Source organism: Veillonella sp. AS16, assembly GCF_000517785.1.
Taxonomy (GTDB): Bacteria; Bacillota; Negativicutes; order Veillonellales; family Veillonellaceae; genus Veillonella; species Veillonella denticariosi.
In genome coordinates, this window is sequence record NZ_AZYX01000007.1 from 1 (window position 1) to 57671 (window position 57671).

Sequence of the window (57671 nt, forward strand, 5' to 3'; positions counted from 1 at the left end):
AATCTAAAGGTAATAAGAGCGAAGCGACGACAGATTCACTGCATCGCTTAGTTCGAAGTGTAAGAGTTACCATGTAGTGAAGCTATATAGGGAAATCCACAGCGACGAATACCCAGTATCCTGGAGGGAAGAACCGTACATAAGGATTCGCTGATTAACGAAAAGAAAAAGGCCTACCGAGTGGTAGGCCTTTTCTTTTTGCTCGTCTCCAACTAGTTATTTCTGCTAGAGTCGTCTCCAGCCAAAGTTGTACAAGTAAAATCCATCTGTATTTATCAATAAGCCAAATTTTCAGCAGAGCTGCATAGGTAATTTCGCAGCTATGAAAAAAGAGCTACCTAAGCAGCTCTTTATAACTTATTCAACACCAACCATTACGTTGGTAGCTTTGATAACAGCAACAACTTCTTTGCCTACTGTTAAGTTCAATTCTTTTACAGATTGTAATGTAATATCAGCAGTAATGATATTGTCATTTCCTACATTGATTTTTACGATAGCGTTTACAGCACCTTCTTGGATTTCAACGATAGTACCTTTTAATTGATTTCTTGCACTTAATTTCATTTACTACTCCTTACAAAAATATAATAAAATATATATAAATATTATATCATATTATATTATATTATATAAAAAAAGCCATGATGCTTGTTACATCATGGTTATTCATGGAGCGGGCGAAGGGAATCGAACCCTCCTCTCAAGCTTGGGAAGCTCGCATTCTACCGATGAACTACGCCCGCAAGATGTACATATTGTATCATATTATTAATAATATGAACAGGTTTATCTTGTATGGTTTATGTTGTTGGTCAGTTATCGTTATAATGATATAATCTTGTATACATAACCACCTTTATTGATTATTTTCGAAATGATATGGTATCATTAATATCGATAGAAGAAATAATTACGTATATATTATATCAATAAAGAGGGGTGCTTGATGAATTATGTAAAAGCATTTTTCCAGTCTGATTCTGCGGGCGGTATATCACTTTTAGTGGCCGCTATCTTAGGGGTTATTATTGCCAACTCACCGATTTCGGCACAGTACTTTGCTTTTATGACAGTACAATTAGGCCCTATGGATGTTTTAGAATGGGTAAATGATGCCTTAATGGCGCTGTTTTTTTTATATGTCGGTATCGAAATTAAAAAGGAAATGATTTCCGGTGAATTAAATACGCCTGCAAAACGGCTATTACCTGTTATTGCAGCATTTGCCGGTGTGATTACACCGGCAATTGTATTCTATTTTATCGCCGGTTATCAGCCGCAGTATTCACATGGTTGGGGGATACCTACCGCAACGGATATTGCCTTTGCAATCGGTGTTATCACTATGCTGGGGAAAAAAGTATCGCAGGCGATGCGGGCTTTTTTGGCTGCTTTGGCGGTCATAGATGATCTTATTGCCATAGTGGTTATTGCACTATTTTACGGTGCAGGGGTTCATTTTACTTATTTGCTCGGGGCCGGTGTAGTCACTGCATTGTTAGTCTATACGAATAAACAAGGGTATGTACGACCGCTTCTTTATATCGTGTTAGGGATTGCCCTATGGTATTTAGTATTAGAATCCGGTGTTCATGCAACTATTGCGGGGGTCATATTAGCGATGACCATTCCTTATGAAGGCAAAGTGGATATACATACCGTGTATCCTATGGATGCTTGGGCGGAACGATTAAAACATTGGGTTAATTTCTTAATCATTCCATTGTTCAGCTTTTTAAATGCCGGCGTATCATTTGCTGAATTCTCTATGGATAATTTGTGGCATCCTGTTGTAATGGGTGTATCCTTGGGCTTAATTTTGGGGAAACAGTTGGGGATTTTCTCCGCTGTATATATCCTCGTGGAATCCAAGGTCATTAAAATGCCAAGTAAGACGACATGGCCTGAAATTTATGGTACCGCTATACTATGTGGTATCGGCTTTACGATGAGTTTATTCGTGGCTACATTGGCATTTCCTCCCGGATTTAATCAGGAAATGGCCAAAATCGGTATTTTTCTAGGCTCTATTCTATCCGGTTTGTTAGGGGCTATAGTACTGCTTACCGCCTATCAAATACGCAAAATGCGTGGTAAACTATAAGAGGATTATTTTTGAAAGTATAGAAAGGTCTGAAATGGAACGAGTTTTTATTTTTTTACGTTCTCCAGCAGCAGCTACTTCCGTACTGTTAGGGGCAACGGTGATTGCTCTAATTTTAGCTAATTCACCATCGTCTGAACAATATTTTGGTATTGTTAATCATCATCTGGGTCCCTTATCGATTATGGAGTGGGTTAATGATGCATTGATGGCAATCTTTTTTCTCTTTGTCGGATTAGAAGTTAAGCGGGAGCTTATAGCTGGCGAGCTTAATACTAATGCAAAACGAGTTATGCCGGGTATTGCGGCTTTATTTGGTGTACTTACACCGGCGTTGATATATTTCTTAATTGCCGGTCATAGTGACGAATATATTCATGGTTGGGCTATTCCAACTGCAACAGATATCGCGTTTTCTATAGGGATCATCACTGCGTTAGGTTCTCGTGTACCAAATGCGATGAAAGTATTCTTAACGGCCTTGGCTGTTATTGATGATCTCATAGCGATTATCGTTATTGCCATTTTCTATGCTGCGAGTATTCATGCCATGTATTTGCTTGCTGCAGCTGTTATAGTGGCGGCATTGATTTATTGTAATAAAGCGGGATATGTGAGACCGCTACCGTATATTATTTTAGGCTTTATCCTATGGTACTGTGTATTAAAATCAGGACTACATGCGACAATGGCGGGTGTTATTTTAGCTATGACGATTCCCGCACATGGTAAGGTCGGTCACATGGTGGTACGTCCTATGCAGCATTGGGAGCACGTGTTGTCCAACTGGGTTAGTTTTCTTATCGTTCCCGTGTTTGCATTCTTTAATGCAGGTGTGGACTTACGCGATGTTTCGTTAGGCGATTTAACACATCCCGTTGTGTTAGGTGTTGCGTTAGGTCTTATTTTAGGTAAGCAGATTGGCATTTTTGGCGCCGTATTCGGTATGGTTAAGTTAGGCTTGGTACCGATGCCGACAGATTCCAACTGGAAACATGTATATGGTACAGCTATTGTATGCGGTATCGGCTTTACAATGAGCATTTTTGTATCTATTCTGGCATTTGATCCGGGCCATGCACAAGAAATGGCAAAGGGCGGTGTTATTTTAGGTTCAATTATCTCCGCTCTGCTAGGTTATGTATTCTTACGAATTGTAGGTGCAAATCGCAAGGAGTGCCATATCGGGTTGTATCATAATTGTTAGTCCTATAGCTTTAAAGCTTTCAAGTAAGCCATCCTTCATGGGTGGCTTATTTTTATATGATATAAATAGTTACAGTTTGCCTTATTAATGGTTTATAGATTCTTTAAAGATATATAGTATACTGAAACCTATAAAGTGGGGGTATGTATGATAAAAAAGATAATCATTGCATGCACATTGGTGTGCATGACCGCTATGATGTCATCCGTGACTCTGGCGAAAACCATAGATCGCGGTGCTCGCGGTAAGCATGTAACAAAAGTACAGACAATTTTGAAACACCATGGATTTTTACATGATTCTGTAGATGGCATTTATGGCCGTAATACGGAACAAGCAGTGCGTAACTTTCAAAAATCAAAAGGCTTGACTGCCAATGGTCGTGTAGACTCGAATACGATGAAAGAATTGGAAAAAATAGAACTCCAATATGGTGGGCATGGAACACAGCGTGGTCATAACGGAGTACCTAACAAATATACGCGGGTTTTAACGATGGAGGCCAGCGCCTACTCATCTCAGGATCCGGGGAATGGAAAGTATACGGCTACAGGCAGCCGCCTTCGTAAAGGGCTCGTTTCTGTAGACCCTAAGGTGATTCCGCTGGGAACTAAATTGTATATTGAAGGTTACGGGTATGCTGTTGCTGATGATACGGGCGGAGCAATTCGTGGACATCGCATAGATTTGGCCTATGACACTAGGGCTGAAGCTTTACAGTTTGGACGCCAGACCGTTAAGGTTTACGTATTATAATTGAGACTCTCCGGTTGTGCCGGAGAGTTTTTTTATTCTTTAATCTAGATATGCTATTTTGATTTGAAATGCATATCAGGTCAATGAGAAGGCTTATTAAGATACCGAATTATGGTGTAAAAGAGAACTCGAATATTCGGGAAATATGATATAATAAGCAGTGAACAGATTTGGTCTACATGGCCGTGTATAGGCAGCGCTAAATGACCTCTAGTTGTATGATATGTGAGCAAAGGATTTTCTATGGATAAAGTACGGCGTGTCGAAAGAATGGTGGCAATGACAAAATTGTTGGTTGACTCACCTCAAAAATTGATTTCTTTAAATTATTTCTGTGACTTTTTTGGTATGGCAAAATCCACGGTCAGTGAAGATTTGACCTGTGTGAGACAGTCTATGGAGCACTTTCAGCTAGGAATACTGGAGACCGTGGCCGGTGTGGCCGGAGGGGTTCGCTTTATTCCAAATCGCAGAGGTTCTCAGGCAAATGGTATTTTAAAGGATGTACAGACCCGGTTGATGGAACCGGATCGCATTATTCCGGGCGGCTTTATTTATATGTCCGATATTCTGTATGACTGGCATGTGATGACGCGTCTGGGCGAAATTATTATGACTCGTTTTATGGACCGTGAGCCGGATTATATTTTAACAGTGGAAACAAAAGGAATTCCTCTTGCTGTTATGGTGGCGCGTGCTTTCAATAAACCGCTTGTGATTGCGCGGCGTGACAGTAAGGTAACGGAGGGATCCGCTATCAGTATCAATTATGTGACGGGATCGTCGGGGCGTATCCAGACGATGACATTAACTAAACGTGCTATACCGCCAAATGCACGGGTCCTCATTATCGATGATTTTATGAAAGCCGGCGGTACCGCAAAAGGGCTTAAAGAGTTAGTAGTTGAAATGAGCGGTGTCGTTGTGGGAACCGGTGTTTTGGTCGCTACAGCGGAACCGAATCCTAAATTGATTGATGACTATGAATCGTTGTTTACCTTCTACGGTATTGATGAAACTACGAAAAAGATAAATATTGAACCTGTATTTGATGCAATATAGGTTCAGTTAATTGATATAGTTGACGTATCGATTTGTTATGAAATATACGACGGAATCTATTATGACGAAATATATTCCAAGTAGTGGTTGTGATGAATCGATGATATATGGTGAACAGATAGGAGATTACTATGAATATTGCGAGCCTTATTTTAGCAGCCGGTAAGGGTACTCGAATGAAATCCAAACTGCCGAAGGTCCTTCATAAGGTGGGGGGCAAGGCCATGGTGGAACGAGTATTGGATACCGTTCAATCCATGGGTACAAATCGAGATGTGGTTGTTGTCGGCTTCGGCGGAGATGCGGTGCAGAACTATTTGGGAGACCGTGCTGAATTTGTACGCCAAGAGGAGCAAAACGGCACAGGTCATGCGGTAAAGCAGGCTCAACCAGTATTGGGCGACTATGATGGAACTATTATCTTACTCTGCGGCGATACACCATTGGTAACTAAGGAAAGTCTGGAAGCACTGTTACAAGAACACGCGAAATCGGGAGCGGCGGCGACGATTTTGACCGCGCATATGCCTGATCCTACGGGTTATGGTCGTATTATCCGTAATGAATCGGGCTCCGTGGTGCGAATCGTGGAACAGAAGGACGGTAAACCCGAGGAGTTAATCGTACAAGAAATCAATACAGGCATGTATGCATTTGACAGCAAAAAACTATGGCCTTGTCTCGATCAGTTATCTGATGATAATGCACAAGGTGAACTTTATATTACCGATGTAGTCGGCATTCTTGTGAATGCTGGAGAACGTGTCAGTGCGTATATGACCGAGGATTTCGAAGAATCCCTCGGGGTAAACTCTCGTCATCAACTGGCACAAGCTGAAGAAATTTTAAAACGTCGCAAAAATTATGAACTCATGAATGACGGAGTGACAATTATCGATCCTGATGCAACCTATGTGGCACCTGAAGTCTTAGTCGGTCCTGATACGATTTTACATCCCGGAACGATTTTGGAGGGAAATACGGTTATCGGCAGCGGTTGTGAGATAGGCCCTCATACACGGTTGTCGAATGTAGTGGTTGGCAATGATACGGTCATTCATTTTACCTATGGGCATGATTGTGAAGTTAAAGATGGTGCGGATATTGGACCGTATGTTCATTTGCGTCCGGATACCGTTATCGGCAATCAGGTTCATATCGGTAACTTCGTGGAGGTCAAGAACAGCCATGTCGGAGCAGGGACAAAGTTCCCTCATTTATCGTATATCGGCGATAGTGATGTAGGCTCCGGTGTTAATATCGGCTGCGGTACGATTACCGTCAATTACGACGGTAAAGTTAAGCACCGTACAACCATCGGTGAAGGGGCTTTTATAGGTTGTAACAGCAATCTGGTGGCGCCTGTAACGATAGGTAACTACAGTTATGTAGGGGCGGGCTCTACGATTACAAAAGATGTACCTGATAAGGCGTTAGCCGTAGGGCGCAGCAAACAAATCATCAAAGAAAATTGGGTTACAGATGATACTTTCAAAAAGAAATAGAAAATAAGGCAAAAATTTTTACACAACTGTGACAAAATAGTATACAATAATAGGGCAAGAGTGTGTATCTGTAACTCTAGGACAGATTACGGATAAGTAACCGATAGTACGAACAGATGAAAGGGTAACAAAATGGCATTTGAAGACGGCAAGAAACTTAAAATTTTCACAGGTAATGCGAATCCGGCATTGGCAAAAGAAATTTGTGATTATTTAGGTTTGCCTTTAGGTGAAGCATTTGTAGGGCGCTTTAACAATGGCGAAGTGCAAATAATGATTGATGAAAGCGTACGTGGCAAAGATGTATTTATCATTCAACCGACCAGCTATCCTGTAAATGATAATTTAATGGAATTAATGGTTATGGCCGATGCTTTAAAACGCGCTTCGGCTCGTCATATCACGGCTGTAGTACCGTATTACGGTTATGCACGTCAAGATCGCAAAACTCGCGGGCGTGAACCGATTACGGCTAAATTAGTGGCGAATTTGATGCAAACAGCCGGTATTACCCGTCTTGTAACTATCGATTTGCATGCAGGTCAAATTCAGGGCTTCTTTGATGTGCCTGTAGACCATCTGTTCGGCGCATCCATCTTGGCTAAATATATCAATGAAAAGAATATGGAAGACGTTATCGTTGTATCCCCTGATCTTGGCGGTGTTACAAGAGCTCGTGATTTGGCTGACCGCATCGGTGCACCGATTGCAATCATCGAGAAAAAACGCCCTGAACCGGGTGTAGCAAAAGTGATGAATCTCATCGGCGATGTGGCAGGTAAAAACTGTATTATTATCGATGATATCGTGGATACAGCAGGCTCCTTGGTTGAAGGCGCTAAAGCATTGGAGGAATTCGGTGCTAAATCCGTTACCGCCGCTGTTACTCATGCAGTCTTGACAGATCCTGCAAGTGAACGCATTGCAAACTCCAACATTAAGGAACTTATCGTTACCAATACCATTCCGTTGCCGGAAAATTGCAAGTTGCCGAATATTACACAATTGTCCGTAGCTCCGTTGTTGGGCGAAGCGATTATGCGTATTTTCCATGAAGTATCGGTAAGTAATTTGTTTGATAAATAATAGGTGATCATTGAAATTAGTAGTAGGTCTTGGTAATCCCGGCAAGCAATATGCAATGACAAAACATAATATAGGATTTATGGTTATTGATGCTATTGCCGACAATGTGCCTCATACACCGTGGAAAGAGGAACAGAATGCCGAGGTATGCAGCATCACCGTAGATGGAGAGAAAGTATTGCTTGTAAAACCGCAAACATTTATGAATGCCAGCGGTGAGTCGGTAGGACCTTTGATGCGGTATTATAAAATTAGTCCTTCCGATGTGTATTGCATCTACGATGATATGGATTTGCCCGTTGGTAAGTTGCGCATACGTCCTAACGGCAGTTCCGGCGGTCATAACGGAATTAAATCTTTAATTTCTCATATGGGAACCGAGGATTTTCCGCGATTTCGTATCGGCATAGGCCGTCCGTTGCCGCAGTGGTCCGTGATTGACCATGTATTGTCTCCATTCAGTGATGAGGTGCAGGATAAGGTTGATAAAGGTATTAAGGACACTGTGAAAGCTGTGCTTGGTACATTAGAGGTGGGACTCGACAAGGGGATGAATCAATTTAATCCTAAACGTTGTCCTCACCGATAATTACATGCATAAGGGCATGAGTCTCTTTGAGATTCATGCCTTTTTTATGAGGTATTAATATGAATCAAAATCGCATGCCTTTTGTAGAGGCCCTAACTGCATATAAAGAGGAACATTTTGTGCCGTTTCATACGCCGGGACATAAAATCGGGGGCGGTGCACCACAACTGTTACGGGAGTGGATGGGGGCGGCATTACCCTATGATTTAGGGGTTATGTACGCTTTGGATGACCTGCATGAGCCGGAAGGCGCTTTAAAGGATGCTCAGGATTTGACGGCCCAACTGTATGGAGCCGATTATTGCTGGTTTTCCGTTAACGGGACGACGGCCCTCATAGAAGCGATGATTATGGGGACAGTCGGTCCGGACGATACAATCATCATACCTCGTGAAGCGCATAGGTCCGTAATTAGCGGACTCGTTTTATCGGGTGCGAGACCGGTCTACATGGAAGGACGTTTTGATGAGCGTTGGGGCGTTCCGTTAGGTGTTACTGTTGATGATGCAATAGCAACTATGGAGGCTCATCCGGAGGCAAAGGCTATCCTTGTGGTATATCCCAATTATTATGGTATAGGTGTTGATATTAAACGCATTGTTGAGGAGGCTCATAAACGGAATATGATCGTTCTCGTCGATGAAGCGCATGGACCTCATTTACCGTTCTCAGAGTCTTTACCTGTTGAGGCGATTGAAGCCGGTGCGGATTTGGTGGCACAAAGTACGCATAAATCGGTAGGCTCCCTAACACAGACATCATGGCTCCTCGGTCAAGGTTCTCGCATTGCGCTTAGACGGATTACACAGATGCATCAGATGCTGCAGAGCACGAGCCCAAATTATATTTTCTTAGCTTCTCTGGATCTAGCTCGTCATCAATTGGCTAAGGAAGGCTCTATGCTCATAAATCGAGCCGTAGAATTGAGCATGTATCTGCGAGAAGCGTTACGATCCATTGACGGCATATCCGTGATGGAATACTCCGATATTGCGGATAAGGCGGTCAATTATGACTGCACTAAGGTGCTAATTGATGCGGGAAAGTTGGGACTGACCGGTGTAGAGTTTGAACGGCTGTTGCGGTCTCATCATATCGAGGTGGAGCTGGTGCAGGCGAATCATGTACTGGTGCTGATTACGATCGGTGATACGACATCATCGGTGAATGCTTTGATTCAGGCCGTACAAGCTGTCCGTGAAGAAGCGCTTGATAAACAGGCCGGGTTTACTAAGATGCAGATTGTGGAGTCTTCGGTTTTACCTCAACCTGTGGTTCGCATGACACCGCGTAATGCTATGTATGCCAAGCGTGAGCGTATAGCGATAGATAAGGCTTTGCATCGTATTTCCGGTGAGACAGTCGCATATTATCCTCCGGGGATTCCGTGCGTTGCGGTAGGTGAAGAGATCACCCCGGCTGTGTTACAATATATAGAGAATCGAAAGGCTCTCGGCTATATGCCGAACGGAGCGGATGATATGACGTTAGAAACGATATGGGTTTTACAGGAGTAGTTATGGGGACTTTAATCATTTTAGAAGGTGGCGATGGTAGCGGAAAAGCGACGCAGACGGCGTTACTTGTAAAACGTCTTGCCTATGAAGGTCGTGCGGTGAGGTCCGTGAGCTTTCCCAATTATGACAGCGATGCGTCTATGCCTATCAAGATGTATTTGGCCGGGGAGTTCGGTCGTGATGTGAACGATGTAAATCCGTATATTGCAAGCTCCATGTACGCCATAGATCGATTTGCATCCTTCAGAACTGACTGGGAGGATTTTTATAATAGCGGCGGCATTATCGTTGCTGACCGGTATACAACGTCGAATATGGTGCATCAGATGGTTAAATACGAAGATCCGGCAGAGCGTAAGAATTTTCTGGACTGGCTTGAAGATTATGAATTTACCAAATTCGGGCTTCCGAAGCCGGATGCGGTGTGCCTTCTCGACATGCCGTTAGAGGTGAGCGAGGCGCTGATGGCGGAGCGGACGGGTAAAACAGGCGGTGCCACGGGGGATATTCACGAAGGTAATCACGCATATTTAGCGGCTGTTCATGGCGCTTATGAAGAGTTGGTAGAGCGATATAAATGGCATCGTATCTCTTGTGTTGATGGGGATGATATCAAGTCGTATCGGTTGCGTACCGTTGAGGCTATTCATGAGGATGTCTATGCTGCTGTTCATAGCCTATTAGATGCCCTATACATATAACTTAAGATAAATATATATGAATTACCGGCTATTTAAGGCTGAGATAGCCTCGTAATTCCCGGATAATAACAAAGGCGACTCTTTTAAAAGTCGCCTTTTTCCTATATAATATTAATATTGAGCAGATAATGATAGGAGGCGCTATGACATATTTTGATACCATAATCGGTCAAGATTCGATTAAGTCACACCTATCTGAACTGGTAGGACGCAATGCGCTGCCTCATAGTTTGCTCTTCTATGGTGAAGCAGGCCTCGGCAAATTGGATATGGCAATAGGCTTGGCGTCTCTTTTGTTGGGGCGTCCCGTGTTTTCACAACCACGAGGTGAATCTTATTTGGCGGATGTGACTGCGGCTCGCTTAGCCAATGGTGAAAGCGAAAAGCGCATCGAAGCCGAAGGATTGCCGATTTATATCGATAAAGGGGAGGCCTTCTGGATTCGTCCTATGAAGACGACCTTAAAGGTGGAACAGTGGTATAACTTATTGCAGGATCATCTATCGGTGGCGGGCAATGGAAATCGTGTCGTCATTGTGGAGGACTTTCACACGGCCAATGCGATCATGGCCAATGCGATGTTGAAAACCATCGAAGAGCCGCCACAACAGGTGTACTTCATCATCATTACAAACAAGATCAATACTGTATTACCGACCATCGTGTCCCGATGCATGGGCGTCAGCTTTCATAGTGTCGATGCGGATACAATTCGTGCCGCAATGGAGGTGAAGGGGATTACCGGTGATATAGAACAGGCATTATTGGCCGGTCATGGCAATCCGCAGTTAGTGGAGCGGCTGGTCACACAGGGGCGTATTGAGATGCTGGAACTGGCAGTGCGATTCATGGATATACTGGCCTTTGAAAAACGGTGGTTCTCCATGATTTCCTTATCCTGTGAAAGCTTACCTCGAGAATCCCTAGGTGAATTAATGTATTGGTTGCGTTTAGTGAGCCGCGATATGATGGCTCTCAAAATGGGTGCTGCAGAGGCGCAATTACAGGTGCCTATGTATAAGGCTCAATTATTACGATTATTGCCGCGCTGGTCTATGCAGGCTCTCTCCGCAGTTATCGGAGAGACGTTACAGGCAGAACGGGCTTTGCGCTTACATATAAAAAATGCTCTCGTGATGGACGGTCTCAGTATCGCCCTTCATGATGCTCGTGAGGAGGATTAGATGGTAACCATCGTTGGTGTACGTTTTAAAAAAGCGGGCAAAATTTATTATTTTTTACCTGAACAGTTAGAGATATCCGTAGGTGACGGTGTCATTGTGGAAACCGCACGGGGTGTTGAATACGGTACGGTTGTCATCGGACCGAAAGGCGTCTCAAAAAATACCCTTGTATCCCCGTTGAAGCCGGTGATGCGCAAGGCTACAGCGAAGGATCTTAGACAAATAGAAAAAAACGGAGAACGGGAAGAGAAAGCGTTCGGCATTTGCCTCGAGAAGATAGCAAAGCGTAAATTACCGATGAAACTGATTAATGTGGAATACACATTTGATATGAATAAAATCGTTTTCTTTTTCACTGCTGACGGACGTATCGATTTCCGTGAGCTGGTAAAAGACTTGGCTACGGTTTTTAGAACGCGTATTGAATTACGTCAGGTCGGTGTTCGCGATGAGGCGAAGGTCCTGAACGGCATCGGTGCCTGCGGTAGATCGTTGTGCTGCTCCAATTTCCTAGGTGATTTCACACCTGTATCGATTCGCATGGCTAAGGATCAGAATTTGAGTTTGAATCCGACAAAGATTTCCGGTGTATGCGGGCGCCTGATGTGTTGTCTTAACTATGAAGATGATATGTATAAAAAGGGCGGCGACCTGTATGTGAAAAAGGAACGTCCTGCCGCTGCACAGGATATTGAACCGCCCGGGATTGGCAAGGACGTGGTTACCGATGAGGGCGTCGGTAAAGTTCTCAAGGTAAACCACCACAAGCATACCGTTAAGGTGCAGCTGGAGGCGGGGCGAACGATCGATTTGAAATGGTCCGAGGTGGCATTGCCTGATGACTGAGCAGGAACGTCTTGATGACTTGATTATCGACGGATTACAAATCTATCAGCGACGCGATATGTTCCGGTTTTCTTTTGATGCCATTGCATTGGTTCACTTTTGTCAATTTAATATCAATCATACCTATGTGGAACTGGGCACCGGAACGGGGGTTATTCCGCTTATCGGAACTTCGTTGGGCGCCGGTCAGATAACGGGAATTGATATTAATGACACATTGATTGATTTGGCACGACGTAGCGTCGCACATAATGATAAATCGCATGTGGTAGCGATGGTATGCGGTGATTATCGGAATCTGTCGTATAGGGATTTACAAGACAAACCCTTTGACGGGGTTATTGTGAATCCTCCTTTTTATGATTGTGAAAGCGGTGCACTGCCGACGTCGAAAGAGCGTGCAGTCGCCTTACATGACCGTCATACGACACTTGCAGACGTTCTTCAGGCGGTACAGTCCTTTATCAAGTATAAAGGGCGGCTTTGGATGATCTACAGTGCCGGTCGACTGCAATATGTTTTGTCCCAATTGGAGCAGGCTCATTTTCAGGTTAAACGATTGCGCTTTATTCACGGTATGATCGATAAACCGGCGAAGCTTGTACTGATTGAAGGCATTTATCAGGGCAGCGCAGGACTTATATTGGAACCGCCGCTCATCGTTTATGACAAGCCGAATGTGTACACAAAGGAGGTGTCCTCTTGGTATGAGCGATAACAGACAGGGCACTTTATATTTAGTACCTACGCCGATTGGCAATCTGGAGGATATGACCTATCGGGCGGTACGCATCCTCGGTGAAGTTGATGCCATTGCGGCGGAAGATACGCGGCACACAGGAATACTACTGAAACATTTTGATATCCGGAAACCCCTTATTTCTTACCATGAACATAACAAAGAGGAAAAAGGGGCTTATATTATAGCGATGTTGTCGGAAGGGCGGTCGGTTGCCTGTGTCAGTGATGCGGGCATGCCCGCCATATCCGATCCGGGGGCTGATTTAGCGGTTAAGGCCATATCGGAAGGGATTACCGTAGTTCCTTTACCGGGACCGAATGCGGCGCTGACGGCGCTAATCGCATCCGGTCTTGACACAAGGCAATTTACCTTTGTAGGATTTTTACCGAAACGGGAAAAACATCGAGGCGAGGTTCTACGAGAACTTTCACAGGTTAAAGGAACCTTGCTGTTTTATGAGGCACCTCACCGATTACAAGAGGTGCTGCAGGATATGTATGACGCCTTCGGCAATAGATCTATAACGGTAGCACGGGAATTGACGAAGAAATTTGAAACCTTTGTGCGCACTGATTTACGATCTCTCGTGGAGAATCTGGAACAATTAACCTATAAAGGGGAGTTCGTTCTCGTCGTGGGCGGTGCTGACACGGTGGAAACAGAGGCTGCCGATATATCGGAAGCGCCTGTTTCTTACGCAGATGCAGTTAAAGAGCTCATAGGTAAAGGCGTACCTAAAAAAGAAGCAATTCGACAGGTGGCAAAGCGTTTTAACGTTTCCCGCCGAGATGTATATAATATTGTAGAACGTTAAGACCTTCTCATTCGAAGGTCGGAAGGAGACACATTGTGGGAGACACAAAAAAAACGTATTATATTACGACACCGATTTATTATCCGAGCGCTAAACTGCACATCGGGCATACATACTGCACGTCCGTGGCGGATACGATTGCACGTTTTAAGCGATTGGCCGGGTATGATGTGCGATTTTTAACGGGTTCCGATGAGCATGGTCAAAAGATTCAGCGTGCGGCGGAGGCGGAAGGCATCACACCCCTTGAATATACGACAAATATCGTAAACAGTTTTAAAGCATTGTGGGAAAAAATGCATATCTCCAATGATGATTTCATCCGCACCACGGATAAACGCCATGAAAAGGTCGTGCAGGAGCTGTTCACAAAAGCTTATGAGAAGGGCGATATTTACAAAGCCGAATATGAAGGCTGGTATTGTACGCCGGACGAAACATTTTGGACAGAGCAGAAGTTAGGACCTAATCATACCTGTCCGGATTGCGGTCGCCCTGTAGAGCGCGTTAAAGAGGAAAGTTATTTCTTTAAACTCGGTAAATATACGGATCAATGGCTTAAGTTTATTGAAGAAAATCCAGATTTTATTCAACCTGAATCACGTCGTAACGAAATGATTCAGTTCGTAAAGCAGGGCTTAGAAGATCTCGCCGTATCCCGTACATCCTTTGATTGGGGTATCAAGGTGCCTTTTGATCCTAAACATGTGGTGTATGTATGGTTCGATGCACTGGTAAACTATATCAGTGCACTCTCTCCCTTGGATGGGGATGGTGAGCTGTATAAAAAATATTGGCCTGCAGACCTTCACTTGGTGGGTAAAGAAATCGTTCGTTTCCATACGATTATTTGGCCTATGATGCTCATGAGTCTTGAATTGCCATTACCAAAAAAGGTATTTGGCCACGGCTGGATGATCGTGGACGGTACGAAAATGAGTAAATCCTTGGGCAACGTAATCGATCCGATTCCATTGATCGATACATACGGTGCCGATTCGTTGCGATACTATCTGTTGAGTGAAATTCAGCTGGGGAACGACGGTAATTTCACATTGCCTAATTTCGTTACAAAAATCAATGCCGATTTATCCAATGATTTAGGGAATCTTTTGAACCGTACCATTGCGATGATTGAAAAATATCACGGCGGTGTGATTACAAAATGCGATGATATGGATGATTTGGATCGTGATGTATCCGTCATAGCTATTCAGACTGTAAATGATTTTGAAAGCGCTATGGAAGCGATGGAACTCAATAAAGCGATTAAATCCGTATGGGCTTTCATCGGCCGTATGAATAAATACATTGATGAAACGATGCCCTGGGTATTGGCTAAATCCGAGAATGCCCATGATAAGGCACGTTTGCAGTCCGTTATGTATCATTTGGCAGAGGCATTGCGTATCATCGCTATTTTGGTGAGTCCTGTTATCCCTGTAGGGGCACCTAAAATCTGGGAACAGTTGGGCCTTGCGGGATTCAGTGATGTCACCCTTGATGATGCTAAGGTATGGGGTGCGTTGCCAACGGGGACTAAGGTGGTGAAAGGCGAGCCGATTTACCCTCGCTTTGAAGTACCTGAAATGGTTGAGGCGACACCGGTTGAAGCCGACGCGGAAATTGTTGATACATCCAATATTCCACCATTAAAAGACAATATCACATATGACGATTTTGAAAAATTAGACCTTCGTGTAGCTAAGGTTGTCAGCTGTGAAAAGGTTCCGAAATCCAAGAAACTGTTGAAGTTTGTATTGGACATCGGTTTAGAGCAGCGCATCGTACTAAGCGGTATTTCCCAGTATTATGAACCGGAAACGATGGTCGGTAAAAAGGTGATTTACCTGGCGAACCTTGCACCTAAGAAGATGATGGGCATCGAGTCAAATGGTATGATTTTATCCGCTTCCGACTGGGAAGAACATTTGGAGGTCACCAATATCGAGTCATTACCGGCGGGGAGTGTGGTTAAATAATGAAACTCTTCGATAGTCATGCTCATGTTAATGACGGTCGTTTCGATAACGACCGGGCAGATATGTTACAAGCTTGTTTTGATGCAGGTGTTGAATATATTTTGATTCCCGGTGTGGACCGGGATACCGTTGAATCCGGTATTGCGTTAGCGGAACAATATGAACAGTTGTATGCGGCGGTAGGGACTCATCCTCATGAATCTAAAGACTTTACGGATGAGGATTATGAGTTTTATAAGGAGCAGGCCTTGCATAATGATAAGGTTCGCGCTATCGGTGAGATCGGTCTCGATTACTACTATGATTTTTCCGATAGGGATACGCAAAAGCGCGTATTTATCCGACATCTGGAACTGGCTCGAGACGTCGATTTGCCGATTATTATTCATGATCGTGATGCACATGGTGACATCATGGATATTCTGCGTAATGAGGGCAAGGATAACTGGGGTATATTTCACTGTTATTCGGGCAGTTGGGAAATGGCGAAGGAAGCCATTAAGATGGGTTTCTATATTTCCTTTGCCGGTCCTGTTGTATTCCCTAAATCAACCAATCTAAAGGAAGTGGCAAGACAAGTTTCGTTGGATCGAATCCTCATTGAAACGGATTCGCCGTATTTGACGCCGCCTCCATTTAGAGGTCGTCGTAACGATCCGAGCAAGACTCAATTTGTGGCGGAGGAGATTGCGAATCTTAAAGGAATGGACGTAGATGAGTTCTGTGACATAACCTTTAATAATGCTAAGCGCGTGTTCGGTATTGAATGATACTGAACTGCTTTCGCAGTATATGTCGCATTTTGTAATGACGGAATTAGAAAGATCAAAATTATATCATATAGAATACAACGCGATTCTCGCATAGCGATGAGAATCGCGTTTTTCTATGGTATACTAAAATAAATTCATACTAAACATATTATAGGATGAGACAGGATGAGGTTAGTAGCATGAAACGTATTGCATTTATAGATCTGGGCTCCAATTCGGTGCGCTTTGTCATATATGAAATCTCCGATACAGGCAGTTATCGTTTGATTTATCAGGAAAAGGAAAGCGTTCGGTTGAGTGAGAATATGTGGGGAACTCATGAACTGACGCCGGCTGCGATGGAACGGTCACTGGAATCCTTAAAGGCTTTCGTTCATATGGCGGAGGCCATGGGGGTTGATACAATTAAGGCGGTTGCTACGGCAGCGGTACGGCTGGCGAAGAACGGCGATACTTTCATAAAAATTGTAAAAGACGAGACCGGTCTAGATTTGGAATGTATTGCCGGCGAAGAAGAGGCGCGGCTGGGGTTTCTTGGTGTTATCAATACCATCGGACTCAAAGATTTCATCGTTTTTGATTTGGGCGGGGCCAGTACGGAAATTACATTGGTTCGCAATCGCCGTATCGTAAAGGCTGTGAGCCTGCCTATCGGGGCGCTTACATTGACGGGTACGTATCAGAAGGGGAATGAATATACCTCTAAAGAGCTGGATAAGATGTCGAAAGCCATCAAAAAGATCATAAAGGAACATGCATGGCTGAGAAATATAAAACTACCTCTTCTCGGTATCGGCGGAACGGCACGGAATATTGCAAAAATGGATCAGCGTAAGCTGTCGTATCCGATAACAAAACTTCATAATTACGAAATTCCGTATCATCGATTTTATGAGATATTACAGGAGGTCGTTTCCAAACCGTTGGCGGAACGCAAGAAAATCAACGGCCTTTCCACTGATCGTGCGGATATCATCATCGCAGGAATGACTATCGTTGATGAGCTTTTCAATTATGTAAATACGAAAACCCTCGTTGTAGGAGGCTGCGGACTTCGGGAGGGGCTGTTTTACGATTATTACGGACAGCATTATTTAGGGGGGAATCCTATTATCGAAGATATTCTCGTGCACTCCGCGGAGAATGTGCTGTTAGGAATGACCAAGCATGAGTTTGTTCATGCCAATTATATTTGCGGACTTGCCATGAAGCTATATGATATGTTGCAACCACTACATCGGGCTGATCGCAATGTTCGTCGTTGCCTGATGGTGGCCAGCTTGTTACATGATATAGGAAAGCGGGTCAACTATTACAGCCATGCACGACACGGTTGTTATATGCTGGTGAATAGTAATTTATACGGAATTACGCATATCGAACAAGCTTTTAGCGCCTTTCTGGTGATGAATTCTCACGGACTGACGCCGAAGGAGTATAAAAATTTTCTGTATGGTAAGCTGCTCGATCAGGAACAACGTTTATTAGGACAGAAATTATCCATTATTTTGGCATTGGCCGAGGCTCTTGATGAAAGCCATGAACAATTTATCAAATCCTTGGACGTAACGATTGATAAAAACTCCGTTCAATTGCTTGTCACATATGCAAAAGGCAAGAATATCAGCGTTACCAAGTCGGCTGTAGAGAAATTGGTGAAAGCTTTTAAAAAGGAATATAAACATCAGTTACATATTGAGTGGACCGAAGCTCGTTAGGAGGTATTATGACATTACCGAAGGTACTGAGATATGCGGTACTGCATGTAGGATCCAGCAGCATGAGCATTACTATATTGGAGTATAAGGGAATCGATGAGGTGCGCCTCATTGACTATGCGGCGCGGGAGGTTACATTTGGGGAGGAACTGTTCCAGACATCCCGATTGAGCTTTAAAACCATTGAGGAAATCTGTCACATTCTTAAAGGCTATAAACAGTTGATGGCGGATTACGGAGTAAGTCGTTCGCGTTTATACGGTACGACTGTAATTCGCGAGGCGGCGAATCGCCGTAGTATTTTGGATCAAATTTTTATACAGACGGGCATGCGCGTCGAGGTTATCGATATGCCGAAAGAGGTGTATTATAAATACGCTCTCTTATATTATGAGATGACTCGTCATTATAAACTGGCGGACCCGTCGAAGGCAACCTTATTTCTGGATATTACATCCGGCGGTGTAGGCCTTACGGTCTGGCGCGGTGAAAGCCTGTTATTCCAGCGTAATATGCATAGCGGCTCATTGAGGGTTATGGAATCATTCAATCGCAATCAGCGGTCATCCACGTCATTTCCCATGGCGATTACAGAATATCTACATCGCATGATCGGACCGCTCAGAGAGGAATTACAGACGTTTAATATCAATAGTGTCATTTTGTCCGGTGATGAAGCGCAATATATGGCACGCCTCATGGGATATGAAACACATCAGGCGGAAATGATTACCTGTGAACCGGAACGATTTAAGGGACTCATTCAATCCTTTGACGGCGTGACGGCTACGAAACTGATGAATCGATATAAGCTAGCCGAATATAAAGCGAATATCTTGATGCCAACCATGATTCTCTTCAACGAAATCATTACTGCCATTGAACCGAGAACCTTGATATTCAGCAGTTTCTCCTTTTCACAGGGCATCAGCTGGTTTTATGGTGTGGAGGCTGAGAATAATCCGTTCATGTATCAATTACGTGAGCAGAATGCCCAGTTGGCTCGCGCCGTGGCGGCCCGGTATCATACGGATGCGGTTCATGATCGTGAGGTTGAGAGATTTAGTCTGCTGTTTTGTAATGCACTGCGCCATAAAGGTTTACCTGAACGCTGGGGTTACTTATGTAGGATCGCCACGATTTTGTGCTCCGTCGGTAAGTTTGTAAGCCTTAGAAATCACGGGGAACACGCCTATCACATCGTTATGGGAACGGATATTTTCGGGCTTTCAGAGGCGGAAAAACAAGTGGTAGCCAATGTTGTATATTATCATTACAAGGGGACCCCGTGCGATGATGATCCGTATTTCAAGGAACTGACGGAGCTGCAGAAAATTCAGGTTACAAAATTGGTGGCGATTATCCGTGTTGCCTGTGCGCTTGATGCGGGCAGTAATCAGAAGATTACTGAGGTCTCTTTGGAGGAACGGGATAATGTGTTGTACGTATTTTGTCGTACCGATGAAGATATATCCTTGGAATGGTGGACATTTAATCGCGATTCGGAGTATTTTACGGAAATTTTCGGTATGGAGGTCATGCTCGTAAAGGGAGGTGTTCGTCATGTTCAATAATGCAAAGTATTATTTTAACCGCGAATTGTCATGGCTTAAGTTCAATCAGCGCGTATTATTGGAATCTATTGATACGAGCAATCCTCTCCTGGAGCGGTTGAGATTTATCGCCATCGCCGGATCGAATTTAGACGAATTTTTTATGATTCGCGTCGCCGGTCTGCGTCATCAGGTAAGAAACGGAATTGTTAAATATGATGCGGCTCATATGGATGCCAAGGCACAGCTGAAAGCAATCGATGAGTCCGTACAACGTCTTGTCTCCATGCAGAGCGCTTATCTACATAATGTGCTGGAGGCTCTCGAATCATACGGCTTTTATTTTACGAAGCCCGATGCATTGGATGTGAAGACGAAGACATGGTTACGTCATTACTTTGAAGAGCATATCTATCCGGTGGTTACACCCTTGGCGGTAGATTCGGGACATCCGTTTCCATTCCTGACGAACCATACGATTAATGCCATTGTTCGTATATTCCAAGTTCAGGAGGATGGTACAAAGGATTATAAAATTGCGATTTTACCGATTCCGTCGGTACTTGATCGTATTATTGAATTGCCGAACCGCAACGGTAAGGAACATCGATTCGTCTACCTGGAAGATGTTATAACCTATTATGCGAATCAGTTCTTTCAAGGTTACGGTATCGAAGAATACATGGTGTTTCGAATCACGCGTGATGCGGATCTCGAAATTGATGAAGAAGATACGACGGATTTGCTTTCCGAGGTTGAAGCCTCTTTGCGGCGGAGACGCCGTGGTGATGCGGTACGCCTTGAGGTAAGCGGCGACGTAAAAGAAGGGTTGCTTGATTTCGTTCTTACCAGTGTGGAACTGGAGCAGAAGGATGTATATCGCATTGATGGGCCTTTGGACTGTCGTATGTATTTTAGTTTCTGTAATTATCCGGGCCTTGATGCATTGCGTTATGAGCCCTTTGAGCCTAAGATTCCCAGCGAGCTTGTAGGACATGAAGGGGAAAATCTATTTTCCATTATCGGTAAGCGTGATATATTCGTGCATCATCCCTTTGAATCATTTGGCGTTGTAGAACAATTTATAGCACAGGCCTCTACCGACCCTGAGGTATTGGCGATAAAGCAGACCTTGTACCGCGTCAGCGGTGATTCTCCCATTATTGCATCCCTTATCAAGGCCGCGGATAATGGTAAACAGGTAACGGTTCTCATGGAAGTAAAGGCGCGATTCGATGAGGAAAATAACATTCATATGGCACGGCGTCTTGAAAAGGCCGGCTGTCACGTTATCTACGGATTAAAAGGATTGAAGACACATTCAAAAATAACTATGGTCGTACGTCGAGAAGATGACGGTATACGCCGATATGTGCATCTGGCGACGGGAAACTATAACGGTAAAACCGCCCGTATGTATACGGACTGCGGAATCTTTACATGCAATGATGAATACGGTGACGATGCATCGCGATTCTTTAATCTCATCTCAGGTTATTCGGATCCTCCGATTTGGAATAAATTTATCGTGGCGCCTCTTAATTTGCGTGAGCGCATTATGGAGCTGATCAATCGGGAAATTGAATTTGCCAAAAAAGGAGAAGAGGCATATATCATCGCCAAGATGAACTCGCTTCTCGATAAAAACGTTATTGCAAAACTATATGAAGCATCGACGGCCGGTGTTCGTATCGACCTTATCGTACGCGGTATCTGTACCTTGCGTCCCGGTATTGCCGGTGTCAGCGATAATATTACGGTGCGCTCTATCGTCGGACGATATCTTGAGCATCACCGCATGTTCTATTTCCGAAATGGGGGCAATGAAAGTATATATATTTCCAGCGCCGACTGGATGCCGAGAAATCTGAATGAACGCGTTGAATTGATGGTACCTATTGAGGACAAACGTCATAAGGAACGGGTAAAGGGCATTTTGGATCTCTATTTAGAGGACTCCTTAAAAGCTCACATCATGCGTACTGACGGTTCTTATGGGAAAATTATCGATGAAAATAATCCTATATCTGCCCAAGAGGAACTGATGAAGGCTGCTATTGCGGGGGAAAATAGAGAATCAATGACCGTCATTGAACGTTTACAGCCGATGCTGAAGATGAATAAATGATGAAAATACGCGTAATGTATTAGTATATGAATTTTAATGCATATATATATCCTTTAAAAGCTAGGAAAATAAATGGTTTTGGCGGCTCCTTATCACGTTTAATGAACAAAAAATGAAGTTTTTGAAAAGTTGAACTTTATGTGGTAACAATCTAAAAACTCATAAAAATTCATTTTAGATAATAAAAAATCTATGCATACAATATATAGTGGTAGTATCTAATATATGTGCACAATTCAGAATATATAGTATATTGTCGAAAAATATCGATATGTATGTATGGAGTGGACTTTTTAATAAAAAACATAAAAAAGATATTTTGGAAATAAAGTAATTAACTGTATTTATCGACTATTGTTAACCTTTGCGGTTTGACAGGTTGTATCTATCTGTAGTAGAATTAATTCGATACAGGAGGGATTACAACATGAGAATTCATAAGACAAACAAACGATATGTATCGTCTGTTGTTGCTGGATTGATTGTAACGGCTGTTACCATGGCCGGTTTTAACTATAATGATAAAACCGTAACTGTAATGGTTGATGGGGCAGCACACACTGTTAGAACGCATTTAAATTCTAACGAAGGTATCGTTCGTGATGCCGGGGTTAAATTGAATCCAAAAGATAAAGTTATTTCTGATTCTACATCAATTCAAAACGGTACAACATTAACAGTCGTAAGAGCTGTTCCGGTTTATGTTACCGTGAATGGCAGGACACGTGCAGTCATGACTACACAGAATACGGCGCAAGCCTTGGCTGATGAATTAGGTTTCAAAACACCTAATTATGCGGTTCTAGGTGATGGCGACGGTGCTATCACGAGCGGTAGTCATATTTCTATTGCACCGGTTACCAGTCGCTCAGTTTCTAATGTAGATAAAGAAATTGAGGTACAGGTTATTCGCCAAAAAGATGACACAATGGCATTAGGTGAAGAAGAAGTTGTACAAGTAGGTCAACCTGGATTGGAACGCGTACAACGCGAAACTTTATATAGTAACGGATCCGTCATTAAAACTAATGATGTATCTACTTCTACACAACGGGAAATGGTTCCGACCATCATTAAAGAAGGTACTCGTGAAGTTACAACATCTCGTAATATAGCCGGTCGTGCATCTCGTGCCATTGTTATGGAAGCATCCGCTTACTTAGCCGGTGATGGTGACGGTTACGGTATTACTGCAACAGGCGTACCTGCGGTTCGCGGTATTGCGGCTGTAGACCCTGATGTAATTCCATTGGGAACACGTTTATTTATACCCGGTTACGGTGAAGCTGTTGCTGCCGATACAGGCGGTGCCATTGTAGGTAATCGTATAGACCTTGTTATGGACTCCTACGGAGAAGCGATGGACTTTGGTCGTCAAGACGTTACAGTATACGTATTAGATTAAAATATACATAATAAAACGGATATATCCTTAAGGATATATCCGTTTTTGTGTTCTATTAATCCTCTACATAGGGTAATAGATATTCATATTCTGATCCTTTTAACTTTTCTTTCGGTATAAAACGCAATGCGGATCCGTTGATACAATAGCGCAAAGAACCGTTTGGCCCGTCTTCAAAAACATGTCCTAAATGGGCGTTGCCGATGCGGCTACGTACTTCGATACGATTCATACCATGAGAGGTATCCCGGTAATAACGTATGACATCTTTGGCAATCGGTTTTGTAAAGCTTGGCCAACCGCAGTGCGAATCGAATTTATGGGCTGATACAAAGAGAGGTTCACCTGACGTAATATCCACGTAGATACCGGATTTAAACTCATCGGTCAATTCATGGCTGAAAGGTGGATCTGTGGCCGCATTCTGCGTAACTTCGTATTCCTGAGACGTTAGTGTTTCCAACTCATTCTGAGTCGATTTCGTATAAGCTGTATCGTCGATAAGAGGTTCTAGCGATAAGCCGAGTGGAATATGGCAATATCCTGTTGGATTCTTATCTAAATAATCCTGATGGTATTCTTCGGCGGGATAATAATTTTCTAGCGGTAATACCTCGATAGCAAATGGTTTACTTTCGAAGGACTGTGCACGAGCCAAGGTGGCATCGATAATGTCTCTGTCCTCCATAACGGTGTAATAAATGCCTGTACGATATTGAATTCCTTCATCGCCGCCTTGTTTGTTAATACTGAATGGATCGATGGCACGCAAGAAATATTGAATTAAATGGTCTAAGGATAAGATGTCCTCGTCGAAGACGACTTTAAGTGCTTCCACGTGACCGCTATCGTGGCATACCTCTTTATAGGTGGGGTTGGAGGTTGGACCGTTGGCATAGCCGACTTCGGTAGAAATAACACCTTTTATCTTGCGAATATAGGCCTGTAGGCCCCAAAAACAGCCACCACCCAAATAGATTGTATGTTCTTTCATATTAGTCACCCCATACTTCGTGGGCTATTTCTTTTACTAAGGCAAGTTTAGCCCATTGTTCATCCTCTGTTAATTGGTTGCCGATTTCACAGGATGCAAAGCCGCATTGAGGAGAGAGGCATAAACGTTCTAATGGAATATATTTTGTCGCTTCCTGAATGCGTTTTTTAATAACTTCTTTATCTTCCAGTTGAGGACGTTTTGTTGTAATAAGACCGAGGACTACTTTTTTGTGGTCCGATACTTCACGTAACGGTTCAAAGCCGCCGGAACGGTCGTCATCGAATTCTAAATAATATGCGTCCACATTTTCCTGGCCGAAAAGAATCGGTGCAATCGGTTCGTATCCGCCGCTTGCAGCCCAGGTGGAATTGTAATTACCCCGGCATACATGCGTGGTGAATGCTAAATCCTTAGGACATCCTTCTAAGGCGAGGTTATTAAGACGCAAGTATTTTGCCGTTTCTCCCTCGATTGTAACGCTTTTATCCTTTTGGCGACCTGTCCAGTAGGCATGATCGCAGCACATACCCCATGTACAATCATCGAACTGGATGTTGCGACAGCCTGCATCGTACAGATCTTTAATTACTTGTCGATATGCGGCGGCGATATCTTGAATTAACTCTTCTAAATCAGGATAGAAAGACCGGGTTGTGATACCGTTATCTTCGCGGAATAGCTCGGCTAAAAATTGAGACGGTGCCGGAATCGTCTGGCGTGCCGTGGTATGTTCATCTTCGAATTGTTTGACAAATTTAAAATGTTCTACAAATGGATGATTGGTTCCTGTAATTTTGCCGGTCAGCGCGAGTGACCCAGGTGCGGTTTCCTGTCCATGGAATTTATAGCCGTGCTCCAATTCGATTTCCTTGACGCCGTTAAAACCCCACATAAAATCAAGATGCCAATAAGCGCGGCGGAATTCGCCATCCGTAATGACCGGTAACCCCGCGGCTTTTTGTTTTTTGATAAGATCTGTGATGAGTCGATTTTCAACTTCTGTTAATTCGTCATGCGTGATAGAGCCTTTTGTAAAAGCTTCACGTGCTTCTTTCAGTTCTGCAGGACGAAGAAACGATCCTACAATATCAAAATGAAATGGTGCTAGTTGTTTGGACATAATTGACCTCCTTATATAAACGGTATAACCGATAATTTCGATAGGTTTATTATAACGAAGGTTATCGATATATAAAAATATAAATATAGTGAGGTTTAATATAACTTCAAACTATAGCATCAGGATTCTTCCGTTGTCGGTAGTTGAATATGTTTTCCGTAGTTGCTTACATATTGCTCCAAGGCCTGAATGTACTCTTGACCTAATCGGCTGCGTTGCATTTTGTTATTTGTAATGTAACCGATATGCATAATACCTTCTTCGGAGAGAGGAACGGAGATGATGTTTTCACCGTTAATTTCTTCATCGATAACACCGCTAGATACCGTATAGCCGTCGAGCCCGATAAGAAGGCTGAATAGAGAAGCTCTATCGCGCACGCGGATGTGTTTTGGGCGAACTACGGTGCTGAAAATCTCCTCTGAGAAATAGAAGGAATTATGATCCCCTTGTTCGAATGAAAGATAGGGATATTCTTCTAATTCATCCATGGATACGCTTGGTTTATGTGCCAACGGATGATTCTTGCTGATAAAAATATGAGGATGCGCTCTGAATAGTTCCGTAAAGGTCAACTCATTCGTGTGGATGAGCTTTTCCAGTACAGGACGGTTAAAATCATTGTAGAAAAGCAATCCTATTTCACTTTTCATATGAGCCACGTCATCGATGATTTCATAGGTTTGTGTTTCTCGTAGCGATACGTCGTATTGGTCGATACCGGCACCCTTCAATAGTTCTATAAACGCACTGACTGCAAATGAGTAATGTTGTGTGGAAACGGAAAATTGCTTCTTGCCGCCTCCATGGCTTTTGTATTGCTCCTCAAGCAGCGCGGCCTGTTCCAAGACCTGGCGCGCATAGCCTAAGAAGCGTTCACCTTCTTTGGAAACGGTAATACCCTTATTGGTACGATCGAAGATGGTAATTCCCATTTCCCGTTCCAGTTCCTTGATAGCCTTTGTCAAGCTCGGCTGAGAAACGAATAGTCGTTTGGCAGCTTCGCTGATACTGCCGATATTTGCGATTGTAGTTACGTATTTTAATTGTTGTAGAGTCAAAGCAGTTCTCCTTTTATTCTATTATATTATTAATAGTAAACGATTCCATGTATTTAAGCAATGTTCTATATGTGTTACAATGGACTAACAGAATGAGGAGGGACTATGCTGAAACAAGTCATCGTTGTAGAAGGAAAATCTGATATACAGCGCATTGCACAGGCTGTAGAGGCCGATTGTATAGCTACGGAAGGATTTACATTGCGAAAAGGTGTAATCGATATGATTCGCATCGCTTATGAAAAGCGGGGCATTATTATATTAACCGATCCGGATACGGCGGGGGAGCGTATCCGTCGTGTACTGACGAAAAAATTCCCTCGCGCTCAACACGCTTTTGTGCCACGAGATGAGGCTTTTGCAAATGATGATATCGGTATAGAACAGGCTTCACCCGAATCCATTAGAAAGGCCTTATCCACACTGCATGTGGAATCGCTGGAGTCATCTGACGAATTTTGTATGGCTGATCTAGTGCGATATGGATTATCCGGAGCTCCTGACAGTGCTTCACAACGTGCGGCGGTAGGAGCGAAACTCGGTATCGGTTATGGTAATGCAAAGCAATTCATATACCGTCTTAATCATTACGGTATATCTCGTGAGGCCTATGAAGAGGCCGTGAATAGTTTATGACAGGAGACAGAATGTTAGAATCAGTAATTGCAAGCCCGGAAGTCGTGCACTATATATGTAAGCGTTTTGATATTAAGATGAGTAAAAAGCTGGGGCAAAACTTTCTTATCAAACGCGGTATTGTTGATGAAATCGTTCATGCTGCTGACTTAACACCCGGTGAGCCTGTTCTGGAGGTCGGTCCCGGTATAGGCACATTGACTCAAGGTTTGGCTCAAAGTGGCGCCGATGTGACGGCTATCGAACTTGATCGCCGTTTATTAGAAGTCCTCGATACCACGTTAGGATCTTATGATAATGTACGAATTGTACACGGCGATGTGTTAAAACTCGATGTTGTAACCATTATGAATCATAAGCCTTTTAAGGTGGTTGCTAATTTACCGTATTACATTACAACTCCGATTATCATGTCTTTACTGGAAAGCAAACTGCCGATCGAACGTCTCGTTGTAATGGTTCAAAAAGAGGTTGCCTTGCGGATGGTGGCAAAACCGGGTACAAAGGATTACGGGGCGCTATCTGTAGCGGTTCAATATTATACGGAATCGGATATTGTTCTCGATGTGCCGCCGAAATCCTTTTTGCCGGCTCCTGCGGTTACCAGTTCTGTTATTCGCTGCGTATTGCGTGATAAACCGCCTGTGGATGTGGTTGATGAACGTTTATTTTTCCGCGTTGTGAAAGCCGGTTTTGCGCAACGTCGAAAAACCTTTGCAAATACGATGCGTACCACGGGACTTTTAAAGGAACAGATTGAGGTAATCTTATCAAAGGCCGGTATTGACGGTCAGAGAAGAGGCGAGACCTTCAGTCTTCAAGAATTTGCCGATGTGGCAAATGCATGGGCTGAGCTATAAGAAATGAATAAGCCCTCCTGATGTTAGAATTTAATTAATCTAACATCAGGAGGGCTATTTATTATGGCAAAGTGATTAACTATCAATCAGGGGGATAAAACGTGTTGCAAATTTAACCTTATAAATTAAAAAAGCCCCGAAGGGCCTTTTTAGTATAGAATACCTGCCATTGAAGTAATGATAATGGCGTTCGCAAAGTCGATCAAGAATGCACCTACAAGGGAAACTACGAGCCATGCACGCGGGGATGGACCATGTTTACTTGCCAAGGACAACATGTTAACCAATGCATTCGGCGTCGCACCTAAACCGAAGCCGATCGCACCGGCGCCGAGCATAACGGAATCGTAGTTGCGACCGAATAAAAGGTAGATAAGGTACGCAAAAATTACGATGAGAGCCATTTGTGCCAATAGGATGGAAATGAGCGGCAATGCGAGGTTGATTAACTGCACGAGCTTCAAGCTGTTGATCGCCATCGTTACGAATAAGGATAGAGCTACATTGGATACAGCATCAAGAGCGGTATCGTTGATTTTGTATGATTTTGTGAAATCACCGAAGTTACGAATGATTGCAGCGCAAATCATAGCACCGATATAAGCCGGCAACGGAGTGAGAATTGATAATCCCGCACTGATGATGGTGCCGACGCCTAAGGCGAGACCGATCCACATGCAGATGGTCAACAAATCCTGTGCACTGAATTGTTTTCCGCCACCTTCGACGTGATCTTCGATATAATCGATACCTTCATCATCCATAGACTCAGGACTTTCATAAGGCGTTTTTACATTGTGCGTTTTGATGATACGCTCTCCGACAGGGGCTCCCAAAATGGTTCCGGCCACCATACCGAATGTTGCAGCAGCCACAGCGGCTGAAGCAGTACCCGGAATACCGAGTAATTCTTCAAAGTATGGACCGAAGGCACCGGCTGTACCGAGACCGCCCATCATGGATACGGATCCGGCCATGATACCGATGATAGGCTCAACGCCGAGTGCTTTAGCAATAAGAATACCCGTTGTATTCTGGACGACGATCCAAACGGCACAGGCAATGAAGAAAAAGATAATGAAAATACCGCCCTTTTTTAATACCTTTAATGAGGCCATCAAGCCGATGGTCGTAAAGAAAGCCAGCATTAAAAAGGTTTGTAGAGAGCTTTCAAAGGTGATATTTAAAATTTTATAATATGAAAGAATAGCAGTCAAAAATGCAAAAGGTAAGGCCCCTACAGCAGGTGCAGGCATACACATGCGTTGTAAAATCCTGGAATGTTTGTTAATCCAAGTACCTATAAATAATGTAATAATGGCAAGGCCTACAGTCTGATACATGGACAAGTTGAGGGTCCATACGTCATTAACTAACTTTAGGTCAATCAGTGGCATAAAATCACTCCTTTTAATAATAATATATTTTTATTTTATCATGAATAAATACGAAAATACTATAGAATTTATATAGTATACAAATTTTGTATATTAAATATACATTTGTCATAATAAAAATCAAATAGAATTTTTGTTTTTGAAAACATTTTACTTGAAATGAAACAGTTAAATGATAATAACTCATAATATAAATGACTTATTAACATGGATCATACCATAATTATTCGACGTTATAAATAGATTTTCCTGCTAGAAAAATAAAAATCACGGAATATAGTATACATTCTGTTATAAACGTATACGTATTCCGTGATTGTAGCTTTCATGATAGAGGTAGTGTTTAGAATTGAATATCCTCGTGTATTTTGAGCGAGGTGTTATACTTCATTATGTAATTTTGGTGTCGTTAAAAATACTACGTCCGGATTGCGTTCCTGAACCCAGCCCATCTGCCATTCATTGGAGATGAGTACTACGGTACGGTCGCGATTATCTTTCACAATCATCGCATTATCTACACCTTTTAATGTGGCGATATCCACATCGCCGTCAATCCAGCGGGCTACGCTGTACGGCAATGTATGATTCAAAAGATCTACACCGTACTCATTTTTGAGTCGGTATTCCAATACTTCAAACTGAAGCATGCCTACGGCACCGACAACGAAAGAGTCAAGAGCACCCGGTTGTTCAAAGATTTGAACGGCACCTTCTTGAGCAAGTTGTGTCATCCCTTTTTGGAATTGTTTACGTTTCATCGTATCTTTCGGAGATACACGGGCAAAGAATTCCGGTGGGAATACAGGAAAGTCACCAAAGGTTACCTTGTGCTTCGGTGTACATAGGGTATCACCGACCCCCATCGTTCCCGCATCAAATACACCGATGATATCGCCCGGGTACGCGTTCTCCACGATGGTTCGCTCAGTAGCGAGGAATTGTTGCGGTTGCGATAGGCGAATGGCTTTGTTCGATTGACGATGTAATACGGACATGCCTTTTTCAAATTGGCCGGAGCAGATACGCATAAATACGATGCGGTCATGGTGATTTGGATCCATGTTGGCCTGGATTTTGAATACCAGGGCGGAGAAGTCTTCGCTCGTTGGCTGTACCGTTTCCTCAATGGCTTCGCGCGGAGCCGGAGATGGGGCGAGTTCCAAGAATTTTTCCAAGAACGGCTTAACCCCGAAATTTGTCATGGCGGAGCCGAAGAACATCGGTGTCAATTCGCCGGCGCGAACTTTATCAAAATCAAAGGGATCGCCTGCCACATCGAGCAGTTCGATATCATCGAGGAGGGCCTGGTATACTTCAGCACCCAATAATTCTTTCATACGCGGATCATCGAGGGCGCCTTTTTCAGAGGCTAATTTCTCCTGTCCGTGTGTTTCGTCTTTGGCAAAAAGCTCGATTATTTCATGTTCTCTGTCGTATACGCCCTTGTACTCGCCGTTGATACCTATAGGCCAGTTCATAGGACAGGTGCGAATGCCGAGAACGTTTTCAATCTCCTCCATTAGGTCAAACGGGTTGCGGCCGAAATGGTCAATCTTATTGACGAATGTAAAGATTGGAATACCGCGTTCTTTAGATACGGCAAATAGTTTCTTTGTTTGCGCTTCGACGCCTTTTGCCACGTCGATGAGCATGACTGCACTGTCGGCGGCCATTAATGTGCGATATGTATCCTCCGAAAAGTCCTGGTGACCGGGGGTATCGAGGATGTTGACGCGACAGCCGTCATAGTCGAATTGTAATACGGAACTCGTTACGGAGATACCGCGCTGCTTTTCGATTTCCATCCAGTCGGACACGGCATGTTTTGCGGTCTTTCTGGACTTTACGGAACCGGCTAGATGGATAGCGCCGCCGTATAGCAGTAATTTTTCTGTCAGTGTAGTTTTACCCGCATCCGGGTGAGATATGATAGCAAACGTGCGACGTCGTTGCACTTCTTCTAAAAATGTCATGATTCACCTCTATTAAATGTTTGTGAAAGTTTTACTCTCTACAATGGGGATGTTCATATCTTTCACATCTTTAAAATTATACATGATTTTGGTAGTTATGACTATTAAATTGTAGTATAATTAAATTTCCTAGAACGGTATCGAACTATGCCGTAAATTGATGTTAAGGAGGGGGCCCATGCGGTTATTTATTGCGGAAAAGCCGTCGATGGCACGGGAAATCAGTAAATGCCTGCCGGAAAATAAAAATATACAGAAACGCAACGGTTATTTTATCCAAGGTGACGATGTGGTTACGTGGGTTGTGGGGCATGTGCTGCATCAGGCTGAACCGGGTGATTATGATGATAAATATATTCGCTGGCGTCCTCAGGATTTACCCATCGTGCCGAAGGAATGGAAACTGCTAATCACAGACAGCAGTCGGCAACAGTTCGAAACGGTAAAAGAATTGATCGGAAAAGCCGATATCATTGTCAATGCAGGTGACCCGGATCGAGAAGGTCAGCTGCTCGTTGATGAGGTCCTGTATTTTGTAGGAAACACAAAGCCGGTACAGCGTATCTTATTAAATGCACTGGATGAAAAATCGGTCAAAGCCGCATTGAATGATTTGCGTGATAATAAGGACTTTCACAATCTATATCAATCGGCCCTTGCCCGTGCCCGTGCAGACTGGCTGATCGGTATGAATTTATCCCGTGCGTATACCTTGTCGGAGCGGTATAAGGGGCATAAAGTAACCTTGCCCATCGGTCGTGTTAAAACACCTACATTGGCCCTTGTGGTTCGACGGGAGAGGGAATTGGCCGCATTTAAGCCGATTGATTATTTTACGGTTAAAATTTTATATACCCATCCGAACGGTACATTTTGGGCGACATGGCAGCCGACGGATGAACAGAAGGGGCTTGATCCAGACGGACGCCTTATCAATAAGGCTGTAGCGGATGAACTGGTTAATCGCCTTCAGGCCAGTCCGGAAGGTATCATCAAGTCCGTTACGAAGTCAAAGAAGAAAGATGTACAACGGTTGCCCCTGTCCTTGTCATCACTACAGGTGTTGGCGGGGAAGGCTTTTTCTTATGATCCGCAGACGGTACTCGATACGGCACAGAAGCTGTACGAAAAGAAATTGACCACGTATCCCCGGTCGGATTGTGAATATTTACCACCCAATCAATATGGAGATCGCATAGCAATCCTCAATAATTTACAAAATTCGGGAGATGAGAAACTATCGAAATGGGCGAGCGGTGCGGATCATAATATCAAGAGTCGTGCGTGGAATGAAAAGAAGATTACGGCCCATCATGCGATTATTCCTACGACGGTGGCGTGTAATGTGACGAGTTTATCCGAGGAAGAACGAAATATTTATTTTCTTATCAGTCAAGCTTATTTAGCGCAGTTCTATGGAGAACATGTGTATGAGCAGACAAAAATCACGGTGGATCAATGTAAGGAAGAGTTTGTCGCCAATGGCCGCGTTGTCATTGAAGAAGGGTGGAAGGCTCTTTATAAACGGCAGAAATCAAAATCATCCTTAGATAATAACGATGAGCCGGATTTGACTGATGAAAGCGGTGCTGAGGCTTCGCCGAAAAAGGATGCTATTGAAGAAGCGGATCATTTGCCGGCTGTAAAGAAGAACGATACGGTTCAATACACGGATTCGACCATCGATGCGAAGCAGACGAAACCGCCATCTCGCTTTACACCGTCTACGCTGTTACAGGCGATGAAGGAAATCCATAAATTTGTCAAGAATGAAGATTTAAAGAAGCAGTTAAAGGCTGTGTCCGGTATCGGTACAGAAGCGACGAGAGCGAATATTATAGATGAACTCATCAGTCGCGGCTTTATGAAGACATCGGGGAAAAAACAGGTCTTGTCCCCGACGGAAACAGGGTATCTGTTAGTGGATGCACTGCCTGACGAATTGCTGTATCCTGACGAAACCGCCGTATGGGAAGAGCGTTTATCCCTCATGAGTGAAGGTGAAGATACATTAGACTCTTTTCTAACGGATCAAATTAAATTTTTACAACATCTGATTGATAAGCTGGGATTTGATAAACAGGTTTCTTCTGGACAAATGATGCCTAATGTGGTGCGGACCATATCAAACCAAAATCGAAAGAGGCCTTTGGATAACAGCTCAACGGATATATCTAAATTGCCAATCTGTCCTTCGTGCAAAACGGGCCATTTACAGCAAAAGAACGGTAAATTCGGTGCATTCTTGGGATGTACCAACTATCCGACATGTCGGTATACGCAGCCTGTGGGAGGTAATCAGGCCAAACAAGATATGAATATTGATGTACCTGAGGCGAGCAGGGAATATAAATGTCCTCGTTGCCAAAAAGGATACTTTGTAAAGCAGGAGAACGGCGGTCGCATAAATTGGGTGTGCAGCAATCGGTCGGAATGTAAGACACAGTGCTCTGATGTGGATGGGGTACCGAGTGTATATGCTAATAAATAACATCAACATTTAATAGCTTAATATGTCTTTAGTCAGTATTTAGTTAACATCTTAATATTTATATAAAAGATATTTAACATTAAATGTTCTTGTTATCAGTTTTACGTTAAAGTTAAAATAGAATAATAAATAAAGCGCGTGCAGATTAGCTGTACGCGCTTTTGTATTATATAAAAGGTTTTATCTTCGTTTGCCGCGACGTCCTGTTTGACTGTTAGACGTACGTCGTTGTCGCGTGTTAGAACCCTTGTGACCTCTAGCTTTGTGTGCCTTTGCTTTTGTAGATTGGTAGGTGCTGGTGATTTTAGGCTTTGCTACAGTTTTACCACGTTTAGGTGCGCCTCCGGCATTTCCTTTAGTTTTTATCTGCCCGTCTTTAGTATATTTGGTAAGGGTTGCCTGGATAGCCCGTTCAATACGGCGTAACCAAGGTTCATCTTGTGGTGTGGCAAAGGTAACGGCTATGCCGGAATTTCCGGCGCGTCCGGTACGACCGATACGGTGGATATAATAGTCCACATCATGCGGTACATCGTAATTGTATACATGGGTGATCCCTTCGATATCGATGCCGCGTGCGGCGATATCCGTTGCGACCAGAATTTGTGTTTTTGCTTTTGCGAAGTCTCTCAAAATTTGAGTGCGTCGTCCTTGAGTTAAATTACCGTGCATTTCAGCAATATTGAGGCCCGCAGCGGTTAATTCATATGAAAGTCGAACGGCACCTTCCCGTTTATTACAGAAAACAATCGCTAAAAAAGGATTATCCTGTTCAATCATCTGAATGAGCCGGTTTGTTTTCTCTTCGGGATTCATCATGTATACTCGTTGGTCGATGGCATCTAATGTAATATGCTTACCTTCTGCCGTCACCGATACGGGTTTTGACATGTATGCTTTAGCTAAGTTTCTGATTTTATCCGGAATGGTGGCGGAGAATAGCAGTAGTTGACGATTTGCATCGGTTTCTCCGATTAGTTTTTCTATATCCGGTAAGAATCCCATGTGTAACATTTGATCCGCTTCGTCCAATACGATACGGCGGATGGAGTTTAGATGGAGAGATCCTCGATTAGCGTGGTCCAATAGACGACCGGGTGTACCTAAGATAACTTGTGGACGTCTGCCGAGTTGTTGTAATTGACTCTCGATGGTTTTACCGCCGATGAGTGGGAGAATATCCACGTTTAATACAGAACCTATTAATTTTGCCTCATCGGAGAGTTGTTTTACTAGTTCTCGTGTCGGTGCAATAATGAGGACTTGCTCCTGATGTATGTCTGTATGGACACGTTGCAAAATCGGTAATAGAAACGCTAATGTTTTACCTGTACCTGTTTGAGCTTTTGCAATGATGTCATTGCCTTTGAAGACGATAGGAATCGATTGTTCTTGGATGGGAGTAGGTTCTTTTATGCCTTGTTTCTGTAGTGCCGTGATGAGTTCATCACAGACGCCTAGGGATTTGAAAGATTTCATATATCGTCCTTTCTATCATAAATATTATAATAATTATACCTTATTATCATAAATAGGAGCAAATTACACATCATATTGAGAATATAAATCTAGTGAAAATCAATAGTTAAAAAGATTATAAACAAATAAATGAGAATTTACAAAAGTTTTTCTTTATGAATTATAACAGTAAAACTCAATTAGTTGATTATTTATTAATCTCATAAATACTATAAATGATTGACTTCACCTGTGCTTAATAGTATGAAATTAAAATTAATATCATACTATTTATGATAAATTGTTATCAATGTATATTAGAAATTAATTATAAAATTGATAATAATTGTTGAAATTAATCTTTAGAATGATATAATTATTTAGGATATTAATACGCATTTATTATCATATGTGATTAATATGAGGTTGTTAGGTACAATAATTAGGAGGTGTCGTATGGCTATCAAAAAGCTGAAGGACATGAAGGTCGGTGAATCTGGCGTTATTTCTGCACTACATGGCAGCGGTAATGTAAAACATCGTCTCATCGATATGGGTCTTGTACATGGTACAAAGATTCATGTTATGAAATTTGCCCCATTGGGCGATCCCGTAGAAATCAAAGTGAAAAACTTTGAACTAGCACTTCGCACAAGTGAAGCGGGTATGATTGATGTAGAGGTTCAATAGGAGGTCCAAATGGCAGATAATGGGAGAATTCGCATTGCCTTAGCGGGTAATCCGAACTGTGGTAAGACTACGATCTTTAACAATATCACAGGGGCGAAACAACACGTGGGCAACTATCCGGGTGTTACGGTAGAAAAAAAAGAAGGCCATACGAGTTTTAATGGTCAGGAATTGATGTTTGTTGACTTGCCGGGGACGTATAGTTTGACTGCCCGTTCCATGGATGAGTTGGTTGCTCGAAATGTTATCGTCAATGATGACCCCGATGTAATCGTCAATGTCCTTGATGCATCTAATTTGGAACGTAATCTATATTTGGCGGCGCAATTGTTGGAACTTGAAAAACCGATGGTTATCGCTCTAAATATGGCTGACGTTGCAGAAGATATGGGCATTAAATACGATATTAAAAAAATGTCCGAACTGACAGGGGCGACCATCGTTAGTACTGTAGGGCGTACAAACGTTGGGACAAAAGAATTATTGCAGGCTACTATCGATGTTGCAGCTACCCGTACTGCACCGGGTGTACAGATTAATTATGGCGAACTGTTAGAATCTAAAATTGCTGAGCTTGTAGCAGAACTCAAGAAAACGGGTACTGTTACATATCCGTTACGTTGGATTGCTATCAAATTATTGGAAAAGGATGCCGACGTTATCGGCAAGGTAATGCGCTTCGACAACACGGAATCAGTTATTGAAAAGGCGAAAGCCATTCGTGAAGAAATCAAGGACCAAGTTGATCTTGATGTAGTATTCCAGGAATATCGTCATCGTTTTGCTGTAGACGTATATAATAAATCGTTAACGCAAGCTCCGACACAGCTGGAAACACGTTCTGACCGATACGACAAAATTTTGACACATCGCGTGCTCGGGTTACCTATTTTCTTATTGGTAATGTGGTTACTATTTAATATCGTCAACACTGTAGGCGCTATTCCTCAGGGATGGATTGAGGATGGATTCACTGCATTACAGCAGTGGGTTGTTACGGTTGTACCGGAAGGTCAGCTACAATCGCTTATTTCCGACGGTATCATCGCCGGTGTCGGTGCCGTATTATCCTTCGTACCTTTAATTCTATTGTTATTCCTAGGGATTTCCTTCTTGGAAGATACCGGTTATATGGCACGTGCAGCATTCGTTATCGACCGTGTCATGCGCGCTTGCGGTTTACATGGTAAATCGTTTATTCCTTTATTGTTAGGTTTCGGTTGTTCCGTACCTTCCGTCATGGGGGCACGTATCCTTGATAATTACAAGGATCGAATGGTAACGATTCTGATTACTCCGTTCATGAGTTGCTCCGCCCGCTTACCGGTTTATACATTATTTGCTGCCGCATTCTTCCCGGAAGAATGGCGCGGTACTGTATTGTTCTGTGTTTATTTCTTAGGTATTATCTTCGGTATTATCTTTGCAAAAATCTTCCGTAAATTCTTGTTCTCTGGTGAAGCGGAACCATTTGTAATGGAATTACCTCCATATCATTTGCCAACGTTGAAAGCTACGCTTATGCATATGTATGAACGCGGTATTTTGTACCTAAAAAAAGCCGGTACATTCATCATGGCTGCATCCATCCTGATCTGGTTCATCACTTCCTATCCGATGGATGTAGAGTATTCTAAAGATTACGATGGAATGCATGAACAAGTCAAACAGACTTATGAAGTAAAAGATGCAGAAACATTACAACAATTTGGCATTACAACAGATGATCAAAAAGACTCGGTTGATAAAATTGTAGAAGAAATGAAATCTACAGTAGAAGAGGCTAACAGCGCGGCTGAAGAAGCAGAAGAAGATGCTCCTGAAATTGCCGTTGAAGACGATTCTGAAGCTCCTGAGCTATTTAACAGTATTAAAGATGATAATAAGGAATTGTTCCCGGCTGCTTGGGCTATGTATAAAAACAGCGCCAACTTAGATGAAGAAAATCAGAAAATCGACGAAGAACAAGCCGGTGAAAAACTGGAACAATCCTATGCAGCTACATTTGGTAAAGCTCTCAATCCTGTACTTGAACCATTGGGCTTTGACTGGAAAATCGGCGTAGCTCTTGTAGCAGGTTTGGCAGCTAAAGAAGTTGTTATTTCTACATTAGGTACTATCTATGCAGTTGGTGGCGATGATAAGAACCCGGCACCGTTGACTGAGTATATGCAAAACGATCCTCACTTTACACCGTTGATTGCATTGACGATGATGCTGTTTGTCTTGGTGTATCCGCCATGTCTTGCAACTCTTGCGGTTGTTAGACGTGAAACAGGATCCTGGAAGTGGGTATTATTCATGTTCTTCTATGAAAATGCCTTTGCATGGATTGCATGTTTTGTATTCTACAATGTAGGACGCGCTTTAGGATATTAATCTAAGGTGTTGATTAATCGAAGTATAACCACATCTTAGATATCCTTAATATTTTGCATTAAAGTCATGTGATTTAGATATAGGTATTTTAAAAATAATACTTGATAATTATCAATATTCGTGGTTAAATGATAATGAGAAGAGAGAAATATCTAGAATATAGCTTTTATCTTATTTATCAATGAACAGATATTGAAAAATTTATTGATATTGAGAAAGAAGGCGGTATTATGGATTCTCTGATTATAGGACTCATAGTTGTATTAGCATTAGCTTATATCGGTTTTAAGTTTTATAAACAAATGAGCGGAAAAGGAGGCTGCGGCTGCGGTTCTGATTCCGGCTCTAGTAAATCCTCAAGCTGTGGAGGCTGTTGCGGTTGTGATAGCAATCAGAACTTGGGAATCAAACGTGCTGATAAGTAAGCTTTTATAACGATTTTCATGGTAATGAAAGAGGGGTCTCTATAACAGACTCCTCTTTTCATATATAATTTTTACATTTTAACAAAGTTAATAGGAAAGGATCATAATCATGTTCAGATTCAGAAGAAATAATTTAAGAAACGCCAATTTATTTGCAGCGGGCCTTGCATTGGGTACTGTAGGTTTAAAAGTATTAACTTCTAAAGACGCTAAAAAGGTGTATGCAGGTATCGTAGCAGCCGGTCTTCGCGCTAAAGAATCCGTATTGGAAACTGCTGAAAAAGTTCAAGCATCCGCATCCGATGTATTGGCTGAAGCTCAAGAAATCAACGAAGCTCGCAACGAAGAAATTTTTGAAGAAGATGAAAAATAATTAAAGGATGACGCATATGTTACAATTTTCTGTAGTACGAAAACTCAGAAATCGCTTGCATGTGAAGATAACGGGTCATCGCTTTACGGAAACTGAAGCGGCTTATATTGAGGATACTCTGTTATTGAATGATGCAGTTGTAGATGTAACGTTCTATACACGAAGCAGTCAAGTTGCCATTAAACATAATGGTGATGAATCGGCCGTTCGTGAGGCAGTACTAGGTCTACGCGATTTGGATTTGTCCGAAGCACCTGCCTTGAGCGAGTATTCGCCACGATTGGTGAATAAAAAATACCGTGAGATGATGCTGAATAAAACGGCTCTATACTTAGGTAAAAAAGCTGTTTTACCGGCTCCTATTGCAGCGGCATGGGCGTGGTTTGACGGGCTTAAATTTATCGGTAAAGCGATTAAAACATTATGGCAACGCAAGTTGACCGTAGAGGTTCTTGACGGTGTCGCTATCGGTGCGGCACTGTTACAAAAAGACTATCCTACCGCAAGTATGGTTATGTACTTGCTAGGAATCGGCGATATCTTAGAAGAGTGGACACATCGTAAATCTGTATTGAATCTTGCTCAAAGTATGTCTTTGAATGTAGATAAGGTATGGGTTCTGGTAGATGGTGTCGAAGTTAGCAAGAGCGTTAACGACATCGTTGCGGGCGATAGAATTATCGTTCGTCAAGGTGAAGTCATTCCTTTGGATGGCGTCGTTGTGGACGGTGTTATTCTTGTTAATGAAAGCTCCATGACCGGTGAGCCTGAGGCGGTTCGTCGTGATGAGGAAACCTCTGTATATGCGGGTACTGTTGTAGAGGAAGGCAAAGCCGTCATTGAAGTGCGCAGCACATCAAAATCATCCCGATATGAAAAAATCGTAAGTCTCATCGAAGAATCCGAACAGATGAAATCCGGTATGGAACAACAGGCTTATCGCATGGCGGATAAATTGGTTCCTATCAGCTTTATCGGTGCAGGCTTGACATATTTGTTGACTCGTAATGTGATGAAGGCCTTATCCTTTGTCATGGTTGACTTCTCCTGCGCGTTGAAACTTTCCATCCCGTTGGCTGTGCTTTCAGCAATGCAGGAAGCGGCAAAACTCGGGATTACCGTAAAAGGCGGTAAATTCTTAGAACAGATCGCACAAGCGGATATGATCGTATTCGATAAAACAGGCACTCTTACAAAAGCGGAACCTGAATTTGAACAAATTATTCCGTTCAATGGACAAGATCCGGATGAAATGTTGAAATTGGCGGCGTGTATTGAGGAACATTTCCCTCATTCCATGGCAAAAGCAGTTGTACGTGCTGCAAAAGATCATGCATTGCCTCATAAGGAAATGCATTCCGATGTAGAATACGTCGTTGCTCACGGTATCGCATCCAAAGTCGGTCGTTACCGCGTACGCATCGGTAGCGCCCACTATATTTTTGATGATGAAAAAACAAAGATTCCTGCAGATGAACAGGAAAAATTTGATAATTTGCCGGATACATCATCGCATTTGTACTTAGCGATAGGCGGTACATTGGCGGCGGTTATCTGTATCAAGGATCCTGTGCGTGAAGAAGCTAAACAGGTTGTAGCGGATTTACATAAGCTCGGCGTTAAGAAGGTCGTTATGATGACGGGCGATTCAAAACGCAACGCTAAACGCGTAGCTGCGGAGATCGGCATTGACGAAGTTCATGCGGAAGTCTTGCCTGAAGATAAGGCGACGTATGTAAGACAGGCTAAGGAGGAAGGCTACACTGTAATGATGGTAGGGGACGGTATTAACGATTCTCCTGCGATTTCAGAAGCTCATGTTGGCATTGCGATGAATGAAGGGGCCCCGATTGCTCAAAAGATTGCGAATGTTACAATTTCTTCCGATCATTTACAGGCGCTGGTTGACTTACGTCGCATTTCCTTAGCGCTAATGAAACGTATTAAAGCCAATTATAACGGCATTGTAGGTTTCAACGGTGCTCTTGTTTTAGGCGGTGTCGTCGGTGCATTGCCTCCGGGACAAGCGGCATGGTTACATAATTTGTTTACTCTAGGTGTAGGCCTTGAAAGCATGACGCCATTGTTGAAAAAAGAAGAATCACAGTCAGATACCGAAACAATTGATGTTACGGCTGATACGGTGGTAGCGTAATATTAACTCCCGTACGGGGCGGATATGGGGTCCGTCTCATGCGGGAGTTTTTGTTTTATGATGACATTTGGGCCCGATTATTGTACAATAGCAGGAGATTACTTCTGGTAGGAGAACTATATGAATACATTGTTAGATATTTGCAAACGATCAGTCTATATGAATTTGTTCATCGTAGTGCTACCCCTAATTGCGTATATGATTCATAATGGATCCAGTGCTACGGTGGCACTTGTATGGTATTTATTATTATCACTTGTTATACCGTGGGCTTATTTATCCTATAAGACGAGTACATTTGGTGATGGACGGTATATCAATCGCATCGCTTATGTGGTGAGCTGGATTGTCGTGCATACCATAATCTATAAAGGAATTTTCCTGAATGTCGATTTATCTATGCTCTGGGGATGGCCGACAGCGGGGCGTGACGTGGCTTTTTTGATAGTCATGTATGTAGGTGTTACGGTAAGTTTATGTATTGCTTACGGATTATCGCGTATTATAGGAGGCCGTCATGAATAAGAACTTTTGGATATTTACGTGTATTGCGGCGCTTTTTGTCAGTGCTGTTACTGTTGTACTGACATCGAGTAAGGTATTAGCGGCTCCGATTCTGGTATTTCCCATTCTGTCTTTAGTGATACCGTTGTTGATGAGACGGCTAAAGAATGCGAAGTTTAATGATGATTTCCCTCTTCACATGGGATATCATACATACAGTTGGGCGTGGTGGTCTGTATTTTCGCTGCTACATACACCACTTGGCTTTCAAATTGAAAACGGATTGGTGAAAGTAGTCGTACTGTTTATCGTATATTTTATTATACAGGTCCTCATTGAGTTAATAGGTTTATTATTGACAAAAATTTTTGCCCGTCCTCGTCACTGGGGGATGATAGATGATGTAATCGATATTGTATTATACATCATTCCTATTCCATTCTTGTACATAGGTTCCATTCTATATATCGACTTACAGGATCCTATGGTATATTATTTGTATGCACCATCCATGAATATCAATATTGTTTTTGCTGAGTTAGTATTGCTCTTGATGACCATGTTGGTATTCGTATTTTACTTATATCCGAGACATATTGATTATAAAGGCGTTCGCCTGTTACGCATTGTCATCACCGCGGCCTTGTGGTTGGCGATGAACGGACATATTCTGTATGGTGGATATGTTCCGCCATTTATTCTATCCATCGTTCCTAGTGTTTTTCCGACATATCAGGGAAATCCGCTCGTATTCATAACTCCGGCCCTTCTGGAATCCGGAATCATAGCGGTATCCGTAATAATCGGTGCGTTGGTGGAACGAGGTATTATTTCACGTCGTCGTGAGCGTTTTTAATTTCTAGTTTCGACTTATATCCGTCAGGAATGAGAGCGAAGGAGGATGTATGAACAACAATGAACGTCCGGTAGATGATAACTCGACTGTATCAATCTCGGACAATCCAAAATTGTCTAGTGAGGAGACAAAACAAGTTAAACCGAAAAAGAAGGGCATCACTATTCGCGAATTGACCATTATCGGTCTGTTAGCGGGTATCACAATAGCATTAGGCCTTTCCGGTTATGGAATTGTTCCGTTGGGACCTCTTAATGTGACGACATTACACGTTCCAACTTTGATCGGGGCCCTTGTGGAAGGACCGAAGGTCGGTGCTTTTGTGGGACTTATTTTCGGCTGCTATAGTTTGTGGCAGAATATTACGGCCCCGAATATCTTATCTCCGTTATTTTTTAACCCTATTGTTTCCGTATTGCCTCGTGTTATTTTCCCCGTATTGGCATATTTGGTATATCTTCTGTTATGGAAGGCCCCTCAAGGTCCGCGTATCATCGTCGCTGCATTTATGGGAACCGTGTTCCATACGATTATGGTAATGGGCTTGATTTTCCTACTATATGCGGATATGTTTGCTTTCAAGATGAATCTTAGTCCGGATCAAGTACTCGGAACCATTGTGGTTTTATCAGTTACGCATGGTATTCCTGAGGCAATCTTTGCGGGTGTTATTGTAACACCTGTTGCATTGGCGCTACGTAAGATGTTGCGCAAGGATGCACCTAAAAAAGTAAAAGCTGATGATGTGAGTACTGAGGCCGCTGTACAAGAAAACATAACAAAATAGTATTTTACAGGTTTTTTATAAATATGGTAGAATAAATATCATCTGATAAGTACTGAGGAGGAGAATCATGTCTAAACGTATTCGTACAATCAACACTGAATCTTTGCAGAAAACCGCTAAAACCGGCGGTTGCGGAGAATGTCAAACATCTTGCCAATCCGCTTGCAAAACAAGCTGCACGGTAGGCAATCAAGTTTGTAAACAAAAATAATGAGAAGGCTCGCATAGCGGGCCTTTTTCTTTTGCTTATGTTTGAAATACATAGCTGCTATGGTATATCTTTATGACTATTTTTATAGCTTTACCGTAGAAATATGGTACAATTATCTAGAAAGTTCTATATAGATTAGCACTTTCCCATACATAAAATTTGGAGGTACCATGTTAGAATTACAACCAATGATCCATAAGTTTCGGATGAAGGGGAATTATTACTGTCTAGACGTAAACAGCGGTATTATTCACGTTATCGACGAACTCATCGATCGAGTTCTTGACATATATAATGGCACTAACCGGGATGCGGTGCATGCGGCGATGGATAGCCAAGAGGATGCAACGGAGCTCGACGAAATTATGGACGAGTTAGATGAACTGATTGCGAACGAACAGTTATTTGCGCCTATGAGCAAGGAATTTAAACTTGTAGTAGGTGAAAAACCTATTGTAAAGGCTTTATGTCTCAATATTGCGCATGATTGCAACTTGGCATGTAAATATTGTTTTGCCAGTCAAGGTGATTACGGTGGCGTAAAACGTGAGTTAATGAGTTTTGATGTGGCAAAGCGCGCCGTTGACTTTCTCATTAAAATGAGCGGGTCTCGTCAACATTGTGAAATCGACTTCTTTGGCGGTGAACCTTTGTTGAATTGGGATGTAGTGAGACAAACCGTTGAATACATTGAATCCGTTCAAAAACAGCACAATAAGATTTTCAAGCTCACATTGACTACAAACGGGATGCTTTTAACACAGGATAAAATTGACTATGTGAACGAACATAAGATGAGTCTCGTTTTATCGTTGGACGGTCGTGAGTCCGTACATAATGCAATGCGCCCTGTAGCCGGTAGCGGTGCGGAGTCTTACAAGTTTATCGCGAAGAATCTCGTCAACGCCGTAAAACAACGTCATGGTCTTGAGTATTATGTGCGTGGCACATATACGCATAAAAATCTCGACTTTACCAAGGATGTAATGGCCATGTCCGATTTAGGGTTTGAACATTTATCTATGGAGCCTGTAGTCGGAGAGGACGGGGATTACGTATTGCGTGAAGAGGACTGGCCGGCTCTTGAGGCGGAATATGAAAAGTTAGCGGATCTTTATTTGCAGCGTCAACTGGACGGCTGGGGTGAAAAGTTTAATTTCTTCCATTTCCGTATGGACCTGTACCGTGGTCCATGCATGGCGAAACGTTTACGAGGTTGTGGTGCGGGTCATGAATATATGGCTGTTGTACCGAATGGAGATATTTATCCATGTCATCAATTTGTCGGCAAGGATGGCTATGTATTGGGCAATGTATTTGATGGATTGCAAAATACTGAGATTCCTAAGGCCTTCCGTAATACGCATGTATTTTCTAAACCTACATGTGCGGAATGCTGGGCTAAATTCTTCTGCTCAGGCGGATGTCATGCGAATAATATTACGTTAGGCGGAGATTTGGAAACCCCTTATGAATTTGGTTGCCGATTGCAGAAAAAACGTATTGAGTGTGCTATCATGATTCAAGCTGAATTAGAACAGGCGGGCATTGATGGCAGTATTCCTGTTGCACTAGGTTAATCTTACATATGACTGGGGATGTTCCATCCATAGTAGAGGTGTTTGTATGAAAAAAGATACTAATCATAGTCAAACTATGGAGCGTTGGGGGATTCGCTATACCGGTATTGTTCAAGGGGTCGGATTCCGACCCCTTGTTTCTATGTGGGCCCATTCCTTACAGTTGAGCGGATTTGTATATAATGACAGTCACGGTGTATATGTGGAAATTCAGGGGGCGACGGCAGATTTGCAGTCTTTTGTGGATGCTATTGATCAACATAAACCGCGACTATGCCGGATTACTAATTTTGTCATTACAAAATTACCTCTTATATACGAATCTATGGAGTTTGAGGTACGTCAATCACCATTAGGTGATCCGGGCACAACCTTTATCAGTGCCGATACTTCACCTTGCGAGAACTGTCTCAGGGAACTGCATAGTGATCCTCGACGCATACAGTATCCTTTTATTAACTGTACTGATTGCGGGCCGCGATATTCTATTATCGAGTCTTTACCGTATGATCGGGAAAGGACTACGATGAAAGAATTTCCTATGTGTCCCGATTGTTTGACTGAATATAATGATATTGAGGGGCGCCGCTATCATGCTGAGCCTAATGCATGTATAAAATGCGGACCTGTCTATACTTTATATACACCGAATCATATGGAGGTGGATACTGCTCATATATGGGATGATGTGCGTGCTCTTATTGCGTCCGGAAAGATTATAGCGTTGAAGGGTGTTGGCGGTTATCATCTTGTATGCGATGCGACGAATGATGAAGCGGTGCAGCGTTTGCGTATGCGTAAACAGCGTCCCCATAAGCCGTTGGCCGTAATGGCTAGCTCCATAGAAACAGCCATGAAGCTGGTTCACATGAATGAAATGGAGAAATCCGTTCTGACCGGAATGGAACGTCCCATTGTGTTATTGAATCGTAAATCTAATAGCGCCATACATTTGAGTGAACATGTGGCGCCGCAAAATCACCTGCTGGGGGTTATGCTGCCTTATGCACCTGTTCATAAGGTGCTGGTACCATCTGATGCCGTATGGGTGATGACCAGTGGAAATCGAAGCGGAGATTCCGTTTTATATGAAGATGAGGCTGCTTTCAGAGAACTCCAAAATGTAGCGGATTATTTTCTGGTTCACAATCGTCAAATCTATGCTCCTTTGGATGATTCCGTCGTATCCGTCATCGGCGAGAAGCTCCAGTTTATCCGTCGTAGTCGAGGCTATGTGCCTGAACCGATCCATTGTGAAAATTTAGGTGCTTTCAATTTACTGGCTATGGGCAGCGATCTTAAAAATGCATTCGCTGTAAATAAGGGTGAAAGTATTCTTTTGGGGCCTCATATAGGTGATCTGGAACGGGCTTCGACTCATGAAACCTTGGAATGGACGATTGCGCGATATGAAAATTTGTTCTCTACACGGCCGGAAGCGGTCATTATTGACTCTCATCCACAGTTTTTTTCATCTCAATTAGGGCGTCATATTGGTGAAACCCGTCATATTCCTGTTATTTCCGTACAGCATCACCATAGTCACATAGCCTCTGTTATGGCGGAGTATAATTTAACCGATGTCGTACTGGGAATTGCCATGGACGGAACCGGGTACGGCCCGGATGGAACCGTTTGGGGCGGAGAATTTCTCCTCTGTAACGGAGCGGATTATCAACGGCTGGCTCACATTAATACCGTGCCTTTGCCCGGCGGCGAAAAAGCGGTATCTGAACCGTGGCGTCAAGCCTTATGGTATATACGTCAGTATTACGGTGACAATGTGCCTTCAGTTTATGCTGAATGGATAGAGCAGTTGCCGACAGGATGGAGGATTCTTGATAAGGCGATGCATTCTATGACCATGATACAATCCTCCAGCTGCGGACGACTTTTTGATGCGGTAGGGGCTCTGTTAGGATTGGGGTTGGTACATACGTATGATGCGCAGATCGCTATTGCTTTGGAATCCTTTTGCGGTGATGAAAAAGGGTCCGTTCTTGATTTTGCTTACGATGGAGAGGTCCTGGACTTCACTCCGACTGTACAGGCTGTTATGGACGGAGTAGTGCGTGGTGAACGTCGTGCCTATTTAGCTGCATCCTTTCATAAAACCGTAGCTATCGGCATCTGTGAAGTGGCGGCGGATATAATGGAGCGTTATGGTTTGTATAATGCGGCGATTGCGGGCGGAGTCTTTCAAAATCGTCGACTCATGCATGAAATACATCGTGCCTGGCATGTAGGCAATCTATATATGAATAAATCCGTACCTGCAAATGATGGTGGCTTGGCTGTGGGTCAGTTATGGATCGGGGCTCATGTATTGAAAAAATAATGATTTTATATGTGATACAATATTCTTAGCTGTTGTATATGACATGTTTTATAAGTGTTTGAATATTCATAATAATAAGTGATGATAAATGATACAATGAGGAGGTATTATGTGCTTAGCCGTACCGGCACAGCTTGTTGCCGTAAATGATACCATCGGTACCGTTGAATTAACGGGGGCTACACGGGATTGCAGTCTTCTGCTCGTACCTGATGCGAAGGTAGGAGACTGGCTTTTGGTACATGCGGGATTTGCTGTACAGATTGTTGATGAAGAAGAGGCACAAGCAACATTAGATGCCTTTAAGGAGTTAGAGGAACTTGAAGAAGCTTACTTTGCAGGAAAAGAAGCACACAGCTGATGCATTATTGAAACGCATTAATGCACTTCATAAGCCGGGCGAAGTCGTCAGACTCATGGAGGTGTGCGGAACACATACGGTATCGATTTTCCGAGAAGGCCTTCGTCAGTTGTTGCCCGAAGGTATTGAGCTTGTAAGCGGTCCGGGATGTCCAGTATGTGTAACTGATCAGATTTATATGGATAAGGCTTTAGCCTATGCGGAGCGGGATGATATTATCATCGCTACCTTCGGGGATATGCTGAAGGTGCCCGGCAGCTATAGCAATCTTAGCGAGGCTCAAACAAAGGGCGCTCATATTCATGTTATCTATACGCCTTTAGAAGTGTTGGAGTTGAGTAAGCGCCATCCGGATAAGAAAATCGTGTTTTTAGCGATCGGGTTCGAAACGACTATTGCCGTTATCGGGGCGACCGTAAAAGCGGTTCATGCGGCAGGGATTAAAAATGTATTTTTCCTCGTATCTCATAAATTAGTTCCCCCGGCATTACGAGCTTTATTGGATCGACAGGAAGGCCGTATTGACGGCTTTATTTTGCCGGGGCATGTAAGCGTTATTATCGGGGAGGAACCGTATCGATTCCTGCCTGAAGAATATCATATTCCATCATGTATCGCCGGTTTTGATGGCGTAGAAATTCTTTCGGCTATAGTCAATATCCTGGAACAGCGCAGCTCAGGGAAGTTCATGGTAGGTAATACATATCATTCGGTTGTGATGGAGCAGGGAAATCCCGTAGCACAAGCTATGATGCGCGAAGTATATGATGTTTGTGATGATACATGGCGCGGTATCGGAATAATTTCACACTCCGGTTTAGCTTTAAAGGGCGAGTATACTGCATATGATGCGGAATTAGCCATACCGACAGTGTTGGAAAAACCGTCACTTGACCCGAAAGGATGTCAGTGTGGTCGCGTTTTACAAGGTTTGATTAAGCCGAGTGAATGTCCTTTGTTCGGTAAAAGCTGTACTGCCGATCATCCGGTGGGGGCGTGTATGGTATCTGTGGAAGGTAGTTGTGCCGCCTGGTATAAATATGGATTTTCCAGTGGCGGATTAACTTGGGAGGATTAGTATGGAACGTGTACGTTTAGTCCACGGTAATGGCGGGCGGTTCAGTCACGAATTGACGGAACGATTTATTTTAAAATACTTTAAAAGCAATCTGTTAGCGCCTTTACATGATGGGGCACAATTTCCGGTCTCATCTGGACGGATGGCTTTTTCGACGGACTCCTATGTTGTACAGCCCCTATTTTTCCCGGGCGGTAATATCGGGAAATTAGCCGTATGCGGTACTGTTAACGACCTTGCTATGAACGGTGCTGTTCCTCAATATTTAAGCTGTGGTCTTATTCTGGAGGAAGGACTGCCATTCGATGAATTAGATCAGATTCTGCGGACCATGGCGGAGATGGCGGATCTTGCGAATGTTCAAATCGTAACAGGGGATACAAAGGTCGTTAAAAAGGGCGAGGTAGATAAAATTTATATTAATACGGCAGGTGTCGGCATGATTCCCGAGCATGTTGATATTGGTCCTCATCGAGTTCAACCGAATATGGACATTATTTTATCCGGGGCTATAGGGGACCACTCCATCGCCGTTATGGGACAGCGATTTGGCCTGGAGCTATCCGAATCGGTGAAAACGGACTGCGCGCCTCTCAATCATATGGTACACGCCGTACTGCAGGAAGCAGGTCCTTCTGTGGCATTGCTTCGGGACCCTACACGGGGGGGACTCGGTACGGTTTTGAAAGAAATTGCGGATCAAAGCGGTGTTGGTATTAAGGTTGATGAATCTGCGTTACCGATTCACGATGAAGTTCGGTCCGTATGCGATATCTTAGGATATGATCCGTTATATTTGGCCAATGAAGGTAAAGCTGTTTTCTTAGTTGAGCCGGTGGTGACAGAGCGAGTTCTTGATATTCTTCATACATTTGAAGAGGGAAAAGAAGCGGTACTCATCGGTAAAACATTGGATAAAAATATCGGGAAAGTAGGCCTGCAGACCTCCATCGGCGGTGTGCGACTGGTGGATCTTCTTGGAGAAGATCAAGTGCCTCGCATTTGCTAGTTCTGTAGTTCCGCTTAATCATTCAGGAAATGCATTTTGTTCAGATCTGATTGACTATATGGGCGCCATAGCTTCATATATTTAGTGGAATTGTCACAAAATTCAATTGCGTAAAATTCACAATGCGTTCATCCAAATTTTATATATTTTGATTATCTTTAAGTGTAAGTTATATACTTTCACTAGAATCTATGTATAGAATTTGTTAAAATATAAGTATCTATTAGGAGGCTTATTATGAAAAAGAAAATTATCACTGCCGTTCTAGGTATTTGTTTAACTACGACCGCATTTGGGGGTATCTTGACGACTCAAGCCGGTGGCCTTAGCAGTATTCTTGGCGGCGCTGCTAAAATTGGTGGTATCGGTATTGTTATTAACAAGTTCGGTCCACAAATTGACTCTTTCTTAAATAAACTATTGAAACAGAATAATTTGAGTACGGAATATACAACTAAGGTTGTACCGATTATCAGTATCGGTACAAAAGGGTATATCGGCGGTGCTCAAGTTACAGGTCCTGCATCCAGCGTTGAACAGGTTAAAGCTGTTGCACAAGTTGAAGGCAGTTTCAACGGTATGGTTCGTGTAAAGGGCTTAGTACCTGTTGACAGCACAAACCCTGTTGGCGCATCTCGTGTTCAAGGTGTAGGCGTATCGGCAATTATTGATTTGAAAATTTAATGGTGGCTGAGCTCATTATTAGTTAGACTCAGGGGATAAGCACGGTCTTAGGCCCGTGCTTATTCTGTTGTATAACAAGCATAACTGTTTGGAAATTTGTGGAGGATTATATGAAGAAGCAAGTACTTACACTTTTAATGGCATCCTTGATTTCAGGAACTGCCTTTGCTGCTCCAGGTACGGTAACGGAAAAGACTAATGTATTGGAAACGACTGTGTATGGTTCTGTTCAGGAGGGTGCCGTAGTAGACCGTATCAATCAACTTGATGAAACCGTGTATGGTACTGGCTCTAACGGTAACTCTGCAACATTGAGCAAGCGCGTCGATTCCTTATATGACTCCGTTGAGGGTAGCGGTAGAAATATTTCGTTGCGCGAAGAAATGGATGCTTTGGAGTATACGTATCAAAATGGCATTACTGCAGGTTCCCTCGTGGATCGTGTAGAAAAAATGGAGCGCAGTGTTAACGGCCGTATCGGTAGTGGAGCACTTCAAAAACGCATTATCTCTTTGAAGACAAAGGTTTATGGCAGCAATGTAGCGTTGACTAATCAAGTCGGTACATTAGCAAGCAATCATGTATTCAAAGTTACTTTAAATGATGCGGTTTCTTCTAAAACAAGTCAGCAAGGCGATACCGTTTCCTTTACAGTTGCGGAAAATGTAATGGATGGAAATGTATTACTCGTTCCGGCCGGAACCGTTGGGACAGGTACGATTACATCGTTGAAGAAGGCGCGTTCCTTCGGTCGCAATGGAGATCTTGATATTACGTTTGATACAGTTCCTGCTATTGATGGTACGGAATTTACCGCGGTACAAGGTGAGGAAGCGAAGAAGAAAACCCGTAGTGAAATCAAAGCGGCCGGTGCTTCCGTGGCCGGTGCCGTTTTGTTGGGGCCTGTAGGTCTTGTGGGCGGTGCTTTCATTAAAGGTAAAAATATTGACTATCCTGCAGGATCGACCATATATGTACAACCACAGGATTCCGTTACAATTCAAGGCTTAGTTATCGGTGGGGACGGATTGGCTCATAGCGATAATGAATTGGCCGATGCTGTAACTGTGGCTAATACGACAGATGAAAGCAATGATTCCGTAGATAATATGAATGATGAAGCGGTATCGACAGATACGGTTGATACAACAGCTACAGAACCGGCAGATGTTGAAGAGTCTGATGATGGCGCAGAAAATGTTTCTCAACCGATTGTTGTAGTTAAACGTAATCAGTAATTACTTGTATAAGAGGAGTTCCAGTAACCATGAGGAAAAGTAAAGTACAGTGGCTGGCTGCTGCATGCTTAGTGTGTTTGGCACAGCCTGTATGGGCCGCTACGGATTCGACCCCGGTCTATCAAGATACATTGGATAGTGAGGGCCAGTCTTATTCCGGTGAGCTAGCAAAGGCATCCACACCTGAAAACAGTAATATCCGTGTTGTACGTCGTGGTGAAAAAGCAAAATCTACTGAGCCTAGTGAGCAGTTGCCGACTCGCATCGATGCTAATAAAATGGCTTATACCGGCTCGACCGGTGATGTTTATGCTGAGGGTGACGTAGTGGTGACTCAAGGTAATCAAACATTGTTATCTCCACGTATTGAAGGGAATACGAAGACTACGGAATATCGTACCGTAGGTGGTTATCGATATTTAGAGGATAACGGTAAGACTAAGGATATTACGGGTCAAAATATGACATATCGCACCAAGGATCGCCATTTTACGGCTGACCAGGCGATGGGCTGGAATGATCCATATTATGTGAAGGGTTCAAATGCCACATTTGATGGTCAAGAAGGCCATATGGAAAAAGGCATGGTTACGACGAAACATGCGATGGCATTTAAACATGCACCAGATTATCGCGTCGAGGGGGAAGATATTAAGGTTTATCCCGGTGATAAAGTAGTCATTAAAAATCCGACCTTTTATATTAAAAACTTCAAAGTTTTTTCATTGCCATCATATACAAAGTCTTTACGTCATGATAAAGAAGGTAAATTCAGTATATTCTCTTTGGTTCCAAAACCTACTTACAGCAGTGATGATGGCTTTGGCCTTCATGGTAATACGGATTATCCAATCGGTAAAAACGGCGAGGTATATATTGATTACCGATGGTATACAAAGGCGGGCTTTAAACCGCAGGTCGGGTATCGTCATTACTTGCCTTGGGGAACCGCATCCATAGGATATAGTAAGGAATCCAATGAATATAATGATGAAACCGTATGGGTTGAAAAAATCGGTGAGGCGCGTATCGATACTCATAGTTATCATATTGGCAAATCTCCTATTACCGTTCGAGGCGGTGCTAATGCCGGTTATTGGAAGGAAGGTTCTGTGAAGGGCTCTCATAAAGAGTATTATGCAGAGGTATCACATGACCCGATTAAGTTGTGGTCCGGCGCGGATCTTCGATTCCTCGGCGGGTATCAACGAGATTACTACGGTTATGATAAATCTATTCGCAGCATGCCGTACTGGGGTGCCCGATTCAATACCAAGATTGGGAATCGCATGCAGGCATGGGTATCTTATAACCAGCGAAATATTACTTATAATAACTCTCCATATCGCTTCGATACGACGGAGTTGCCTAAGGAATTAATCTATGGTGCAAGTTATAAGTTAACGCGACTTGATGACGTTTCCGTCAGTGTGAAAAATAATATCATGAGTGGTGAAGTCGATTCCATATATTATACATGGCATCATGATTTGCATTCCTTTGATTTATATTTGACATATAAAGATGCTCAGAAGAGTAATAATAACCAATGGAAGATTAAATTTGTAGGTAAGGATTTTTAATTAGGAGAGAATTATGCAACGCATTAGAAAGGCTGTTATCCCCGCCGCAGGGTTCGGTACGCGGTTCTTGCCGGCTACGAAGGCTCAACCGAAGGAAATGTTACCGATTGTAGACACTCCGGCTATCCAGTATATCGTGAAAGAAGCTTTAGATTCCGGTATCGAAGAGATTTTAATTATCACGGGGCGCAATAAGCGTGCTATTGAAGATCACTTCGATAGCAGTGTTGAATTAGAGTATTTGCTTCAGATGCAGGGAAAGAATAAACAACTTGCAATGATTAAGGATTTAGCGGATATTAAAGTCCATTTTATCCGTCAAAAAGCACCACGTGGATTAGGGGATGCCGTTTTATGTGCGAAAGCATTTATCGGAGATGAACCTTTTGCGGTGCTCCTAGGCGATGATATCGTTTACAATCCTGAAAATCCATGCCTAAAGCAACTTATTGATTGTTATGATGAACATCCCGGTATTATCTTAGGGGCTCAATTCGTGCCGGAAGATAAGGTCAGCGCTTATGGTATCGTAGACGGTGAACCCTTAGCGGATAATTTATATCGCGTGGATACTTTGGTAGAAAAGCCTAGTCGCGAAAAGGCCCCGTCTACATTGGCAGTACTGGGACGTTATATTTTAACTCCGGATATTTTCTCCATCTTGGAAAATACTAAACCCGGCGTGGGTAATGAGGTTCAGTTAACTGATGCATTAGCTGCATCAAAGACGGATACATATGCTCTTGCATATGAAGGAATCCGTTATGATACGGGTGATAAATTAGGTTACTTGAAAGCAACTGTTGAATATGCGTTGCGCAACGAAGAGTTGGGAGATGCATTCAAGGCGTATCTGAAAGAATTAAAATTTTAATCCTCTGTTATAGTAGTTGGACCGATTACTGTCATGTATACTATAAGCAGAAAAGAACCTATGGAGGTGTGTGCAGTGCAACTCCATAGGTTCTTTTATTGTAAACAAAATCTGATAAAGAAAAGTTGACTAATAAAATGATGTTGATTATAATCAATTTATTGGATTAATAAAGGACTGTGATTATATGAGATCATTATTATCGCTTCTGACATATGATAATACAATGAAACTTCCTACTAATTGTGTGATTACAAAGGTTTATTTTGATTTAAACGGTAGTGAGCAGGTTCATTGTGACGTTGTTAAATCAGATGAAAAATATATAACAGTATGCCTGTCAAATCATGTGGGACGTTTACAAGTGGAATTGTTACAGTTGACGCGTCCATTAACAATTCGTCAGCAGTCAAGAACCGATGACGGTTCTTTCACGGTGTCCTTTTCTAAAGAAAGTATTATCCAATTTGTGACAGAGGTACGAGATGTCAATAAAATACATCGAGAGCCTCCTTATATTGTTCCTGGGTTGCTCATATTGGAATCTCTTTGGAATCATTATAAAGAAAATAAGGGTGTAACCGGACTGGAAGTAAAGTATCGTTCGCCCATGATTGCTGATGACAGAGCTCGTATTGTTGTTCAACCTAATGGTTATTCAGAAGGGCTCGTAGATGATATTGTACTTTTTAAATTTCGTGTTCATCATGAATATAATAGTGTATGTATAGATTGAGGTATTTTAAATGGAAACAAGACGTTTGACAAAAATGGCATTATTAACGGCCTTATTATGCATTTCAGCATATATTTCATTTCCACTACCATTTAGTCCGGCTATGGTGACGGCATTGACCTTAGTGGCTACATTAATCGGTTTACTGTTGCAACCTAAAGATGCACTTATAGTATTTATTGTTTATGTACTACTGGGAACCGTAGGTTTGCCGGTATTTGTAGGGGGCACGGGAGGATTCGGAAAATTATTTGGACCTACCGGAGGGTTTATATTTTCTTGGCCTGTAGCATATACATTATTGAGTGTATATAAAGGTAATAAAAGAAGCTTTACTTCCTATGCATGGCGTTCCATTGTTATAACGATTCCTATCGTCTATCTTTTCGGTGTTACCGGTTATATGCTAGTAACGAATACCGATTTATGGGCAGCACTGGTAGCTGTAATGTTCCCGTTTATTCCCGGGGATATCTTCAAATGTCTGGTCGCGTCATGGTTGGCGACAAAGGTTAAAATCTAAAGTGTATGAGGGGCATCCTTTGGGATGCCTCTTTTATGCTATATACTTGGTGATATAGAATATTTATTTATATATAGGGAGCATATACTATGGATGTATATATTCATGGAGGCCTGCGCAGCCCTATCGGGGTTGTACATGGTCAATATAAAACCCTTCGGCCTGAGGTACTGGGTGCACGTTTAATTAATGAGCTGTTGATCCGTAATACTATTACTTCAGTGGATGGTATATTCTGTGGTAATGCGGTAGGTACAGGCGGAAATTTAGGCCGTTTGATGGGGCTTATGACCAATTTACCTGAATCCGTGCCGGCCGTTACCGTGGATATGCAATGTGCATCTGCATTAATGAGTATTGAAATGGCATATACTCATATTAAGACGGGGGTTATGTGTTCCGCTATTGCCGGAGGTGTTGAAAGTTCCTCCTTACAACCACAGCGTACGTATGCGGATGGGGATGATCGTGAAGGCAGTTATATGGTGGCGCAATTTTCACCCCATGATCAATCTCCATGGACTATGCTGGAGGGGGCGGAACGAACAATAGCAAAATATAATATCGCGAAGGAAGCTTTATACCCGTTTATTATTGAGAGTCATCAAAAAGCTGATGCTGCTCGTTCCAATCAAATATTAAGTCAGTACATTATGCCTTTAGAAATCAATGGTAAGATTTGTAGAGACGAATGTATACGCCCTACAATGAATAAGAACCTATTAGGACGGATGAAACCTTTATTAGGGCCTGACTCCATAACAAATGCCGGAAATTCCTGCCTGACACATGATGGCGGCGCATTTGTATATCTCAGCAATAGAAAAGGCCCGTTTAGGATTCATAGTATGTTGCCTTGGGCCGGAAGTCCCCAGTATAGTCCGGAAGGAGCTTTGAAGAGTACAAAGGCCATTTTGGAACGCACTGGATTATCCATGGATGATATAGATGCGGTGGAATGGAATGAAGCCTTTGCTATTATTGATGTGCTCTTTCAGAAGGTCTATCCGGATCATATGGGAAAATATAATTATTTTGGAGGCGCGTTGGCATATGGACATCCTTATGGATGTTCAGGAGCCATATTAGTATTGCATTGTATGGCGGCTCTGGAGCAGTGCAACGGACGATATGGATTGTGCGCTATTGCAGGCGCCGGAGGTACAGGGACAGCATTAATTATAGAGCGGATGTAATATGAATATTATTGAACGATTGAAATCACATCGACAATTAAATCCGAAGAGTATAGCTTTGACTGTTGACGAACGACAATATACATATGAAGACCTCTGGGCGGATATTACCGGTATACAATTTGAACTATCATGTATGATGACGGAAGCGCAGGGTGGACGAAAGATTATTCTTATTCGTGATATATCTTTTTATAATCAATGTATACTATGGTTCGGTGCCCTATATAGAGGTTATATCCCCATGGTATGTCATAATGAAATGAATGATGATTATATAGAGAAAATAAAGGATGTTATTAAAACGGAAGGAATACCGCCTCGGGCGGATTTCGGTGTACTTACATCGGGGACTACGGGAAATCCAAAACCTTTATGGCGCAATGAATCGTCATGGCGTGACTTTTTTGATGTGCAAAA

The 57671-nt window shown here is 42.8% G+C and carries 51 protein-coding genes and 1 tRNA gene (1 of these 52 running past the window's edge); 44 read left to right on the forward strand and 8 right to left on the reverse strand.

Annotated features, from left to right (window positions below; translation table 11 throughout):
- Window positions 1-357 precede the first annotated feature (357 nt).
- A complete protein-coding gene (locus tag HMPREF1521_RS00145) occupies window positions 358-567 on the reverse strand; it encodes a molybdopterin-binding protein (protein WP_038114367.1) in 210 nt (69 codons plus the stop codon).
- Between the two features lie 105 nt (window positions 568-672).
- A tRNA-Gly gene (locus tag HMPREF1521_RS00150) sits at window positions 673-746 on the reverse strand.
- A 203-nt stretch (window positions 747-949) separates the two neighbouring features.
- Here HMPREF1521_RS00150 and nhaA (HMPREF1521_RS00155) point away from each other — a divergent pair.
- From nhaA (HMPREF1521_RS00155) to HMPREF1521_RS00245, 19 genes are all read left to right on the forward strand, one after another.
- Window positions 950-2107, forward strand: a complete 1158-nt coding sequence (nhaA, locus tag HMPREF1521_RS00155; protein WP_038114369.1) for a Na+/H+ antiporter NhaA — start codon at window positions 950-952, stop codon at window positions 2105-2107.
- Between the two features lie 34 nt (window positions 2108-2141).
- Window positions 2142-3314: a Na+/H+ antiporter NhaA gene (nhaA, locus tag HMPREF1521_RS00160; RefSeq protein WP_038114371.1), complete on the forward strand. Its 1173-nt coding sequence runs from the start codon at window positions 2142-2144 to the stop codon at window positions 3312-3314.
- A 147-nt stretch (window positions 3315-3461) separates the two neighbouring features.
- Complete coding sequence (locus HMPREF1521_RS00165) at window positions 3462-4070, forward strand: 3D domain-containing protein (RefSeq protein ID WP_038114373.1); 609 nt, start codon at window positions 3462-3464, stop codon at window positions 4068-4070.
- Between the two features lie 243 nt (window positions 4071-4313).
- Window positions 4314-5132: a pur operon repressor gene (gene purR / locus HMPREF1521_RS00170; protein ID WP_038114374.1), complete on the forward strand. Its 819-nt coding sequence runs from the start codon at window positions 4314-4316 to the stop codon at window positions 5130-5132.
- 131 nt (window positions 5133-5263) lie between these two features.
- The gene (gene glmU, locus HMPREF1521_RS00175; RefSeq protein WP_038114376.1) at window positions 5264-6637 is read left to right on the forward strand and encodes a bifunctional UDP-N-acetylglucosamine diphosphorylase/glucosamine-1-phosphate N-acetyltransferase GlmU; all 1374 of its coding nucleotides are present in this window, start codon (window positions 5264-5266) and stop codon (window positions 6635-6637) included.
- Between the two features lie 132 nt (window positions 6638-6769).
- The gene (locus HMPREF1521_RS00180) at window positions 6770-7723 is read left to right on the forward strand and encodes a ribose-phosphate pyrophosphokinase (RefSeq protein ID WP_038114378.1); all 954 of its coding nucleotides are present in this window, start codon (window positions 6770-6772) and stop codon (window positions 7721-7723) included.
- A gap of 10 nt (window positions 7724-7733) precedes the next feature.
- Complete coding sequence (gene pth / locus HMPREF1521_RS00185; protein WP_038114381.1) at window positions 7734-8312, forward strand: aminoacyl-tRNA hydrolase; 579 nt, start codon at window positions 7734-7736, stop codon at window positions 8310-8312.
- A gap of 59 nt (window positions 8313-8371) precedes the next feature.
- Window positions 8372-9829, forward strand: coding sequence for an aminotransferase class I/II-fold pyridoxal phosphate-dependent enzyme (locus tag HMPREF1521_RS00190; RefSeq protein ID WP_038114384.1), 1458 nt, complete (start codon window positions 8372-8374; stop codon window positions 9827-9829).
- A 2-nt stretch (window positions 9830-9831) separates the two neighbouring features.
- Window positions 9832-10530 carry a thymidylate kinase gene (locus tag HMPREF1521_RS00195; RefSeq protein WP_038114386.1) on the forward strand — a complete coding sequence of 233 codons (699 nt, stop codon included), beginning with the start codon at window positions 9832-9834 and terminating at the stop codon, window positions 10528-10530.
- Between the two features lie 143 nt (window positions 10531-10673).
- The gene (locus HMPREF1521_RS00200) at window positions 10674-11714 is read left to right on the forward strand and encodes a DNA polymerase III subunit gamma/tau (protein ID WP_038114388.1); all 1041 of its coding nucleotides are present in this window, start codon (window positions 10674-10676) and stop codon (window positions 11712-11714) included.
- Entirely contained in the window at window positions 11715-12560 is an 846-nt protein-coding gene (locus tag HMPREF1521_RS00205) for a stage 0 sporulation family protein (protein WP_038114391.1), read from the forward strand.
- On the forward strand, window positions 12553-13278 hold the full coding sequence (locus HMPREF1521_RS00210; RefSeq protein ID WP_038114393.1) for a tRNA1(Val) (adenine(37)-N6)-methyltransferase: 726 nt from the start codon (window positions 12553-12555) through the stop codon (window positions 13276-13278). Before HMPREF1521_RS00205 ends, HMPREF1521_RS00210 begins: the two co-directional genes overlap by 8 nt.
- On the forward strand, window positions 13268-14116 hold the full coding sequence (gene rsmI, locus HMPREF1521_RS00215) for a 16S rRNA (cytidine(1402)-2'-O)-methyltransferase (protein WP_038114395.1): 849 nt from the start codon (window positions 13268-13270) through the stop codon (window positions 14114-14116). Before HMPREF1521_RS00210 ends, rsmI begins: the two co-directional genes overlap by 11 nt.
- Window positions 14117-14151: 35 nt before the next feature.
- The gene (metG, locus tag HMPREF1521_RS00220) at window positions 14152-16098 is read left to right on the forward strand and encodes a methionine--tRNA ligase (protein WP_038114397.1); all 1947 of its coding nucleotides are present in this window, start codon (window positions 14152-14154) and stop codon (window positions 16096-16098) included.
- The gene (locus HMPREF1521_RS00225; protein ID WP_038114399.1) at window positions 16098-16868 is read left to right on the forward strand and encodes a TatD family hydrolase; all 771 of its coding nucleotides are present in this window, start codon (window positions 16098-16100) and stop codon (window positions 16866-16868) included. Before metG ends, HMPREF1521_RS00225 begins: the two co-directional genes overlap by 1 nt.
- Window positions 16869-17050: 182 nt before the next feature.
- Entirely contained in the window at window positions 17051-18589 is a 1539-nt protein-coding gene (locus HMPREF1521_RS00230) for a Ppx/GppA phosphatase family protein (RefSeq protein ID WP_038114401.1), read from the forward strand.
- A gap of 8 nt (window positions 18590-18597) precedes the next feature.
- Complete coding sequence (locus HMPREF1521_RS00235) at window positions 18598-20163, forward strand: Ppx/GppA phosphatase family protein (RefSeq protein ID WP_038114403.1); 1566 nt, start codon at window positions 18598-18600, stop codon at window positions 20161-20163.
- Window positions 20153-22270: a polyphosphate kinase 1 gene (gene ppk1, locus HMPREF1521_RS00240; RefSeq protein ID WP_038114407.1), complete on the forward strand. Its 2118-nt coding sequence runs from the start codon at window positions 20153-20155 to the stop codon at window positions 22268-22270. Before HMPREF1521_RS00235 ends, ppk1 begins: the two co-directional genes overlap by 11 nt.
- 427 nt (window positions 22271-22697) lie before the next feature.
- Complete coding sequence (locus HMPREF1521_RS00245) at window positions 22698-23675, forward strand: 3D domain-containing protein (protein ID WP_038114410.1); 978 nt, start codon at window positions 22698-22700, stop codon at window positions 23673-23675.
- 55 nt (window positions 23676-23730) lie between these two features.
- Here the strand turns inward: HMPREF1521_RS00245 and msrB are convergent, their stop codons facing one another.
- From msrB to HMPREF1521_RS00260, 3 genes are all read right to left on the reverse strand, one after another.
- Window positions 23731-24669, reverse strand: a complete 939-nt coding sequence (msrB, locus tag HMPREF1521_RS00250) for a peptide-methionine (R)-S-oxide reductase MsrB (RefSeq protein WP_038114413.1) — start codon at window positions 24667-24669, stop codon at window positions 23731-23733.
- Between the two features lies 1 nt (window position 24670).
- Window positions 24671-25792: a 5-methyltetrahydropteroyltriglutamate--homocysteine S-methyltransferase gene (locus tag HMPREF1521_RS00255; RefSeq protein WP_038114416.1), complete on the reverse strand. Its 1122-nt coding sequence runs from the start codon at window positions 25790-25792 to the stop codon at window positions 24671-24673.
- 119 nt (window positions 25793-25911) lie between these two features.
- Window positions 25912-26853 (reverse strand): LysR family transcriptional regulator, encoded by a 942-nt coding sequence (locus tag HMPREF1521_RS00260; RefSeq protein ID WP_038114419.1) that lies wholly within the window; start codon window positions 26851-26853, stop codon window positions 25912-25914.
- Window positions 26854-26958: 105 nt separating this feature from the next.
- On the opposite strand from HMPREF1521_RS00260, the gene rnmV reads away from it, so the two are divergent.
- Both rnmV and rsmA read left to right on the forward strand, forming a co-directional pair.
- Window positions 26959-27489 carry a ribonuclease M5 gene (gene rnmV / locus HMPREF1521_RS00265; RefSeq protein ID WP_038114422.1) on the forward strand — a complete coding sequence of 177 codons (531 nt, stop codon included), beginning with the start codon at window positions 26959-26961 and terminating at the stop codon, window positions 27487-27489.
- A gap of 11 nt (window positions 27490-27500) precedes the next feature.
- Window positions 27501-28349 carry a 16S rRNA (adenine(1518)-N(6)/adenine(1519)-N(6))-dimethyltransferase RsmA gene (gene rsmA / locus HMPREF1521_RS00270; RefSeq protein WP_038114425.1) on the forward strand — a complete coding sequence of 283 codons (849 nt, stop codon included), beginning with the start codon at window positions 27501-27503 and terminating at the stop codon, window positions 28347-28349.
- A gap of 149 nt (window positions 28350-28498) precedes the next feature.
- On the opposite strand, the gene HMPREF1521_RS00275 is transcribed toward rsmA, so the two are convergent.
- Both HMPREF1521_RS00275 and HMPREF1521_RS00280 read right to left on the reverse strand, forming a co-directional pair.
- On the reverse strand, window positions 28499-29746 hold the full coding sequence (locus tag HMPREF1521_RS00275; protein WP_038114427.1) for a sodium/glutamate symporter: 1248 nt from the start codon (window positions 29744-29746) through the stop codon (window positions 28499-28501).
- A 380-nt stretch (window positions 29747-30126) separates the two neighbouring features.
- Complete coding sequence (locus tag HMPREF1521_RS00280; protein WP_038114431.1) at window positions 30127-31722, reverse strand: peptide chain release factor 3; 1596 nt, start codon at window positions 31720-31722, stop codon at window positions 30127-30129.
- A 178-nt stretch (window positions 31723-31900) separates the two neighbouring features.
- Between HMPREF1521_RS00280 and HMPREF1521_RS00285 the strand changes: the two genes are divergently transcribed.
- Window positions 31901-34213, forward strand: a complete 2313-nt coding sequence (locus HMPREF1521_RS00285; protein WP_038114435.1) for a DNA topoisomerase 3 — start codon at window positions 31901-31903, stop codon at window positions 34211-34213.
- A 180-nt stretch (window positions 34214-34393) separates the two neighbouring features.
- Here HMPREF1521_RS00285 and HMPREF1521_RS00290 read toward each other — a convergent pair whose 3' ends face one another.
- Window positions 34394-35692, reverse strand: a complete 1299-nt coding sequence (locus HMPREF1521_RS00290; protein WP_038114438.1) for a DEAD/DEAH box helicase — start codon at window positions 35690-35692, stop codon at window positions 34394-34396.
- Window positions 35693-36127: 435 nt separating this feature from the next.
- Between HMPREF1521_RS00290 and HMPREF1521_RS00295 the strand changes: the two genes are divergently transcribed.
- The 22 genes from HMPREF1521_RS00295 to HMPREF1521_RS00395 all read left to right on the forward strand — a co-directional run.
- Window positions 36128-36361: a FeoA family protein gene (locus HMPREF1521_RS00295; RefSeq protein ID WP_038114441.1), complete on the forward strand. Its 234-nt coding sequence runs from the start codon at window positions 36128-36130 to the stop codon at window positions 36359-36361.
- 9 nt (window positions 36362-36370) lie between these two features.
- Window positions 36371-38740, forward strand: a complete 2370-nt coding sequence (gene feoB, locus HMPREF1521_RS00300; protein ID WP_038114444.1) for a ferrous iron transport protein B — start codon at window positions 36371-36373, stop codon at window positions 38738-38740.
- A 230-nt stretch (window positions 38741-38970) separates the two neighbouring features.
- Window positions 38971-39165, forward strand: coding sequence for a FeoB-associated Cys-rich membrane protein (locus tag HMPREF1521_RS00305; RefSeq protein ID WP_038114446.1), 195 nt, complete (start codon window positions 38971-38973; stop codon window positions 39163-39165).
- 109 nt (window positions 39166-39274) lie between these two features.
- The gene (locus HMPREF1521_RS00310) at window positions 39275-39538 is read left to right on the forward strand and encodes a DUF6110 family protein (RefSeq protein ID WP_038114449.1); all 264 of its coding nucleotides are present in this window, start codon (window positions 39275-39277) and stop codon (window positions 39536-39538) included.
- 16 nt (window positions 39539-39554) lie between these two features.
- A complete protein-coding gene (locus HMPREF1521_RS00315) occupies window positions 39555-41693 on the forward strand; it encodes a heavy metal translocating P-type ATPase (protein ID WP_038114451.1) in 2139 nt (712 codons plus the stop codon).
- A gap of 120 nt (window positions 41694-41813) precedes the next feature.
- Complete coding sequence (locus HMPREF1521_RS00320) at window positions 41814-42218, forward strand: hypothetical protein (protein WP_038114454.1); 405 nt, start codon at window positions 41814-41816, stop codon at window positions 42216-42218.
- Entirely contained in the window at window positions 42211-43053 is an 843-nt protein-coding gene (locus tag HMPREF1521_RS00325) for a hypothetical protein (protein WP_038114456.1), read from the forward strand. The genes HMPREF1521_RS00320 and HMPREF1521_RS00325 overlap by 8 nt, the downstream gene beginning before the upstream one ends.
- 49 nt (window positions 43054-43102) lie before the next feature.
- Window positions 43103-43840, forward strand: coding sequence for an ECF transporter S component (locus HMPREF1521_RS00330; protein ID WP_051435724.1), 738 nt, complete (start codon window positions 43103-43105; stop codon window positions 43838-43840).
- A 67-nt stretch (window positions 43841-43907) separates the two neighbouring features.
- Entirely contained in the window at window positions 43908-44051 is a 144-nt protein-coding gene (gene scfA / locus HMPREF1521_RS08855) for a six-cysteine ranthipeptide SCIFF (RefSeq protein ID WP_009353042.1), read from the forward strand.
- A gap of 170 nt (window positions 44052-44221) precedes the next feature.
- Entirely contained in the window at window positions 44222-45631 is a 1410-nt protein-coding gene (gene scfB / locus HMPREF1521_RS00335; RefSeq protein ID WP_038114458.1) for a thioether cross-link-forming SCIFF peptide maturase, read from the forward strand.
- A gap of 46 nt (window positions 45632-45677) precedes the next feature.
- On the forward strand, window positions 45678-47969 hold the full coding sequence (gene hypF, locus HMPREF1521_RS00340; RefSeq protein ID WP_038114460.1) for a carbamoyltransferase HypF: 2292 nt from the start codon (window positions 45678-45680) through the stop codon (window positions 47967-47969).
- Between the two features lie 109 nt (window positions 47970-48078).
- Window positions 48079-48330, forward strand: a complete 252-nt coding sequence (locus HMPREF1521_RS00345) for a HypC/HybG/HupF family hydrogenase formation chaperone (RefSeq protein WP_038114462.1) — start codon at window positions 48079-48081, stop codon at window positions 48328-48330.
- Window positions 48290-49408, forward strand: coding sequence for a hydrogenase formation protein HypD (hypD, locus tag HMPREF1521_RS00350; RefSeq protein ID WP_038114464.1), 1119 nt, complete (start codon window positions 48290-48292; stop codon window positions 49406-49408). The genes HMPREF1521_RS00345 and hypD overlap by 41 nt, the downstream gene beginning before the upstream one ends.
- Before the next feature lies 1 nt (window position 49409).
- A complete protein-coding gene (gene hypE, locus HMPREF1521_RS00355; RefSeq protein WP_038114466.1) occupies window positions 49410-50417 on the forward strand; it encodes a hydrogenase expression/formation protein HypE in 1008 nt (335 codons plus the stop codon).
- A 237-nt stretch (window positions 50418-50654) separates the two neighbouring features.
- Entirely contained in the window at window positions 50655-51101 is a 447-nt protein-coding gene (locus HMPREF1521_RS00360; protein ID WP_038114468.1) for a hypothetical protein, read from the forward strand.
- A 110-nt stretch (window positions 51102-51211) separates the two neighbouring features.
- Complete coding sequence (locus HMPREF1521_RS00365; RefSeq protein ID WP_038114470.1) at window positions 51212-52339, forward strand: hypothetical protein; 1128 nt, start codon at window positions 51212-51214, stop codon at window positions 52337-52339.
- A gap of 29 nt (window positions 52340-52368) precedes the next feature.
- The gene (locus tag HMPREF1521_RS00370) at window positions 52369-53922 is read left to right on the forward strand and encodes an LptA/OstA family protein (RefSeq protein ID WP_038114472.1); all 1554 of its coding nucleotides are present in this window, start codon (window positions 52369-52371) and stop codon (window positions 53920-53922) included.
- A 13-nt stretch (window positions 53923-53935) separates the two neighbouring features.
- The gene (gene galU / locus HMPREF1521_RS00375; RefSeq protein ID WP_038114474.1) at window positions 53936-54796 is read left to right on the forward strand and encodes a UTP--glucose-1-phosphate uridylyltransferase GalU; all 861 of its coding nucleotides are present in this window, start codon (window positions 53936-53938) and stop codon (window positions 54794-54796) included.
- A 187-nt stretch (window positions 54797-54983) separates the two neighbouring features.
- Window positions 54984-55532: a hypothetical protein gene (locus tag HMPREF1521_RS00380; protein ID WP_038114475.1), complete on the forward strand. Its 549-nt coding sequence runs from the start codon at window positions 54984-54986 to the stop codon at window positions 55530-55532.
- A gap of 10 nt (window positions 55533-55542) precedes the next feature.
- On the forward strand, window positions 55543-56055 hold the full coding sequence (locus HMPREF1521_RS00385; protein WP_038114477.1) for a biotin transporter BioY: 513 nt from the start codon (window positions 55543-55545) through the stop codon (window positions 56053-56055).
- A gap of 89 nt (window positions 56056-56144) precedes the next feature.
- Complete coding sequence (locus tag HMPREF1521_RS00390) at window positions 56145-57251, forward strand: thiolase family protein (protein WP_038114479.1); 1107 nt, start codon at window positions 56145-56147, stop codon at window positions 57249-57251.
- Between the two features lies 1 nt (window position 57252).
- On the forward strand, window positions 57253-57671 hold the start of the coding sequence (locus HMPREF1521_RS00395) for an AMP-binding protein (protein ID WP_038114482.1). The gene runs 871 nt beyond the window's last position; 419 of the gene's 1290 nt are visible here — the first part of the coding sequence; its start codon is at window positions 57253-57255; the stop codon falls past the right edge of the window.

What these genes read in the sequence shown, in the direction of transcription:
- HMPREF1521_RS00145 (WP_038114367.1), bottom strand. Translation starts at nt 567, where the DNA reads ATGAAATTAAGTGCAAGAAATCAATTAAAAGGTACTATCGTTGAAATC.
- nhaA (WP_038114369.1), top strand. Translation starts at nt 950, where the DNA reads ATGAATTATGTAAAAGCATTTTTCCAGTCTGATTCTGCGGGCGGTATA.
- nhaA (WP_038114371.1), top strand. Translation starts at nt 2,142, where the DNA reads ATGGAACGAGTTTTTATTTTTTTACGTTCTCCAGCAGCAGCTACTTCC.
- HMPREF1521_RS00165 (WP_038114373.1), top strand. Translation starts at nt 3,462, where the DNA reads ATGATAAAAAAGATAATCATTGCATGCACATTGGTGTGCATGACCGCT.
- purR (WP_038114374.1), top strand. Translation starts at nt 4,314, where the DNA reads ATGGATAAAGTACGGCGTGTCGAAAGAATGGTGGCAATGACAAAATTG.
- glmU (WP_038114376.1), top strand. Translation starts at nt 5,264, where the DNA reads ATGAATATTGCGAGCCTTATTTTAGCAGCCGGTAAGGGTACTCGAATG.
- HMPREF1521_RS00180 (WP_038114378.1), top strand. Translation starts at nt 6,770, where the DNA reads ATGGCATTTGAAGACGGCAAGAAACTTAAAATTTTCACAGGTAATGCG.
- HMPREF1521_RS00190 (WP_038114384.1), top strand. Translation starts at nt 8,372, where the DNA reads ATGAATCAAAATCGCATGCCTTTTGTAGAGGCCCTAACTGCATATAAA.
- HMPREF1521_RS00195 (WP_038114386.1), top strand. Translation starts at nt 9,832, where the DNA reads ATGGGGACTTTAATCATTTTAGAAGGTGGCGATGGTAGCGGAAAAGCG.
- HMPREF1521_RS00200 (WP_038114388.1), top strand. Translation starts at nt 10,674, where the DNA reads ATGACATATTTTGATACCATAATCGGTCAAGATTCGATTAAGTCACAC.
- HMPREF1521_RS00205 (WP_038114391.1), top strand. Translation starts at nt 11,715, where the DNA reads ATGGTAACCATCGTTGGTGTACGTTTTAAAAAAGCGGGCAAAATTTAT.
- HMPREF1521_RS00210 (WP_038114393.1), top strand. Translation starts at nt 12,553, where the DNA reads ATGACTGAGCAGGAACGTCTTGATGACTTGATTATCGACGGATTACAA.
- rsmI (WP_038114395.1), top strand. Translation starts at nt 13,268, where the DNA reads ATGAGCGATAACAGACAGGGCACTTTATATTTAGTACCTACGCCGATT.
- HMPREF1521_RS00225 (WP_038114399.1), top strand. Translation starts at nt 16,098, where the DNA reads ATGAAACTCTTCGATAGTCATGCTCATGTTAATGACGGTCGTTTCGAT.
- HMPREF1521_RS00230 (WP_038114401.1), top strand. Translation starts at nt 17,051, where the DNA reads ATGAAACGTATTGCATTTATAGATCTGGGCTCCAATTCGGTGCGCTTT.
- HMPREF1521_RS00235 (WP_038114403.1), top strand. Translation starts at nt 18,598, where the DNA reads ATGACATTACCGAAGGTACTGAGATATGCGGTACTGCATGTAGGATCC.
- ppk1 (WP_038114407.1), top strand. Translation starts at nt 20,153, where the DNA reads ATGTTCAATAATGCAAAGTATTATTTTAACCGCGAATTGTCATGGCTT.
- HMPREF1521_RS00245 (WP_038114410.1), top strand. Translation starts at nt 22,698, where the DNA reads ATGAGAATTCATAAGACAAACAAACGATATGTATCGTCTGTTGTTGCT.
- msrB (WP_038114413.1), bottom strand. Translation starts at nt 24,669, where the DNA reads ATGAAAGAACATACAATCTATTTGGGTGGTGGCTGTTTTTGGGGCCTA.
- HMPREF1521_RS00255 (WP_038114416.1), bottom strand. Translation starts at nt 25,792, where the DNA reads ATGTCCAAACAACTAGCACCATTTCATTTTGATATTGTAGGATCGTTT.
- rnmV (WP_038114422.1), top strand. Translation starts at nt 26,959, where the DNA reads ATGCTGAAACAAGTCATCGTTGTAGAAGGAAAATCTGATATACAGCGC.
- rsmA (WP_038114425.1), top strand. Translation starts at nt 27,501, where the DNA reads ATGTTAGAATCAGTAATTGCAAGCCCGGAAGTCGTGCACTATATATGT.
- HMPREF1521_RS00275 (WP_038114427.1), bottom strand. Translation starts at nt 29,746, where the DNA reads ATGCCACTGATTGACCTAAAGTTAGTTAATGACGTATGGACCCTCAAC.
- HMPREF1521_RS00280 (WP_038114431.1), bottom strand. Translation starts at nt 31,722, where the DNA reads ATGACATTTTTAGAAGAAGTGCAACGACGTCGCACGTTTGCTATCATA.
- HMPREF1521_RS00285 (WP_038114435.1), top strand. Translation starts at nt 31,901, where the DNA reads ATGCGGTTATTTATTGCGGAAAAGCCGTCGATGGCACGGGAAATCAGT.
- HMPREF1521_RS00290 (WP_038114438.1), bottom strand. Translation starts at nt 35,692, where the DNA reads ATGAAATCTTTCAAATCCCTAGGCGTCTGTGATGAACTCATCACGGCA.
- HMPREF1521_RS00295 (WP_038114441.1), top strand. Translation starts at nt 36,128, where the DNA reads ATGGCTATCAAAAAGCTGAAGGACATGAAGGTCGGTGAATCTGGCGTT.
- feoB (WP_038114444.1), top strand. Translation starts at nt 36,371, where the DNA reads ATGGCAGATAATGGGAGAATTCGCATTGCCTTAGCGGGTAATCCGAAC.
- HMPREF1521_RS00305 (WP_038114446.1), top strand. Translation starts at nt 38,971, where the DNA reads ATGGATTCTCTGATTATAGGACTCATAGTTGTATTAGCATTAGCTTAT.
- HMPREF1521_RS00310 (WP_038114449.1), top strand. Translation starts at nt 39,275, where the DNA reads ATGTTCAGATTCAGAAGAAATAATTTAAGAAACGCCAATTTATTTGCA.
- HMPREF1521_RS00315 (WP_038114451.1), top strand. Translation starts at nt 39,555, where the DNA reads ATGTTACAATTTTCTGTAGTACGAAAACTCAGAAATCGCTTGCATGTG.
- HMPREF1521_RS00320 (WP_038114454.1), top strand. Translation starts at nt 41,814, where the DNA reads ATGAATACATTGTTAGATATTTGCAAACGATCAGTCTATATGAATTTG.
- HMPREF1521_RS00325 (WP_038114456.1), top strand. Translation starts at nt 42,211, where the DNA reads ATGAATAAGAACTTTTGGATATTTACGTGTATTGCGGCGCTTTTTGTC.
- HMPREF1521_RS00330 (WP_051435724.1), top strand. Translation starts at nt 43,103, where the DNA reads ATGAACAACAATGAACGTCCGGTAGATGATAACTCGACTGTATCAATC.
- scfA (WP_009353042.1), top strand. Translation starts at nt 43,908, where the DNA reads ATGTCTAAACGTATTCGTACAATCAACACTGAATCTTTGCAGAAAACC.
- scfB (WP_038114458.1), top strand. Translation starts at nt 44,222, where the DNA reads ATGTTAGAATTACAACCAATGATCCATAAGTTTCGGATGAAGGGGAAT.
- hypF (WP_038114460.1), top strand. Translation starts at nt 45,678, where the DNA reads ATGAAAAAAGATACTAATCATAGTCAAACTATGGAGCGTTGGGGGATT.
- HMPREF1521_RS00345 (WP_038114462.1), top strand. Translation starts at nt 48,079, where the DNA reads ATGTGCTTAGCCGTACCGGCACAGCTTGTTGCCGTAAATGATACCATC.
- hypE (WP_038114466.1), top strand. Translation starts at nt 49,410, where the DNA reads ATGGAACGTGTACGTTTAGTCCACGGTAATGGCGGGCGGTTCAGTCAC.
- HMPREF1521_RS00360 (WP_038114468.1), top strand. Translation starts at nt 50,655, where the DNA reads ATGAAAAAGAAAATTATCACTGCCGTTCTAGGTATTTGTTTAACTACG.
- HMPREF1521_RS00365 (WP_038114470.1), top strand. Translation starts at nt 51,212, where the DNA reads ATGAAGAAGCAAGTACTTACACTTTTAATGGCATCCTTGATTTCAGGA.
- HMPREF1521_RS00370 (WP_038114472.1), top strand. Translation starts at nt 52,369, where the DNA reads ATGAGGAAAAGTAAAGTACAGTGGCTGGCTGCTGCATGCTTAGTGTGT.
- galU (WP_038114474.1), top strand. Translation starts at nt 53,936, where the DNA reads ATGCAACGCATTAGAAAGGCTGTTATCCCCGCCGCAGGGTTCGGTACG.
- HMPREF1521_RS00380 (WP_038114475.1), top strand. Translation starts at nt 54,984, where the DNA reads ATGAGATCATTATTATCGCTTCTGACATATGATAATACAATGAAACTT.
- HMPREF1521_RS00385 (WP_038114477.1), top strand. Translation starts at nt 55,543, where the DNA reads ATGGAAACAAGACGTTTGACAAAAATGGCATTATTAACGGCCTTATTA.
- HMPREF1521_RS00390 (WP_038114479.1), top strand. Translation starts at nt 56,145, where the DNA reads ATGGATGTATATATTCATGGAGGCCTGCGCAGCCCTATCGGGGTTGTA.